Below are 57,671 nucleotides of genomic sequence, written 5' to 3'. Positions count from 1 at the left end.
CACTCGCACGTTCACCGCTGTCAGTCACCGGCATACTCGCTCACTGGAATAACTGCCTTTCGTCCGTCGGAGACAATGCCTCGGGTCGCGACGGCGGCGACGACCTCCGCCAGCAGCCGTCGCTCGACAACCTTGATTCGCTCGTGCAGAGTGGCCTCGTCGTCGCCCGGCAACACCGGCACCGCCTCCTGCGCCAGGATGGGGCCGGTATCGATGCCCGCGTCCACCAGATGCACCGTCGAGCCGGTGACTCTGACCCCGTAGGCCAGCGCGTCGCGCACCGCGTGCGCCCCCGGAAAGGACGGCAGCAGCGCGGGATGGGTGTTGACGATCCGACCGCCGAAACGCTCCAGGAAGGCGGGCCCGAGAATCCTCATGAAACCGGCCGAGACGACCAGATCCGGCCGGTGGGCGGCGACCGCGTCGGTCAGCGCGAGATCCCAGGCGGCGCGGTCGGCGAAATCGGCCAACTCCAGCCGGAAATGCGGTACGCCCGCGGCGTCGGCGTGATCGGTGGCGGCACAGCTGCGATCGACGCCCACCGCGACCACCTCGGCCGGGTAGTCCGGGGCGGACGCGGCCTCGAGCAGGGCCCGCAGCAGCGATCCGGCGCCCGAGGCGAGCACGACGACGGTGGCCGGGGTCGCGGCGGGCTTCCACCGGGCGTTCGAGGACCTCAGAGCTCCCCTCCTGGGTCTAGAGAGTCGGACGGCGGGCGAATGTCCGCCGGGCTAAGCCTAGTGGTGTCGGCCGGCTCACTCTCGACCGGTAGGAGAGGGTCGCCCGGTCAGCGCCCGCGCTTCGACCCGCGGTCGCCGGGGGCGGGTTCGACCACTTCGGCGTCCACGATCTCCGGGGCCGGGACGGATCGCGGCGGGCGGATTCTGGCGACCGGCTGCTCGTCGAGCAGTTCGGCCACGAAGGTCTCGCCCTCGTAGTCGTCGCGGTAGGAGTAGTCGCCGGTCAGGTCGGTCAGGGAGCGGCCCGGTGGCGCGGGTTCGGTGTCCGCGTAGACCGGCTCGTCGCGGTAGTCGTCGTCGCGGTAGTCGTCGGATTCGTCGTAGTGCCCGCCGTCGTAGTGCCCGCCGTCGTAGTGCTCGCCGTCGTAGTGCCCGCCGTCGTCGTAATGACCGTCGTCGTAGCCGTCGTCTTCGTAATGGCCTTCCTCGTGGGGGTCGGCGTGGTCGTCCTCGCGCGAGCGGTAGCCCGGCCCGGTATACGCGGCGTCACGGTCGCGGGCGCGCGAGGAACGAGCGGGCAGCGTGCCGACCGGGACGATGAACAAGCGGCCGAAGACCATTCCCGCGTATCCGGCCAGTGCCAGCCACACGAAACTCGCCAGGGCGAAGATCGGCAGATCGAGTCCGACGTGGCCGAAACTGCCGAGGTCGCCGCCCGCGATCGCGGCGAGCAGCAGCAGGCCGAGGGTGGCGAGTCCGGCGCAGCTGAGCGTCGCCCACGGGCGCCGAATCTGGTCGGCGGAGATCCGCGCCATATCGATGCCGCCGAGCACGGCCACCGCGGCGGGTACGACCAGCAGCACCGGCCACCAACCCTGCGCCGGCCCGGTCGGCAGCACCGCAATGAGCGGAACCGCCGGAATCGGCCCGCCCCGTACCGAGAACACCCCCACCGACGCCTCGCCGAATCCCACGCCCGGACCCATGAGCACGCCGACCGCGCCGATCACCGCGTTCGGGGCGTAGGCGAGCGACAGCAGGGTCAGCCCGAGGAAGCCGACCGCACCGCCCGCGGCGGCGTAGGTGTCACCGAGGCGGGACCAGTGCACCAGGAACGACACCGCGGTCACCGCGGCGGCGCAGCCGAGCAGGCGCAGCAGAGTACGGCCCGCGCCGTACACCCCCGCGATCAGCCACTCGGGCGCGAGCGCGCGGGCCGGGATCACCCGCCGGTCGCGACTCGCGATACCCACCAGCGCGGCGGTCAGGTAGAGCGCGATGACCCAGGCGAAGGCGACGAGACTGTTCGGCGGTTGCAGGGCGACCACCGCGGAGGCGTCCTCGGCGACCGCCAGACAGACCGCGGTGACCAGCAGCGGACCCGACAGCGCGGCGCCCACGATCCACCCCAGATCCGCAGGGGTGCTTTCCGGTTCGACCGCGCGAGCGCAGTCGCGGCCGGTCAGCCACATCAGCACCGCGGTCGGCAACAGCGGCAGCAGCCCGAGCGCGGTCTTGCCGATGACCAGCGGCACCTGATGCGCGGTGAGCCAACCCGCGGCGATGGCGCCGGAGATGCCGTCGAGTCCGCTGTCGGCCGACAGCAGCACCACCAGGACCACCGTCACGATGACCGCCAGTGCCGTGGTACTGGTGCGGGCGGCGACGAACAGCAGCGCCCGCGCGCGTTCCCCGGTCGGCCAGACCGGTCCGGCCGGTTCGCGATCGCGCCCGCTCCGCCGCATCCCCGGGCGCGCGCGCCGCGGCCCGTCATCCGGCACGCCACGTCCGCCCGCGTCGCGGCGAACCGGGGGATTTCTCGTGGAGCTCATGGCATTCGAGCGTGTCAGTTCGTTCGACGCGAACGGCGAAGGCGCGCCGGGGCGGCGCGCATCAGCGCGCCGCGGCTCGGCAGACAGCACGAACGCCCGGTTCCCTTCGGATTCCCGGGCGCTCGCATGCGATCGACGTCGACTTCGACCTATTTCTTGTCCTCCGGCCGGAACGCCTGGGTGGCGTCGGAGGACGGATCCTTGCCCTGCTCACCGCCGAAGGGCTGCGGCTGCGGACCACTCTGCTGCGGCGGGGTCTGGCCGTAGGGCGACTGGGCTTGCTGGGCCTGCGCGCCGCCGAAGGGCTGGGCCTGCGCGCCGCCGAAGTGCTGGGTGGCGCTCTCGTCGGGCCGCGGCTGCGCGGACGGGTTGCTCGCGTACGGTGAATTCTGTTGCGGCGCACCGTATGCGGACTGCTGACCGTAGGGCTGCTGACCGTAGGGCGACTGACCCTGCTGCGGACCGTAGGCGGGCTGCCCCGGCTGCCCCTGACCGTAGGTCGGCTGGCTGGGCTGGCTCTGCCCGTAAGGCTGCTGCGACGGGTACTGCGGGGTCGAGGGCTGGGCTCCGTAGGAGGGCTGACCGTACTGCCCCTGCGGCTGGCCGTAGCCGACCTGCTGGCTCTGCCCGAAGGGCTGCTGGCCGTATCCGCCCTGGCCGTAGCCGCCCTGCTGGGCGGGCGGGGCGGGCGGCGTGGCGGGCTTCGGCGCGGGCGGGGTGAGGATGCCCACGTCGAAAAGCACCGCCGCGACGGCCGCGGCGGACTGGGCCAGCGCAAGCAGCAGGATGAGGTAGGCGCCGAACTTCATCTCGACGCCGTCGCCCAACTGCAACGTTTGGAAGGCCAGGCCGAGGAAGCCCGCGAGCGAAGCCGCCGCGGCCACGGCCTTCCAGTTCTGCTTGGGCAGTAGCGACAGCGCGGCCACCAGGCCCGCGAACAGCAGGAACGTGAGCAGTCCGGTGACCGGCACCTCGAATCCGTTGGCGCTGTCGGCGGTGGTCTTCGCCCCGTTGACCGGGTTGACGAACTCACGGGCCGCAAAAGGCAGGAATCCGAGCAGGAAATTGATCACGCCGAGCGCCGCGACGCCGACCACAAGGAAGAACGGCAGCCCCTTGGCATCGGAACCGGAAGCGCTCGAACCTGTGACGGCACCACTCGGCGATTGGCCGAGATTGGACGGTGCTGAGGGCGTCGCGGGTGTGTTGTACCCGGAGCCCCCGGTCGGGTAGGACATGTCGTCGTCTCCTAGGTCGAGTCGTACGTCGTGTTCGGCTGGATCCCTTCTGACGCTACTGCACGTCACCGCGCGGGTCATCCTCGACGAACTGGCCGTTCGACCGATATTCCCCGGCCGGACGCCGATAGCAGCGTGAATAACGATTCGACCCCGGTGACCGGAATGCGCGAGGCCGCCGCGGGCGTCCCACGGCGGCCTCGTTCGACATGGCGCGGATCAGGCGGTGATGCTGGCCTTCTCCAGGATCTCGCGCGCGAGCGCGGCGGTCTCGGACGGCGTCTTGCCGACCTTGACACCCGCGGCCTCGAGCGCGTCCTTCTTCGCCTGGGCGGTACCGGCCGAACCGGAGACGATGGCGCCCGCGTGGCCCATGGTCTTGCCCTCGGGCGCGGTGAAGCCCGCGACGTAGCCGACGACCGGCTTGCTGACGTTGGCCTTGATGTAGGCGGCGGCACGCTCCTCGGCGTCGCCGCCGATCTCGCCGATCATCACGATCAGCTTGGTCTCGGGGTCCTTCTCGAACGCCTCGATGGCGTCGATGTGGGTGGTGCCGATGACCGGGTCGCCGCCGATGCCGATGGCGGTGGAGAAACCGAAATCGCGCAGCTCGTACATCATCTGGTAGGTCAGGGTGCCGGACTTGGACACCAGGCCGACCGGGCCCTTGCCGGTGATGTTGGCCGGGGTGATGCCGACCAGCGACTCGCCGGGGGTGATGATGCCGGGGCAGTTCGGGCCGATGATGCGCGTCTTGTTGCCCTTGTCCACGTTGTAGGCCCACGCGAAGGCGGTGTCCTGCACCGGAATACCCTCGGTGATGACCACCAGCAGCGGGATCTCGGCGTCGATGGCCTCGATGATCGCGTCCTTGGCGAACTTCGGCGGCACGAAGGCGATGGACACGTCGGCGCCGGTCGCCTCGATGGCCTCGGCGACAGTGCCGAACACCGGCAGTTCGACGGCGTTGCCGTCGGAGTCGGTGTGCGAGACCGTGGTGCCCGCCTTGCGCGCGTTCACGCCGCCGACGACCTGAGTGCCCGCCTTGAGCATCAGCGCGGTGTGCTTGGTGCCCTCACCGCCGGTGATGCCCTGGACGATGACCTTGGAATCCTTGTTCAGGAAGATAGACATTTCCGGTTTTCCTTACTTGGCCGCGCCGTTGGTGGAAGCAGCCAGTTCGGCCGCCTTGTCCGCGCCTTCGTCCATTGTCTGCGCCAGCGTGATCAGCGGGTGCGCGGCATCGACGAGGATCTTGCGACCCTCTTCCACCTTATTGCCGTCCAAGCGCACGACGAGCGGCTTGTTGGCCTCGTCGCCGAGAATTTCCAGCGCCTTCACGATGCCGTTGGCGACGGCGTCACAGGAGGTGATGCCGCCGAAGACGTTCACGAACACGCTCTTGACCTGAGCGTCGTTCAGGATGACGTCGAGGCCGTTGGCCATGACCTCGGCCGAGGCGCCGCCGCCGATGTCGAGGAAGTTGGCGGGCTTGACGCCGCCGTGGTTCTCACCGGCGTAGGCGACCACGTCAAGGGTGGACATGACCAGGCCCGCGCCGTTGCCGATGATACCGACCTCGCCGTCGAGCTTGACGTAGTTGAGGTCGTTCTGCTTGGCCTTGAGCTCGAGCGGATCGGTGGCGTCGATATCGGCGAACTCCGCGTGGTCCGGGTGCCGGAACTCGGCGTTCTCGTCCAGGGTGACCTTGCCGTCGAGAGCGAGGATCTCGTTGTCCGGGGTGCGCACCAGCGGGTTGACCTCGACCAGGGTGGCGTCCTCGGCGATGAAGACCTCCCACAGCTTCTGGATGGTCACGGCCGCGGCGTCGAGCACGTCGGCGGGCAGGTGGCCCTGTTCGGCGATGGAGCGCGCGAAGGCGAGGTCGACTCCGGTGACGGCGTCGACGGGAACCTTGGCGAGGCGCTCGGGCTTGGTCGCGGCGACCTCCTCGATCTCCATGCCGCCCTCGACCGAGCACATGGCGAGGTAGGTGCGGTTGGACCGATCGAGCAGGAAGGAGATGTAGTACTCCTCGGCGATGTCCTTGGCTTCGGCGACAAGGATCTTCTTGGTGATGTGGCCCTTGATGTCGAGGCCGATGATGTTCTGCGCGTGGGTGAACGCGTCGTCCGGGGTGGCGGCGTACTTGACGCCACCGGCCTTGCCGCGGCCACCGACCTTCACCTGGGACTTGATCATCACCGGCTTGCCGATTTCCTCCGCGATGGCGCGGGCGTCCTCGGCCGTGTCCGTGACGCGGCCCTCGGACGAAGGCACTCCGTGCTTAACGAAGAGCTCCTTCGCCTGATATTCGAAGAGATCCATGTACTCACCGTCTCGTCTGCGTTGTCATGACAACGTCTTTGTTGGCGGCCCGAAGTCGGAAGCGGGTCGGGTCGGACTCTAACCAGTCACATGGAGGGCCAATCGGCCACGTTCATCCTAAGTGGCGCAGGTCACGGGCGAATGCTCGACGGCGGCAAAACCGCCGGTCAAGACTACTGGCGAGTAGCTTTTGGCCGTGCGGCAGGTCGGGCTCGATAAGACGGGAACGGGTACCGGCCTACTACATCCGGTCGTCGCTCGAACTCACCCGAACACCCGGATTGCGGTGAGAAATTCCGTTCCCCTATCGTGATCAATGTCACATGTTTGAATAGTACGAGTGCAGCGCTTGCGGGGCACGCAATCGTTTCGTTACCGTCATTGCGGTCGATGTCACAACTAGATCACGACTCCGTTGTTCCCAGTAAGGAGGACGGCAAGCCTTGATGCAGCAGCACCGCAAAGCTCCGCAGGTGGTGAGCCGTGTCGACGTGGATCAGCCGACATCGCCCTCGCGCCGGATCACCGGCGCCGTGACCTCCGGGTCAATCCACTCCAGCTCCACGATGTGGTACCGCCGATGAACAATCGCTCCACCCTCGCCCACGGTGACAGCGCCCGGACGGGACATCGATATCGCGACGACGACGAGCCCTTCGCGCACGCCGATCACAGCGGACGCAGGCGCGGCTCGGCCCACCGGTACGCACCCGCCGCGGGCGCGGCGCCCGCAGCAGGCGGATTCGAGGCCGCGCAGTCTGCCGCCCCGGCCGCGGAACCCCACTGGACAGTAGATACCGACTGGTCGATGACCGTGCAACAGAATTCGTGGTCGGACGGCGGCGCCTGGTCGAACGGCAGCGCCGTGTCGAGCGGCAGCGCCTTGTCGAGCGGCAGCGCCTTGTCCAGCGGTGACGCGTGGTCGCCCGACGCCGACAATGCGTGGCAGGATTCGAACCCGGCCTGGACATCCGATACCGATAACTCCTGGACGCCGGACTCGAACGCGTCCTGGGCGCCGGAATCCGATGGTTCGTGGCGACCGGGCGAGAACGGCGCGTGGACCCCCGACGCCGACGGCGGATGGGCGCCGGAGACCGGTACGCCCGCCAAGGCCGAGCCGACCATCATCCCGGCCCGCGATCCGAACCGCCGCGGCGGCGCCCATCGGATGCCCGCCCCGCCCGCCTCCCTCAAGGGACGCGCCGCGGTCGTCGCGGTCGCCGCCGGCGCGGTCGTCGCCGCCGGGCAGGCCGCCTTCGCGTCGCCGGAACAGCCCGCCACCAACACCCTCGACTACGAGGCCGCCGGGCAGATCCACGAAATCGCCGCCCAATCCATGAGCGTGGCCGATCCCGACGTCGCCCCCTCCTCGCCGCAGGTGCTCAACGTCTCGACACCCGCGAATCTCGGCCAGTTCAACGACATGTTGCAGAAGGGCCAGAAGTACGCCGAGGACATGGCCGCCCAAGAGGCGTCCAAGCTCCGGCCGCTGTTCACCAAATTCGCGGCGGGCACCTTCACCTCCGGCTACGGCGCCCGTTGGGGCGTCCAGCATCTCGGTATCGACATCGCGGGCCCCATCGGCACGCCGATCTACGCGGTGGCCGACGGCACGGTCATCGAAGCCGGCCCCGCGGCGGGCTTCGGCATGTGGGTGCGGCTGCTGCACGACGACGGCACCATCACCATCTACGGCCACATCGACACCGCCACCGTCTCGCAGGGCGAGCGCGTGATGGCAGGCGATCAGATCGCCACCATCGGCAATCGCGGCTTCTCCACCGGACCGCACTGCCACTTCGAGGTATGGCAGAACGGCACCGACAAGATCGATCCGTTGCCCTGGCTGGCCACGCGCGGCATCAGCCTCGGTCCGCGCGGAGACTGATCGCCTCCGAGAGCACCGGGCGCACGGCACGATGACATCGTCCGTGCGCCCTTGCGCGGCCGTTCATTTCGCGACGCGAACGCGGCGTCGAATGCCGATCTCCCTCACCGTCGCCCGGGCGAAGGCGGGCCTGGGCGCGCATTGGCACAGATGCGCCGTCGATTCTTGCGTACTCCAAGGAGATTCACAGCTGAGCGCATTGCGATTCAGCAATTTGATCGTTACCGTCGAGGGTCCGAGGACCTGATGATTGGGCCGTACCCGGAGGTTGAAAAACTCGATGCGCGTGGCGAATACCGCACTGATCGTGACCGCCGGACGAAGACCAGGACTTTTCGGACGATCTTCGAGTTACCGACATTCCGGACATACCCCCCGACTCATCCGGTGAGGTACGACGACGACTGGGCCGCCGACAGCTGGGCGCGGAGCGACCGGCACGAAGAACCCCGGCCTCAGCAATCTTTCAGCTATGAACCGCGGGCGCCGCGGCGGTCTCGGCGACGCGGCGCGCATCGCACGCCGCCGCCCCCGCATTCGCTGCGCGGCCGCGTTGTCGCCTTCGCCTTGGCCGCGGGCGCCTTCACCGCGGCGGGACAGCAGATGTGGCGCCCTTCCGACCAATCCGCGCAGACCGTCGAATTCGAGGCACTCGGACAGGCGAGCGCCGTCGCCGCGCCCGCGCCGCAACTCCCGTCCGACAGTACGGAAATCCTCCAAACCGTGACACCACCCGATCCGACGCGGTTCGCCGATCTTCTCGACAGCGGCGCGCGCTACGCCGAGGAGATCGCCGCCGAGCAGGCCGCCAAGATGCGCCCGCTGTTCACCAAATTCACCTCGGGCACCTTCACCTCCGGCTACGGCGCCCGCTGGGGCGTGCTGCACCCGGGTGTCGACATCGCCGCGCCCATCGGCACCCCGATCTACGCGGTCGAGGACGGCACGGTGGTCGACGCGGGACCGGCCAGCGGATTCGGCATGTGGGTTCGACTGCGCGGCGACGACGGCACCGTCACGGTCTACGGGCACATCAATACCGCGCTCGTCTCCGTCGGCGACCACGTGACCGCGGGCGACGAGATCGCGACCGTCGGCAATCGCGGTGAATCCACCGGTCCGCATTGCCATTTCGAGGTCTGGCTGAACGGCACCGATCGCATCGACCCGCTGCCCTGGCTCGCCACCCGAGGCATCAGCCTCGGTCCCGAACGAGACTGACAGCGCGGCGGATCAGCCTGAGGGGCATGGCTCGTACGTCGACGTACACCCAGTTCATCGACCTGCCCCCGGAAATCCTGTGGACGGTTGTGGTTAATCCCGGACGGTGGTGCGGTGGTCTCGGCCGTCCGGTCGCCGTGGGAACCGGCGGACGATACGTGCCGCGCGGGCCGATCACGGGGGCGATGCACCGCCGGACAGCACCGCCGTTCGTCATCACCGCGCCGGCCCCGGGCCGGTCGCTCACCCTGGAACGGCCGAACCCGCGGGAGTCATGCGGTGACCTGGTCGCTGCGCCCCGAGGGCACGGGCACCGTGGTCACCCAGCACCTCACCTTCGCGGGTCCGTCCGCGCCGGTGGCGCGCGCGGTGGCCGGATCGCTGCTCGAGGCCGACGGCCGGGTCGTGTTCGCCCGGCTCGCCCTCGCCGCCCGCATCGAACCCGCGCCCGACGCACTCACCGTGGTGATCGCGGGCGGCACCGGCGCACTCGGGCGCAACCTCGCCACCGACCTGCTCTGCCGCGGCCGACGGTCACCGTGCGCACTCGCCGCCGCGATGCCGAACTGCCGTTCCATCAGGTCGAGTGGGATGCCGAGCACGTCGGGGAATGGGTTGCGCCCCCGCTGAAGTGCGTGGTGCAGTTGACCAAGGCGGGGCTCGGGTACTGCGCGACATCGGTTCGACTTTCGATACCCCACCCTGGACGAGGCCCTCGCCGACCTGCTCCCGCACGGGGTTCGGCAGCTCGCGCCGCCGCGGTCGCAATGACTCGCGGACAGTCGACGTAGGCTAAATTGAACCTCACACCTGCTCGGGGGTGGACATCGGTTCGTTCGAGCGAGAGGTTGTGCGGGGTGGACCCAGCAATCATGGCGGCGGCAACAGCGGCCGCGTCAGCGGTATCGGCGGGACTGGTGGCGGGTGTTACCGACACTGCCAAACAGGCGGTCGCGGATTCCTATCAGAAGGTCAAAGCCTTACTCGTACACAAGTATCCGGCGGTCGACGTAGACATCGTCGAAGCGCGCCCGCTGATCGAATCGAGACGGGTGGTGCTGACCGAGGAACTAGCCGCAGCGGGGGCGAGGGCCGATTCGGAACTCGCCGCCGTTGTGCAGGCGTTGTTGGAAGTCATACACGACCGAGTGCCGCAGGCCGCCGAGATCGCGGGTGTGCGAGTAACCGAACTCGAAGCCGGGGAAGTCGAAATACGCGATATCGAGACGATGGGCGCCGACGGGGTGGTAGCCGATCGGGTGAAAGTCGACGGGAAGTTCTCGGTACAGAATGTGAGGGTGGTGCCGCAACCGCCCCACCCTCACTGAGCGCGACGGAGCCCGCCCCCGCCGCGTATTCCGGCGTCACAGCCACCGGCGCCTACGTCGGCGGGAACTTCGTCACGAATACGCAGGTCGTCAACCATCTCGTGAGTCCCCCGCCTGCGCCGAGACGTGTGGTGGTGGGTCGAATTCCGCGGCAGGCAGCGTATTTCATCGCCCGTGCGCAAATACAGGAGCTGGAGGAGGTATTGGAACGGTCACCGGTGGCGGTGGTGGTGACCGGGATGCGAGGCGCAGGTAAGACGCAGGTCGCCGCCGCCTATGCTCGCGATGCCATCGTGGCCCGGATGAGCTTGGTGGGATGGGTCAACGCTGAGACGACCGACACCCTCTACGCGGGTCTGGACGAGATCGCCGCGCGGGTCGGGGTCGCGGACCCCGACGGTGACTCCTCGATCTCCGCCAATCGATTGCGAGACCACTTATCCGAGCGTCCGGAACCCGCGCTACTGGTGTTCGACAACGCCACCAATCCCGATCTCATCGACTCCCTGTTACCTACGGGAGGCGCGACCAAGGTATTGATTACCAGCACCGATCGCGCATTCACTCAACTCGGCGAAATCATCGACGCCGGTGAAGGCTTCGCCCGGCGAGAATCGGTGCACTATCTCGGCGCGGCAACCGGACTGAAGGACCCGGACGGGGCAGCTGTTGTAGCCGCGGCATTGGGCGACCTGCCATTGGCGCTATCAGCGGCAGCAGCCACGATCACCGGCCGCCGATTGGACTACACGCGCTACCGGCAACTCCTGCACACCCACCGTCTTCCCGCGGTGCTCCCACGTCGCGCGGGCCACGATCATCCCCTGGCAGTGGACCAAGCACTGTTGCTCTCGATACAGACCTGCGAAACCGCCACTGCGGACCCAGACCTCGACACCGGTGTGCGATGGGCGTTGGGTGTGATGGCGATGCTCGCTCCTGACGGGGTCGATTACGCGATGCTCCCCGACTTCGATGGTCGGCTCGACGCCGTATTGCAGCGGTGTGTGGACGGATCGCTTCTGTACTGGTCGACGACTCGACGGGTAGTGGTCATGCACCGGCTCGTCGCTCGTGTCGCGCGTGAACGTGCCTACTCCACCGGAACGCTCGCCGAACTGGTGACCCATACGATGGCCGTCCTCGATCCTCTGCTCTTCGAGGAGGCGCAAGCATTCCGACGTCGCGAAGAAGGGTCGCGCCTGGTCGACCACATATACGCATTGTGGGACGCGATCAATCTCTCTTTCGATCTCGACACCGAAACTCTCGCCCGGGTACTGGCCGCCCGTCGTTGGGCGACTGGTCAATTGATCAACGCCGCCGATACCGCCCGATCGATCAGCCTCGCTCATCACACCCATTCGGATCATGAACTTATACTCGGCCCTGACCACCCCGATACGCTGACCTCCCGCGACAACCTCGCCCACGCCTACAAGTCGGCAGGACGCCTGGGTGAGGCAATCTGGCAATTCGAGCAGAATCTCGACGACAGCATCCGACTATTGGGGCCCGACCACACCGACACCCTGTGCTATGCCGACAATCTCGCACACGCTTACGAGTCGGCGGGACGCCTGAATCACGCGATCTCGATATTGGAACCGACTCTCGCCGAGCGGGAGCGGTTGCTGGGCCCGGATCATCCAGACACTCTGTCCTCGCGCAACAACCTCGCCTATACCTACGAGTCGGCGGGACGCCTGGGCGAGGCGATACCGCTGTTCGAGCAGAACCTCGCCGACCGGGAACGGGTACTGGGCTCGGGCCACCCGGATACCCTCACCTCCCGCAACAACCTCGCCTACACCTACCGAGCGGCCGGGCGACTGGACGAAGCCATCGCCCTGCACGAGCAGAACCTCATCGACAGTGGTCGAATGCTGGGCCCCGACCACCCCGACACCCTCTCATCCGGGGACAACCTCGCCCACACCTACACCTCAGCGGGGCGACTGGACGAAGCCATCGCCCTGCACACCCGGAACCTCACCAATCGGGAACGGGTACTGGGCTCGGGCCACCCGGACACCCTCACCTCCCGCAACAACCTCGCCCACACCTACATCTCAGCCGGACGCGTAGACGACGCCATACCACTACACGAACAGACCCTCGCCGACCGAGAACGAGTACTCGGCCCCGACCACCCCGACACCCTCACCTCCCGCAACAACCTCGCCTACATCTACGAGTCGATCGGGCGAGTAGATGAGGCGGTACCGCTCTATGAACAGGCTCTCACCGACTGTGAGCGGGCATTGAGTCCTGACCATCCCGTCACCGTGGCCGTCCGCGACAACCTGGTCTCGGCGCGACAGCCTTACGGTGGAATGCTGACCCGTCCGACAGCGAGCGCCGAACCCGCCGATCACTCTCGGACAACGGACCGGAACGACCGCTGACTACGGCGTGACGACGATCGCCAGACCGATCAGTGCCACGACCTTGACGACCTCGAGACCGATATAGGCGAAGTGCGCGTGCGAGCGCGGCAGGTCCTCGCCGGCCAAGACGCGGTCGGAGCGGCGGCTCAAGGGCGGACGCACGAGCGCGACCTGCACCGCGAGGACGACGACCGCGATCCCGAGCCAGATCCAGTCGGCGGTGGACGGGCCGAGAATGGCGAAGGACGACACCAGCAGTACCGCGAGGACGGTCTCGACGATATTCAACGCGCGGAATACCAAGCGGCCGATACCCAATCCCAGCGGCAGCGTGATGCCCGGTGCGCGGAATTTCAGCGGAGCTTCGAGAAAGGAAATGGCCAGCACCATTCCGAGCCAGAGCATCGGAAAGAACCACACGAGATGCTGTGCGAAAGTCTCCATCAGGCGGACCCTACCGATCGGAGGTTTCGCGCGGGGAGGGTCGTTCGGCCCTCGATGGTCCTAATGAGTGGTAGCGGGCCTCAGAGCTTCACCAGGGTTCGGCTGTATTGGGGAATCAGGCGGATCTTGCCCGCGGTGCCGAAATCGATGGTCACCGTCGCCAGCGGGCCGAAACCCTCGGCGGCGATCACCCGGCCGAGACCGTATTTGTCGTCGCTGACCCGGTCGCCCACCGCCAGCACCAGATCGGTGTTGTTGCGGGTGGCTCCGCCCGGTGCGGGCCTGCGCGGGCCCCGGCCCTGTACACCGGGACGCTGCGGTTGCCCCCAGCCGTCGCCTCGGGTCCAGTCGCGTTCGAGTCCTTCGTCCTCGCCGCGGCGACGCAGACCGCGCGCGGCGGGCGAGCCGGCGGACTCCAGCCGTCGCCAATCCATCAGGTGACCCGGAATCTCCTGGAGGAAGCGCGATTCCGGATTGGAGACCGGCTGGCCCCAGCCCGATCGGACCACCGCGCGGGTCAGGTACAGCCGCCTGCGGGCGCGGGTGATGCCGACATAGGCCAAGCGGCGTTCCTCGGCTAGTTCGGTGGGATCGCCCAGCGCCCGCATATGCGGGAACTGGCCGTCCTCCCAACCGGTGACGAAGACCACCGGGAATTCCAGGCCCTTGGCGGTGTGCAAGGTCATCATGGTGACCACCCCGGAACCCTCGTCGGGAATCTGATCGGTATCGGCCACCAGGGAGACCCGCTCGAGGAAGGCCGCGAGCGAGCCGGGTTCGGGTTCGCCGTCGACCGCCTCCGGCACCAGCCCCTCCTCGCGGGCCGCCTCCGCGTTGTTGTGCGCCTCGGAACTGAACTCCCGCGCGACGCTCACCAATTCGTTGAGATTGTCCAGCCGCGCGCCGTCCTGTGGATCGTCGGAGGATTCGAGTTCGGCGCGGTAGCCGGTGCGGTCGAGCACCGCCTCCACCACGTTGCCGACATCCGGGAAGTCGGCGTCGGCGCGTACGCCCGCCGCCCTGATCTCGTCGAGCAGGTCGAGGAAGCCACCGATGGCCCGCTGCGCCCTGGTGTTGAGCAGGGCGACATTGCCGTCGGCGGCGTCGCGCAGCGCGGCGGCGAATCCGATGCCGCGATGTTCGGCGTGCACCGCGACACAGGCTTCGGCCCGGTCGCCGATGCCGCGGCGCGGGGTGTTCAGAATGCGGCGCATACTCACCGCGTCATCGGGATTCTCCAGCACACGCAGGTAGGCCACGATATCGCGGACCTCCTTGCGCTCGTAGAACCGGACGCCGCCGACCACCTTGTAGGGCAGCCCCATACGGATGAAGATCTCCTCCAGCGCGCGCGAATTGTTGTTGGTGCGGTAGAAAACCGCGACATCGCCGTAGTTGGCCTCGCCCTGGTCCACCAATCGGTCGATCTCGCGGGCCACGAAGGATGCCTCGTCGTGCTCGTTGTCGGCGACATAGCCGACGATGAGATCGCCCTCGCCGGAATCGGTCCACAGCCGTTTGTCGCGCCTGCCCTCGTTGCGCGATATCACCGCGTTCGCCGCGGACAGAATGTGCTGGGTGGAGCGGTAGTTCTGTTCGAGCAGAATGGTCTCGGCATCGGGGAAATCACGTTCGAATTCCTCGATATTGCGGATCGTCGCGCCGCGGAAGGCGTATATCGATTGATCGGCGTCGCCGACCACGCACAATTCGCTCGGTTCGACCGCGTCCGTGATCTCGGTGGCCCCGGCGATATCCGGGTCCGCGGCGGCCGCGCCCGCGGCGGTATCGTCGGCATCGGCGCGCAGGTGATGACCGACCAACTCCCTGATCAGGAAGTATTGCGCGTGGTTGGTGTCCTGGTACTCGTCGACCAGTACGTGGCGGAAGCGCCGCCGGTAGTACTCGGCGACCTGGGGGTGGCGCTGCAACAGCGCCACCGTCTCGCCGATCAGGTCATCGAAGTCCAGCGCGTTCGCGGTGCGCAGCCTGCGCTGGTATTCGGTGTAGACGCGCGCGACCAGCGCGGGCAGTTCAGTGTCGTCGGATTCGGCGTCGGCGGTGGCCTGTTCCGGGCCGATCAGTTCGTTCTTGAGATTCGATATGGCGGTGGCCAGCAGGCGCGGAGTGTATTTCTTGGTGTCGATGTCGAGATCGCGACCGATCATCGTGAGCAAACGCCGGGAATCGTCGGCGTCGTAGATCGAGAAATTCGAATTCAGCCCCGGCAGCAGCGCGGCCTGCATTCGCAGGATGCGCACGCAACTCGAGTGGAATGTCGAGACCCACATGCTGTTGGCGCGCGGGCCGACCAGCCCGGTGACCCGCTCGCGCATCTCGGCGGCGGCCTTGTTGGTGAAGGTGATCGCCAGGATCTGACCCGGGGTGACGCCCCTGGCGGCGAGCAGATAGGCGATGCGCCGGGTCAGCACGGCGGTCTTGCCCGATCCGGCACCCGCCACGATCAGCAGCGGCGAACCGGAGTGCACAACCGCGGCGCGCTGCTGCGGATTGAGCCCTTCCAACAGCCGGTCGGCCTCCTCGGCGCGACGCTGGTCGTGATCGGCGCGGCGGCGCTGCTGATCGTCGGCGCGGCGCTGCGCCCGCTCGGCCAGCGACGGTGTCGCCGGTGATGCGGCGGAATCCGAAGATCCCGGAGCCCCGGAAGACGCCGGAGCCCCCGAAGACGCCGGAGCCCCCGAAGACGCGGAAGGTCCGGCACGACCGGCGTCGACCTGCGAATTCCGTGCCGGGTCGGTATGCCGGTCGTGCCCGGCCTGCGTCTGGGGAGCCACCGTGATGTCCATTGCCCATCCACGCTACCGGCGGCCACCGACAGAGTTGAAGCCCCCGACCGGACGACGCCGGTCACCGGACAGCAAGCGAACGGTGGGTGAACTGCGAGTTTCGCGCCGTTCCGCAAATCGGCGCGTCCTTCTCAGATGATTCACAAATTCCATCGTTTTGCACAACTGCCGACCCGTGGCAGACTGGCCTCATGATCAGCGCTGTCGCGATATGTCGGATTCGGCTAACAGCCGGATACCGGAGATCGCGATTTCATAGCTGAGCGCACTTCTCTGGGGGACTATGGAGAGCCCCACCAGGTCTGATTCACGGTGAAGGAACCGGACGGTAACGAGCGGCGCTCGCGACTCGATCCACGTTCTGACACGAGGAGATGAATGATGAGCACCCCTGCGACGGCCACCGGGTCCGATGCGGCTCTGCCGCAGACCGAAGCGGAGATCGACAAGCTCCGCAAGGAGATCGACCGGCTCGACGCCGAGATCCTGGCCGCGGTCAAGCGGCGCACCGAGATCTCCCGCATCATCGGCCGGACCCGAATGGCGTCCGGCGGCCCTCGGTTGGTGCACAGCCGCGAGATGAAGGTACTCGAGCGCTTCAGCGAACTGGGCCAGGAAGGCCACACGCTGGCCATGCTGCTGCTGCGTCTGGGTCGCGGTCGACTCGGCCACTGAACCCGCGGTGATCGCAAGACACCGCCTCCCCCTGGCCGCCCCGGGTGTTCCGACCCCGGGGCGGTCGTCTCGTCCGATCAGGTCAACGCGATGTACTTGGTGGACAGGTACTCCTCGATGCCCTCGCTGCCGCCCTCGCGCCCGAAGCCGGACTCCTTGACGCCGCCGAACGGGGCGGCCGGATCGGAGATCACACCACGGTTGACGCCGACCATGCCGGATTCCAGCCCCTCGGCGATGCGCAACGCCCGGTCCAGATCGCGCGTGTAGACGTAGCTGACCAGGCCGTACCGGGTGTCGTTGGCCGCGGCGAGGCCCTGGGCCTCGGTATCGAATCCGACGATCGGCGCCACCGGGCCGAACACCTCCTCGCTCATGATGCGGGCGGTGGGCGGCACCTCGGACAGGATGGTCGCCGGATAGAACCAGCCAGGACCCCCGGGCGCCTTACCGCCGAGCCGCACCGTCGCGCCCGCGCCGACGGCGTCGTCCACCAGTTCCGACACGGTGTTCAACTGATCGGAATTGACGAGCGGACCGAGCGTTGTCGCCGGGTCGGAGCCGGGACCGAGGACGACCGAATTCGACATGACGTCCACGAGTTTCGCGGTGAACTCCTCCAGTACGCCGCGCTGCACGTGGAAGCGATTGGCCGCGGTGCACGCCTCGCCGCCGTTGCGCAGTTTGGCCAGCATCGCGCCCTGCACCGCGGCGTCGACGTCGGCGTCGTCGAAGACCACGAAGGGCGCGTTGCCGCCGAGTTCCATCGAGGTGCGCAGCAATTTGTTCGCCGAGGCCGCGACGAGCTTCTTGCCGACCTCGGTGGAGCCGGTGAAGGTGAGTTTGCGCAGCCGCGGGTCCTCGAGCAGCGGCCCCGTGACGGCACCGGACCGTGAGGTCGTTATCACCGAGAGCACGCCGTCGGGCAGCCCCGCCGCACTGCACAGCTGGGCAAGCGCGAGCATGGTGAGCGGGGTCTCCGAGGCGGGCTTCACGATCATGGTGCAGCCCGCCGCCAGTGCGGGACCGATCTTGCGGGTGCCCATCGCCAGCGGGAAATTCCAGGGCGTGATGGCCAGACACGGGCCGACCGGCTGCTTGTGCACCATGATTCGCCCGGCTCCGGACGGTGCGTGCAGGTAGCGGCCGTGTATCCGCACCGCCTCCTCGCTGAACCACCGGAAGAATTCCGCACCGTAGCGGACCTCGTTGCGGCTCTCGGGCAGCGCCTTGCCCATTTCCAGGGTCATCAACAGCGCGAATTCCTCGGCGCGGGCGGTGATGCGCTCGTAGACCCGGCGCAGGATCTCGCCGCGTTCGCGGGCGGGGGTCGCGGCCCAGTCGGCCTGCGCGGCGACCGCGGCGTCGAGCGCGCGCATCGCGTCCGCGGGCGATGCGTCGGCGACCCGCGTCAGCACCTCCCCGGTCGCCGGATCGCGCACCGGGAACGTGGCGCCGCCGGTCGCTTCGACCGGACCGCCGATCCACAGTGCGGTGGGCACGGATTGCAGGACTTCGCTGTCGGACGCCATTGCCCCAGCCTAATCGGCCTCCCCGACGCGAGAACTGCGTTTCCGAGCGGTACGAGATCGACCGCACGTCATATCCGCAGTTCAGCCGCGTGCGCGAGCGTGTCCGGGACGAATCGCCCTGGACGTGCCGTCCCACCGGGCGGTGCCTCCCGTGCGGCCACCGCGGGCTGCTTGTACCCTCGGCGACTGTGAGCAGCGACATCACCGCCACGGCGGCATGGCGGAAACTGCACGAACACTTCGACGACATCTCCCGGCGGCATCTCAGGGAGATCTTCGCCGCCGATCCCGGGCGCGGCCGTGAACTGACGGTCACCGTCGGTGATCTGCGCATCGACTACAGCAAGAACCGCGTCACGCGGGAAACCATTGATCTACTAGTCGAATTGGCGCGCGAGGCGGGGGTGGCCGAACATCGCGACGCCATGTTCGCGGGCGCGCACATCAACACCTCGGAGGACCGCGCCGTCGGCCATGTCGCGCTGCGGCTGCCCGAGGGCGAGACCATGGTGATCGACGGCGCCGACGCGGGCGCGCAGGTGCACGAGGTGCTGCGCCGGATGGGCGAATTCACCGACGCGCTGCGATCGGGTCAATGGCGCGGAGCCACCGGCGAGCGCATCGCCACCGTGGTCAATATCGGCATCGGCGGTTCGGATCTGGGGCCGGTCATGGTGCATCAGGCCCTGCGCCACTACGCCGACGCGGGCATCTCCGCGCGCTTCGTCTCCAATGTGGACCCGGCCGACCTGGTCGCGAAACTCGACGGCCTCGATCCCGCGACCACGCTGTTCGTCATTGCCTCCAAGACCTTTTCGACACTGGAGACCCTCACCAACGCCACCGCGGCGCGCCGCTGGCTGGTGACCGCGCTCGGCGAGGACGCGGTCGCCAAACACTTCGTCGCGGTCTCCACCAACGCCGAGCGGGTCGCGGCGTTCGGCATCGATACCGCGAACATGTTCGGCTTCTGGGACTGGGTCGGCGGCCGCTATTCGGTGGACTCGGCGATCGGCCTATCGGTGATGGCCGCCATCGGCCACCGCAGATTCGCGGAGTTCCTGGCCGGAATGCACACCGTCGACACCCATTTCGCGACCGAGCCGTTGGCGACGAACGCGCCGGTGCTGCTCGGTCTGCTCGGGGTCTGGTACTCGAACTTCTTCGGCGCGCAATCGCGTGCGGTACTGCCCTATTCCAACGATCTGGCGCGTTTCCCGGCCTATCTGCAACAGCTCACGATGGAGTCCAACGGCAAATCGGTGCGCGCCGACGGCAGCCCGGTCACCACGTCGACGGGCGAGATCTTCTGGGGCGAACCCGGCACCAACGGCCAGCACGCCTTCTACCAGATGCTGCACCAGGGCACCCGGCTGATCCCCGCGGACTTCCTCGGATTCGCCCAGCCCACCGACGATCTGCCCACCATCGACGGCACCGGCAGCATGCACGACATCCTCATGAGCAATCTGTTCGCCCAGACCAAGGTGCTCGCCTTCGGCAAGACCGCCGAGGAGATCGCGGCCGAGGGCGCCGATCCCGCGGTGGTGCCGCACAAGGTGATGCCGGGCAACCGACCGAGCACCACGATTCTGGCGCCGCGGCTCACCCCGTCGGTGGTCGGGCAGCTCATCGCCCTCTACGAACATCAGGTGTTCGTGGAAGGCAGCATCTGGGGTATCGACAGTTTCGACCAGTGGGGCGTGGAACTCGGCAAACAGCAGGCCCTCGCCCTGGAACCGCTGCTGACCTCGGCCGAGGATCCCGAACCGCAGGACGATTCGTCCACCGACGCGCTCATCCGCTGGTACCGCGACCACCGGCGCTGACCGGTCACGCTCGCTCGCCCGCGGTGCGGTCGTTCGCGCGCGCGGCGGCCTCCAGCCTGCGGGTGACGTTGCCGCTGAGGACGGCGAGCAGCGTGCCGATCACCACCAGGTCGAACACGATCTGGATCATGGTGGCGATGCGCGCCGCCTGACCGGTGGCGTGTATATCGCCGTAGCCGACGGTGCCGAGGGTGACGATCGTGTAGTAGAGCGCGTCGGTGCGGGTGACGAGTCCGTCGAACTGATCGGTATAGCCCACCGCGAGTCGGTAGTAGTACATGGCGAAGAACATCGCCACCACCGACAGCAGCAGCAGGATGCCCTCGATCCGTCCGCCGGTGGCCTGCGGATCTCGCAGGAATCGGCGCAGATGCCTGCCGACGATCCACACGAGTCCCGCGAGACCGGCCACGAAGGCGACGAGGCCGAGTGTCCGGTGGAACCATGCCTCGCCCGCGTTCCAGTCCAGCGGGCCGCCGTAGAACACGAGCAGAGCGCAGACGACGGCCAGCACATTGCGCATGACGCGGATGCGGCCGGACGTTCGCCGAGACTGCTTCATCCGTCCATGATGGCCCCGTCCCGTGCCGTCGCCGGGGCGCACGCGCCGGGGAAACCGGCGTGCGGCCGTTCGGACCGGGCGGTGGTGACACGGTCCGGGGCCGCGTTGGCGCACGCCCTAGGCGACGAAGGCGCGTTCCACGATCGCGCCGGTGTCGACGCCGGTGGGAAGGGTGCCGAAGGCGATGCCCCAATCGTCGCCGAGTCGGGAGGCGCAGAAGGCGTCGGCGATGGCGGGGTGGCCGTGGCGGACCAACTGCGCGCCCTGCAACACGAGGGCCATGAGTTCGACCACGCGGCGGGCGCGGTATTCGATATCGGCGAGGTCGACCAGCTCCTTGCCGACCTGGGCGATGGCGTCGTCGAGCCGGGGGTTCTCGCCCTTGGCGAGCATGACCTCGTCGAAGTACGCCTCGACGGTCTCGGGTTGGCGACCCATCGCGCGCAGGGCGTCCAGTGCCGCGACATTGCCCGAGCCCTCCCAGATGGACATGAGCGGAGCCTCCCGGTAGAGCCGGGGCATACCGGACTCCTCGGCGTAGCCGTTGCCGCCGAAGCATTCCAGCGCCTCCGCGGCGTGCGAGGGAGCACGCTTGCAGACCCAGTACTTGGTGACCGCCAGGGCGATGCGGCGCAGCGCGGCCTCGGCGGGATCGCCCGAGGCCCGATCGGTGGCGCCCGCGAGGCGCATCATGACCGTGGTCGCCGCGTCGGATTCGATGACCAGGTCGGCCAGCACATTGCGCATGGCGGGCTGGTCGATCAGCTTGGCGCCGAAGGCTTCCCGGTGCCGGGCGTGGTGCACGGCGTACACCGCGCCCGCGCGCATACCGGTTGCCGAGCCGATGACGCAGTCGAGGCGAGTCATATTGACCATCTCGATGATGGTCTTGACGCCCGCGCCCTCCGCGCCGACCAGCCAGCCGGTCGCGTTCTCGTATTCGATTTCCGAGGAGGCGTTGGACTTGTTGCCGAGTTTGTCCTTGAGCCGCTGGATGCGGATCGGATTGCGGGTGCCGTCCGGCAGGACCCGGGGCAGCAGGAAGCACGAGAGTCCGCCCGGTGCCTGGGCCAGGGTCAGGAACATGTCCGACATGGGGGCCGAGGTGAACCACTTGTGCCCGACGACGCGGTAGCTGCCGTCGGGCCGCGGGGTGGCGCGGGTGGTGTTGGCGCGCACATCGGAGCCGCCCTGCTTCTCGGTCATGGACATGCCCGCGATCAGTCCCGCCTTGGTGGAGGGTTCGCGCAGGCCGAAGTCGTATACGCGACTGCCGAGCAGCGGTTCGTAGGCGGCGGCGAGTTCGGGACCATGCCGCAGGGCCGGGATCACCGCGTAGGTCATCGAGATCGGGCACATATGGCCCGCATCCGCGAATCCCCAGGTGGCGAACTTGGCGGCACGGGCGGTGTGCGCGCCGGGGCGCTCGTCCAGCCACGGCGACCCGTGCAGTCCGTCGGCGACCGCGACGCGCATCAACTCGTGCCAGGACGGGTGGAATTCGACCTCGTCCACCCGGTTGCCGTAGCGATCGTGGGTGCGCAGCACCGGCGGATACTCGTTGGCCAGCCGCCCCCACTCCTGTGCCTCGGCCGAACCCGCCCGCGCGCCCAGCGCCCGCACCTCGTCCTCGGCCCAGCCCGCGCCCTCGCGGTGCAGGCCCTCGATCAGCGCCGGATTGCGCGAGGTGTCGAACGGCGTGATATCCGGGACCTGATTGAACACTTCATGCGTCTGCATTGGACTGTCCTGCTTTCTGCACAGCCGCGCCCGCGCGCGCACCGAGCGCGCGCAGGGCGAACGAGATGAGTTCGGGTATGACCGATTCGCCGTGCGGCGCGGCGGCCAGCGGGCCGACGAGCACCTCGCCGATCGCGCCGACGAGTGCGGCGGCGCTGGTCCGCGGATCCTGGGCGGGCAGTTCGCCGCGCGAAACCCCTTCCGCCACCGCCGATTCGAAACTCTCGGCGAAGGCGAGGCGGAAGCGCAGCCGCTCGGCGTCGACGGCCGCGTCGACCGGTTCGGCGAGCAGCACATAGGCCAGTTTCGGATTCTTCAGCGCGCGGCCCGCGAAGGTCTCCACCGCCGCGGTGACCCGCTCGACCGCGCTGCCCGCCGCCGCGGCGGCCGATACGGCGGCCACCTCGCGGGCCACCACCGCGCGGAATACGGCGGTGACCAGTGCGGACTTGCCGTCGTAGTGCTTGTAGACGGTGCCGGTGGCGACGCCGGTCTCGCGCGCGACGGCCGCCATCGACAGGCCGGCGAATCCGTAGCGCGACAGCACCCGGGTCGCGGCCTGCACGATCTGGGTGGCCTGCGCGTCGAGCCTGGCCTGGACGGCCGGTGTCCTGCGGTACGCCATGAAAGAAGTGAAGCACGTATTCACTTCTTCACACAAGGGGCCGGGCGTCGTAAGGTTAGGCGCGGCACCCCGCGGTCCGCGCGGGGATAATCGCAGGTCGGCGCGTTGCGCGGCGACCCGAGTCGAGCGTCGACGAGGAGCAGGCATGTCCGTGCGAGTGCAACGATACGGACCCGTCACCACGGTGATCCTGTCCCGCCCCGAGGCCCGCAACGCCGTCGACGGGCCGACCGCGGCCGCGCTCGCCGACGCGTTCCGCGCCTTCGAGGAGGACCCGAACGCCGCCGCCGCGGTGCTGTGGGGCGAGGGCGGCACCTTCTGCGCCGGGGCGGACCTCAAGGCACTCGGCACCGAACGGTCGAATCAGGTCACCGAGACCGGGGACGGGCCGATGGGGCCGACCAGGATGACGCTGAGCAAACCGGTGATCGCGGCGGTGTCGGGCTACGCGGTGGCGGGCGGTCTCGAGCTGGCCCTGTGGTGCGATCTGCGGATCGCCGAACAGGACAGCACCTTCGGGGTGTTCTGCCGCCGCTGGGGTGTTCCGCTCATCGACGGCGGTACGGTGCGGTTGCCGCGCATCATCGGGCACGGGCGGGCGATGGATCTCATCCTCACCGGCCGCGCGGTCGGAGCGCCCGAGGCATTGCAGATGGGCTTGGTGAATCGCGTTGTGCGCAACGGTGATTCGCGCCGGGCCGCGGAGGAGCTGGCCGCGCAGTTGGCCGCGCTGCCGCAGACCTGTCTGCGCGGCGACCGGATGTCACTGCTCGAACAGGACGGTATGGACGAACGCGCCGCCATCGCCAACGAGCTGCGCCACGGTATGACCGCGCTCGCCGACGGCGCTCTCGAGGGCGCGCAGCGTTTCGCGGCGGGCGCGGGCCGCCACGGTAGCTGAATACGGTGCGCGACAGTCGGACAGCCGCGCCCGAGCGGCTGACTGTGGTCGACGAGATATTCCTGCGCACCCATCGCGGATACGGCACACCCATTGTCCTGCAAGGACTCTGGCGCACGGCCGACCGCGTAGATCGCCGCCTGCTCGAACAGGTGCACGCCGCGTTGCGCACCGGGCCGCTTGGTCGCCGGGTGATCCGCCCCTCGGTGCCGGGGGCGCGGCCGCGCTGGCGACGCACGATCCGCGCCCATCCGCTCACCGTCGAGGACCGGCCCATCCCCGCTTCCGCCCTGCTGACCTGGGCCGACACTTGCGGCGATGACCTCGATCCCGAATTCGGCCCCGGCTGGCGACTCGCGGCGGTCCCACTCGACGACGGCGGTTCGGCCGTGAGTCTGACCTGTTCGCACGCCCTCGCCGACGGGCGCGCGCTGGTCATCGCGATCGATGAAGCGCTACGGGCCGAACCGGATCGCCACGCCGTCGCGCTGACCGCCGGATCGGATTGGGCCGACGCCGGAGGCCAGTGGGCGATGGTCCTGCACGGCGTCGCACGCGCGCTGCCGCGGGGGATTCCACCGCGTCCGGCCGCCCCACCGCGTCGCCCCGCCGCGTCCGGCCCGCCCGTCGGGATCGTGGTCCAGTTCCCAGTGCGTGAATGCGACGGCGCGGCCGCGGCCTTGGGTGGCACCTCCAACAGCCTGTTCATCTGGCTCGTCGCGTCGATCCTGTGGGCCGCGGGATTCCCCGAGCCGACCATCGAGGCGAGTCTGCCCGTCGACACCCGCGACGAACCCCGCGTGGACAACGACCTTGCCATGACCCAGACCGCGCTCACCCGCGCCGACACTCCCGCGAGCATTCGCGAGAAGGCCCGTACCGCCTACGAGCACCGCATGACCGCGCCCGGCGGTATGCCGGAACAGATACTCCAGGTGCTGCCCGACCGCTGGTCGGCCGTACTCGCCGCCGGGGCGGGCGAACGGGACATCCTGTGCTCCAATATCGGAGCGCTGCCCGATACCCTGACCGCACTAGGCCCGCACCGGCGCACCGGAGTCGCCGCCCGCGCCATCCACCCCGGACTCACGACCCTCCCGCGCACCCGTCTGTCGGGATACCTGTGCCGCAGTGGCGACAACTACGCGCTTTCACTGGTCGCCCTCGACCCCGGCCGCATCCCCACCCCCGCGACGCTGCGGAAACTGGTCTCCGAGGTGACGTCGCCCATCGGTGTTCCGCTCGAATTCTGGTAGCCCGAAGCGGTCGGCCCCTTCGGACCGGGTCGCCGAGTTCAGCGCTCTGTCGCGCACATCGGATGGAACCGCGACCTCGGGCTCCAGGTCGTCGGACGGTACGGGCGTGTCCCAGACCTGGCGCAGCGGCACGACCCCCGCCCAGACGCCGCCAGCGGCGATATCGTCCGCGTCGTCCTTGGGGCCTCCGGTACGGACCTTGACCGACGCTTCGGTGAGGTCGAGGGACAGCACCGCGGTGGCCGCCATTTCCTTCTTGTTCGGCGGGCGCACCCGATCCCAGGAGCCGGGAGCGGCGTGTTCCACGATGACGCGCAGCCCGTGCACGCGTTCGGCCTGATCGGTGACCTCGACGGCGCGGCCCCGAACCACCGCCGAGCGGTAGTTCATCGAGAAGTGCATGGCGGAACGGGCATAGACGACACCGTCGACCAGCGTGACCGCGACCGAGATATCACCGGCCGGCGCGGCACGGAGATTTCCCGCGCCGGTGGACCCGTGCAGGTAGAGGGTGTCACCGTCGCGGCCGTACGCGGTGGGCAGTACGACGGGGGACCCGCCGAGCACCACACCGAGATGGCAGACGAGTCCGGCGTCGAGTACCGCGTCCAGTTCGGACCGATCGGTGCGACCGCGTTCCTTACCGCGGTTCAGCGTGGTTCTAGGAGTGGGCGACAGCGGGAGACGATGGCCGGTGCTCGTGGTCATGTATCCAGGATCGGGCCGAAAGTGGCATCGTCGAAGTGCCAATTCGACGGTATTCTCACGGTCCAATTCCACTCCGCGGAACCGAGACGCACATGTTCGACGACCTTCCCCTCACGGTCGACCGCGCCCGCGCCGAACCGCTGTCGGTGCAGATCGCCGACGGTCTGCGCGCGGCGGCGGCGGGCGGAGTCCTGCGCGCCCGTGACCGGCTGCCCTCCACCCGTGCCCTCGCCCAGCGGCTCGGGGTCAGCCGCACGGTGGTCGCCGCCGCCTATGACCAACTCCACGCCGAGGGCTGGATCACCGGCAAGCGCGGCGCGGGCACCTACCTGACCACGGCGCCGACGACCGCCGCCGCACGCGGCGACGACCCCCGCGTCACCGCGGAGCGAGCCGACCACTACGACCTGTTCCCCGGCGCGCCGTGCGTGGCGGCAATAGATCGGGCCGCGTGGCGTCGGGCCTGGCGCGCGGCCGCCGATCCCGCACCGCTGACCCGCAAGAACCGCGCGGGCGAGCCGGAGTTCCGCACCGCTGTCGCCGAACACCTGCTGCGCCACCGCGGACTCGGCGCGGGCAGTGACACCGTCGTACTCGCGACCGCCGGAACCAGCTCCGCCGTGGGCGAACTCGCGGCCGCGCTGCTGCGTCCCGGCGACCTCGTCGCCATCGAGGATCCGGGCTACCAGCGCGCCGCGGGCGCCCTGCGCGCGGCGGGTATCGAAGTGCGCCCGATCCCGGTCGACGCCGACGGACTCCGCGTCGACCTGCTCCCACCCGACCTCGCCGCGGTGTATTGCACTCCGGCCCACCAGTTCCCGCTCGGCGCGCGCATGCCCGCGTCCCGCCGCGTCGAGCTGGTCGAATTCGCCAGACGTGCGGGCATGCTCGTCATCGAGGACGACTACGATGGCGAATTACGTTATGACAAGGCTCCTTTGCCCTTGCTCGCCGCGATGGCTCCCGACGTCGTCGTGCACCTCGGCACCACGAGCAAGATCCTGTCCCCCGCGCTCGGCGTCGGCTGGCTGGTCGCGGCGCCCCGGATCGCCGACGCGGTGCTGGCCCACCGGGATCGCACCGGCACCGGAGCGAGTCCGGCCGGGCAGGCGGTGTTGCTCGAATTCGCCCGCGCGGGCGATCTGGCCCGCCATCTGCGCAGACTGCGTCGCATACTCCCCCCGCGCCGGGAACTGGTGGTCGGCGCGCTGCGCGAACGGGGTCTCGAGGTCGTCGGCGACGCGGCCGGGTCACACGTCGTCGTCCCGCTCGCGTCCGAGGCGGCCGAGGAGCGCGCGGTCGCCGCGGGTCACGACGTGAGTCTCGCCCTCGACGGCTTGAGCCGCCACCATCTGGGCGCGGCCGGTCACCGTCGGCACAGCTTCGGCGTCGCGATCGGCTACGCCGCGCTCGACCACGACGATTTGGCGGTCGCGGCGACGCTGGCCGCGAACTGCCTGGCCAGCGCCGACGGCGGTGCCGCGCGCGGGTCGCGGTCGTAGCATGGTCCGCATGACCGAACAGGACATCCTGGCACGCATCAAGCAACTGGTCGACGACGAGCACGCCCTGCGGTCCAAGGCGACCTCGGGCGAGGTCGACCCGGTGACCGAACGGCAGCGGCTGGCGGAATTGGAGGTCATGCTCGACCAGTGCTGGGATCTGCTGCGGCAGCGGCGGGCCCGCATCGACGCCGGGTCCTCACCGGAGGACGCGCAGGTCAGCTCGCCGCGCCAGGTCGAGGGCTACTTGCAGTGACCTCGACGGTCCCCGCCGCCGAATTCGACGTGATCGTGATCGGCGGTGGGCCCGCGGGTGAGAACGCGGCCGCCTACGCCATCGCGAACAGCGCGCGCACCGCCGCCATCGTCGAACGGGAACTGGTCGGCGGCGAATGCTCCTACTGGGCCTGCATACCGAGCAAGGCGCTGCTGCGCCCGGGCCACGTACTGGCCGCGGCCCGCGCCATGCCCGGAATCACCGCCGCACCGCTCGACGTTGCCGCGGTGTTGCGCCGCCGCGACGAATTCGTGCACGATCACGACGACAGTTCGCAGGTCCGATGGGCCCGCGACAATCGCATCGAGATCATTCGCGGCGACGGGCGTCTTGCGGGCGAGCGCCTGGTCGAGGTCGGCGGGCGCACCCTGCGCGCCCGCCACGCCGTAGTGCTGGCGACCGGAACCCGCGCGGCCGTACCCGATGTCCCCGGCCTGCGCGCGGCGCTGCCGTGGATCTCGCGCGACGCCACCAATCTGCACGATGTGCCCGGCCGCGTGGTGATCATCGGCGGCGGCGTGGTGGCGTGCGAGTCCGCGACCTGGCTCAATGCGCTCGGCGCGCGGGTAACCATGCTGGTGCGCGGATCGCGCCTACTCGCCTCGGTTGAACCGTTCGCGGGCGAGCGGGTGGCCGCCGGACTGAGCGCGGCCGGTGTGCGCGTCCTGTTCGATTCGGAACCGGCATCGGTCACTCGGGTCGACGCGAAGGACACCGGCGAGGGCCGGATACACGGCGGCCCGGTGACCGTCGAGGTGCGGGGTGCGCACGCGGGCACGCTGGAGGCCGACGAGATCGTGGTCGCCGCCGGACGCACACCCGCGACCGACGGACTCGGTCTCGCGTCGGTCGGCCTGCCGCCCGGATACGTCGAGGTCGACGACGCGCTGACCGTTCGCGGAGTCGACGGTGCGTGGCTTTACGCGGTCGGCGATGTCAACCACCGCGCGCTGCTCACGCATATGGGCAAATACCAGGCGCGGATCTGCGGCGATGTCATCGCGGCGCGGGCGCGGGGGCTGCCGCTGGAAGGTCGGCGATTCACGGCGTCGGCCGACCACGCACAGGTGCCGCAGGTGATCTTCACCGATCCCGAGGTCGCCGCCGTCGGGCTCAGCGAGGCCGCCGCGCGCCGCGCGGGTCACGCCGTGGAGACGGTGGAACTCGATATCGCGGTGGCCGGTTCGGCGCTGGCGCGCGACGACTACGCCGGACGTGCCGCACTGGTCGTCGACACCGCCACCGAGACATTGCTCGGCGCGACCTTCGTCGGCCCGGACGTCGGCGAACAGCTGCACGCCGCCACCATCGCCGTTGTGGGCCGGGTTCCACTGGACACCCTGTGGCACGCGGTGCCCGCCTATCCGACGATCAGTGAATTCTGGTTGCGTCTGTTGGAGGCACGGCGCGGCTGAGTACCATCGACGGATGGTGGCAATGACCGACATCACGACCGCCGACGGAGTCGTCCGCGGTCACCGGGGCCGCCGCGTTCTTCGCTGGCGTTCCCTGCCCTATGCCGCTGCACCCGTCGGCGACATGCGATTTCGAGCCCCGCAGCCGGTCCGGCCGTGGAGCGGTGTGCGCGAGGCCACGGCCTTCCGCTTCGCCTCGGTTCAGCACCGCGGCGGCGCGCGCATCGGGCCGAGACAGTTCCAGCCGACCAGCGAGGACTGTCTGACACTCAATGTCACCGCGCCGGCGGAACGGTCCGGCACGCCGCGTCCGGTGATGGTGTTCATCCACGGCGGCGGCTACGTCATGGGCACCTCGGCGCTCGGGCTGTACTCGGGTTCGCGACTGGCCCTGCGCGGCGATGTCGTCGTGGTGTCGATGAACTACCGGCTCGGCGCCTTCGGCTATGTCGACTTCAGCGAATTCGGCACGCCCGAGCGGCCCTTCGACGGGAATCTCGGGCTGCGCGACCAGGTCGCCGCCCTGCGGTGGGTGCGCGAGAACATCGCCGCCTTCGGCGGAGATCCGGACAATGTCACGATCTTCGGCGAATCCGCGGGCGCGCACGCGGTGCTGTCACTGATGGCGACCCCGGACGCGCGGGGTCTGTTCCACCGCGCCATCGCCCAGAGCGCACCGGCGGACTGGTCGATGACCGCCGACGACGCGCGCCTGTTCGCCCGTCGCTGCGTGAGCGCACTCGGGGCCACCGCCGAGACCGCCGCGCACGCGCTGTCGGACGCCTCGGCACACGAGATCCGCAGGGCGGTCGCCAAGGCCATCGGCACGGTGCTCGACGAACGCCCCGGTCTGTTCCCGGCGGCCCCCGTGGTCGACGGCGAGTACCTGCCGCGGTCGCCGATCGACGCGATCACCGCGGGCACGGCCCAGCGGGTACCGCTCATCATCGGCACGTGCCGCGACGAGGGCGCGCTGTTCGCCAGATTCGCCGACAAACTGCCCACCCGTCCTGATCGGCTGCGCGCCGCGCTGGCCGAATTCGGCGAGGAGGCCACCGAACGGGTGCTGGCCGCCTATCCGGGCTTCCCGGCGCCGCGGGCGGCGATCCGCGCGGGCGGCGACTACGTCTTCTGGCGGCCCTCGGTCACCGTGATGGAAGGGCACAGCCGCCACGCGCCCACCTACGCCTACCGCTACGACTTCGCCCCGCGCGCCCTTCATCTCGCCGGCGTCGGCGCGACCCACGCCACCGACCTCATCCCGGTCTTCGGCGCGGGCGATTCGGCCTTCGGCCGCGCGCTCACCGCGGCGGGCGGCCGACGCGGACTTGCGACGGTGACCAGGCAGTTCCAGGACAACTGGCTCGAATTCGCCCGTACCGGAACGCCGTTGCCGTCCTGGCCCGCCTACACCGAGGCCCGCAGGAGCACCCTCGTCATCGACAGCCCGACGCGGCTCGAGATCGATCCCGATCGGGAGGCCCGGCTGGCCTGGCAGCGCATCCGCATGCCGAGCCTGACCTGAGCGACTATTTCAGCAGCCGGGACATGCGCCGGTCGGCGAGCACCTTGCCGCCGGTCTGGCAGGTCGGGCAGTACTGGAAGGACCGCTCGGCGTAGGACACCTCGCGGACGGTGTCACCGCACACCGGACACGGCATGCCGGTGCGCGCGTGCACCCGCATACCGGAACGCTTCTCGCCCTTGAGCCGGGCCGCGTCCTGGCCGACCGAGCGGGCCACCGCATCGGTGAGTACCGCGCGCATGGACTCGTAGAGTTCGGCCGTCTTCGCCTCGGACATGGTGGCCGTATTGGCGAACGGCGAGACCTTGGCCATGTGCAGGATCTCGTCGGAGTAGGCATTGCCGATTCCGGCGATGAGGCTCTGGTCGACGATGGCGGTCTTGATGCGCTGGGAGGTGCCGCGCATTATCTCGATGAACCGCTCCTCGGTGACGTCGAGCGCGTCGGGGCCGAGTTTGGCGATTCCCGGCACCAGTTCGGGATCGTCCACGACGTAGACCGCGAGCCGCTTCTTGGTGCCCGCCTCGGTGAGGTCGATGGCGGGTGTCGCGCCCTCGGGGGTGAAGAAGCGCACCCGCAGCGCCAGCGGACTCTTACCGCCCGGCTTGGGGGGCGTGGGGCTCGGCTCATCGATCCAGCGCAGCCAGCCCCCGCGCGAGAGGTGGGTGATCATCCACAGCCCGCCGCAATCCATCCCCAGGAATTTCCCCCAGCGGCCCGCGCCGGTGACATCGCGTCCCGACAGCGCCGTGACCGGCGGATCGAAGGTCTTGACCGCGCTCAGCGCCCCCACATCGATACGCCCGACCACCGCGCCGACCGCGTGTTCCCGCAGGAACTGGGCCAACGCCTCCACTTCGGGTAGTTCGGGCACGATGGTCAGGCTACCCGCGACCACCGACAATCGGCCTGCCGAACAAGCCCGACCCGGGCTCTCACCCGCGCCTGAGCAGGTAGATATCCATGATCCAGCCCTTGGCCGCACGCAGCCGGGACCGGGTCGCGACGATATCGTCCTCCACCTCGCGCAGCGGCCCCTCGATCAGCACCTCGTCGGGCATTCCCAGGTAGGCGCCCCACCAGATGTGGATATCGGCGCCGGGCACCTCGGTGAAGGAACAGTCACCGTCGAGCATGACCAACGCGGATTCGCCCAGCCCGTCCTCGCGCAATCTGCGCCCGGTGGTGATGTGCACGGGTTCGCCGATGTCGTGCAGCACCATGCGGTGCCGAGCGGCGAGCGCCTGCGCGCTGGTGATCCCCGGAATCACCTCGTAGTCGAATTCGATCGCGCCGCGGGCCAGCACGCGCTCGACCATGCGCAGGGTGCTGTCGTAGAGCGAGGGGTCGCCCCAGACCAGGATGCCGCCGACCCCCTCGACCGCGGCGAAGGCCGATTCCAGCAGGGCCGAACGCCGTTCGTGCCAGTCCTCCACGACGCCGCGGTAGTCGCCGGGCGCCCAGTCGCGCGGCGGGTCCGTGATCTCGACGACGCGATAGGGCCGGTCGAGGTGTTCGCCCAATATAGCGGCGCGCACGTCGACCAGTTCCCGCTTCGCCTCGCCCTTGCCGACGACGAAGAACACATCGACCCGGCGCATGGCCTTCACCGCCTGCATCGTCACCTGGTCGGGATCGCCGGCGCCGATACCGATCACATACAGCTCGCGCATGGCCGACAGCTTGCACCCATCGGCGCCATCTCACCAAGCTCGCACTAAGCTCGCGAGATGTGCCGACATCCCGAGGTGTGACCGCCGCCAACACAGACACGCAGTACGAGGATCTGCTGCGTCTGGTGATGCGGACCGGCGCCGCGAAGTCCGATCGCACCGGCACCGGCACTCGCAGCGTATTCGGCCACCAACTGCGATACGACCTGTCGGCGGGTTTCCCGCTGATCACGACCAAGCGGGTGCACCTCAAATCGATCGTCTACGAATTGTTGTGGTTCCTGCGCGGGGATTCGAATGTCGGGTGGCTGCGTGACCACGGTGTCACCATCTGGGACGAATGGGCCGACGCGGACGGTGAACTCGGTCCGGTATACGGCGTCCAATGGCGCTCTTGGCCCGCCCCGGACGGCACGTATATCGATCAGATCAGCGCGGTATTGCAGACCCTTCGCACCGATCCGTCTTCGCGCCGCATCCTGGTCTCGGCGTGGAATGTCGCCGACCTGGACAAGATGGCGCTCGCGCCATGCCATGCCTTCTTTCAGTTCTACGTCGCCGACGGCAGACTCTCCTGCCAGCTCTATCAGCGCAGCGCCGACCTCTTTCTCGGCGTGCCGTTCAATATCGCCAGCTACGCGCTGCTCACCGCGATGGTGGCCCAGCAGACCGATCTCGAACCGGGTGAATTCATCTGGACCGGCGGGGACTGCCATATCTACGACAATCACGTAGACCAGGTCACCGAACAACTCGGCCGCGACCCGTACCCGTTCCCCACCTTGGCACTGCGCCGAGCGCCGAGCCTGTTCGACTACGGCTACGGCGATATCGAAGTCGTCGATTACCTCCACCACCCGGCGATAAAAGCCCCGGTCGCCATATGAAGCACGTCGGGGTCATCTGGGCACAGGCGCACAAGGGAGTTATCGGATACCGCAATGCGATTCCGTGGCGGGTGCCGGAGGACATGGCCTATTTCAAGGAGGTGACCATGGGGCATCCGGTCATCATGGGCCGACGAACGTGGGATTCGCTGCAACCGAGATTTCGCCCGCTGGCGGGCCGCCGCAATATCGTCGTGACCCGCGACGAGAAATGGGAGGCCGAGGGCGCCGAGCGCGCGGACTCGCTGTCGGCGGCGCTCGACCGCACCGGCACGGACCCCGCCTGGATCACCGGCGGCGGCGAGATCTACCGGGCCGCAATGGATTTCGCGACCGAGCTGCGGGTGACCGAAATAGATGTCGAGGTCGAGGGCGATGCGTACGCCCCGGAAATCGGCGAGGACTGGCGGGTCGAAACGGATCGCCCGTGGTCGACCTCGCGCACCGGTCTGCGCTATCGCGTACTCCGCTACACCCGGTGATCGCCGACAACACGCCGTCGACGAGGCGGGCGGGCCAAACCCGTCCGAGCGTTACGCGGGTCGGGCATACTCGGTGAATATCAGCCGGCGCCCCCAGCCCTGTGCCGGCGGATGTGATCCGAAAGGCGATCAATGGACAAGAAATCGCTGACTGCGGTCGCTCGTCAACAGTTGAAGCTGGCCGCAAGCGCCACCAGCGGACGGAGTTCGCAAACCCTGTTCGGCGGCCACGCGCACGCCCTACGCCAGACCGTCGTCGGTCTGGCGGCCGGTCAGAGTCTGGCCGAACACGACAACGCGGGCGATGCGACGCTCCTGGTGATAAGCGGCACACTCACCCTGATCAGTGGTACCAACGAGTGGAAGGGTTCGGCGGGCGATCTGCTGGTCGTCCCGAAAGCGCGTCACAGCGTCAAGGCCATCGACGACGTCGCCTTTCTGCTGACGGTCGCGAAATAGGCGCTCCGATCGCGGCGTCCGCGCGGCGGTGTCGCGGGCAACCTCTAGGCTGTCGATCATGGGTGAGCCGCAGCCGATCCTCGAACCGCTCACGCCCGCCGCCATCTTCCTCGTCGCCACCATCGACGAGGGAGGCGAGCAGACGGTGCGTGACCTGCTCGCCGACCTGCCCGGCCTGCGGCGCTCGGTCGGGTTCCGCATGCCAGGCGCGGGCCTGGTGTGCAACACCTCGATCGGCAGTGACGCCTGGGACCGGCTGTTCAGCGGCCCGCGTCCGGCCGAACTGCATGTGCTGCCCGAATTCGCCGGCGCGCACCACAGCGCGCCGTCGACCCCGGGCGATCTGCTGTTCCACATCAAATCCGAATTCCAGGACGTCTGTTTCGAATTGGCGATGACGATCGGCGATCGGCTCGCGGACGCGGTCACCATCGTCGACCAGACCGTCGGCTTCCGCTATTTCGAACAGCGCGATCTGCTCGGCTTCGTCGACGGTACCGAGAATCCCGAGGGTGCCGCGGCCGCGACGGCGACGCTGATCGGCGACGAAGACCCCCAATTCGCCGGTGGCAGTTACGTCGTCGTGCAGAAGTACCTGCACGCCATGGCCGATTGGCGGGCGCTGTCGGTCGAGGAACAGGAACGTGTCATCGGCCGCACGAAATTGGACGATTTCGAACTCTCCGACGCGGACAAGCCCGCGAACTCCCACGTCGCGGTGAACACCGTCATCGACCCGGACGGCAACGAACGCCAGATCGTGCGCGCCAACATGCCGTTCGGCAGCGTGCGCGACGGCGAGTTCGGCACCTACTACATCGCCTACGCGGCCACACCGAGCGTCACCGAGACCATGCTCTCGCGCATGTTCGTCGGCACCGACGCGGCCGCATACGACCGCATCCTGGATTTCTCCGTCGCGGTCACCGGCACCCTGTTCTTCACACCGCCCGCCGACTTCTTCGACGATCTGCCCGAGCCGCCCGGTGTCGGGACCGCCACCGCCGCGGTCGAAGAGTCCGTCGTCGGCGCGCGCGGCCCCCGCGACGGCGACGCCGGTTCACTCGGCATCGGCACCCTGAAAAGGAGTAGGCAATGAACAACCTCTATCGCGAACTCGCGCCGATCACCGAGGAAGCCTGGGCGGCGATCGAGGAGGAGGCGACCCGCACCTTCAAGCGGCATATCGCCGGTCGCCGCGTGGTGGATCTGTCCGGCCCGCACGGCGCCGCGTACTCCGCGGTCGGGCTCGGCCGCACCACCCCGATCGCCGCGCCCGATCAGGGTGTGCAGGCCCGGCAGCGCGTGGTCGCGCCGCTGGTGGAGCTGCGCGTGCCGTTCTCGCTCTCGCGCGAGGAGCTCGACAATGTCGAACGCGGGGCCAACGACACCGATCTGGACGCGGTGAAGGACGCGGCGCGCAAGATCGCCTTCGCCGAGGACCGCGCGATCTTCGAGGGCTACGCCGCCGCGGGGATCACCGGCGTGCGGGCCAGTTCCTCCAACGCACCGGTCAGACTGCCCGAGGATCCGAAACTGGTCCCCGAGGCGCTGGCCCAGGCTCTGTCGGCCCTGCGGCTGGCGGGGGTGGACGGACCGTATTCGGTGCTGCTCAGCGCCGACCTGTACACCGCGGTCAGCGAGACCTCCGATCACGGTCACCCGATTCGCACCCATATCGAGCGGCTGATTCCCGACGGCGAGATCGTCTGGGCGCCCGCCATCGACGGCGCCTTCGTACTCACCACCCGCGGCGGCGACTTCGACCTACGGATCGGTCAGGACGTCTCGATCGGCTACCTCGCGCACAACACCGAGACGGTCGACCTGTACTTCCAGCAGAGTCTGCAATTCCTCGTCTACACCGCCGAGGCGGCCGTCGCACTGGAAGCCTGAGCCGACGCCACCGGGACGCGCGGTACGGTGAGCCCGCTGGACGCGGGAGGCGAGATGACGATGGTGCGCGCGGGTGTCGTACCCGGCGGACGAATGGCGCTCTACGGCGCGCTCGGTACGGCGGTGACCGCGGGAGTCTGCGCGGCGATCACGGTCGGGTTCGGGTTCAACCGGATCGTGACCGGTTTGCTCGCCGGCGCGGTCGCGGGAGTCGCGGTGCTGGTGGCACTGTTCGGCCGCGACGCGGTGGTACTCACCGAGAACGCGATCTACCGGCGCACCCCTTGGTCGCAGACGAGTATCGCCTGGGATCGGGTGGTGGCGGGCCGGTTCGCACTCGACGAGCAGGCCCGCTGGTCGCTGGCGCTGGACTTGACGGGCGGGCGGGAACGGCACGGCGAATTGGTGCTGCTGTCCATACCGCCGGTCAGCGGGCCGGTGGCGGGCGCATACGACCTGCGCAAACGCGAACAGGTGACCGAGATACGGGAGTTTCTGCGGCGCAAGCGTGTTCCGGTCACCGTGCTGCCCGAGATCGCGGGGGCGCTGAGCGAGCACTGGCAGATCGCCCCGCCGGCGCGCTGAGCCGCCGCGAATGCCCGGAGATCGCGGGGGCGCGGATGACGCGCGGCGCGATGTTCCTATACTTTGGCTTCTGTGTCGATGATGAAGGGCGCCAATGTGCCGGTGCCGATGTCCGCGGTCCGCATCGAACTGGGGTGGCAATCGGGTCCGGGAGTTCCCGACGCGGATGCCTCCGCCCTGTTGCTCGTCGGTGGCAAGGTCAGATCCGACGCCGACTTCGTGTTCTACAACCAGCCCCAGCATCCCTCGGGTGCGGTGCGTCACGAGGGTAAGCAGCAGGGTCCGACAGTTCTCGACAATCTGTCGGTGAATCTGGCTCAGCTGGAACCGCAGATCGAGACGGTGGTCATCGCGGCCTCCTCCGACGACGGCACCTTCGGTCAGTTCCAGGGGCTCTACGTCCGGGTGCTCGACGCGAACAATGGCGCGGAGGTCGCGCGGTTCGACAGCACCGGGGCGAGCACCGAGACCGCCTTCGTCCTCGGCGAGTTGTACCGACGTCAGGGTGCGTGGAAGTTCCGCGCGGTCGGCCAGGGTTACGCGTCGGGGCTGGCCGGCCTGGCCACCGATTTCGGCATCTCCGTCGATGACGCGCCCGCCGCGCCGCCCGCGCAACAGCAGGACGCGCCCCCGGCCCAGCAGGGCTTCGCTCCTCCCCCGCCGCCGCACCCGCAGTACGCGCCGCCTCCGCCGCCGCAGTACGCGCCGCCGGAACAGCAGTTCGCGCCGCCTCCGCACCAGCAGTACGCGCCGCCTCCGCAACAGCAATACGCGCCGCCTCCGCAGCAGGGGTACGCGCCCCCGCCGGAACAGCAGTACGCGCCGCCTCCGCCGCCTCAGCAACAGCAATACGCGCCGCCGCCCCAGCAGTCCGGCCAGCCCGCGCCGACCGGCGGCGCGCCGGTCAATCTCAGCAAGATATCGCTGACGAAGGAAGCGCCGTCGGTCTCGCTGACCAAGACGGGCGCGACCGGCGGCATCATGCGGGTCAACCTGAACTGGACCGGTCAGCAGTCCAGTCGCGGTGGCGGTCTGTTCGGCCGCAAGCGCGGCAGCGGCCTTGACCTGGATCTGAGCTGCTTCTTCGAATTGTCCGACGGACGCATCGGCTCGGTGCGCGCGCTGGACCGCTCCTTCGGCGATCTGCACCAACCGCCGTTCATCCGGCTCGACCAGGACGACCGCACGGGCGCGAGCGCCGCGGGCGAGAACCTGGACATCAACCTGGATTTCACCGCGCACTTCCGGCGCATCCTCGTGTTCACCTCGATCTACGAGGGCGCCAACGACTTCCGCGGCGTGCAGGCGACGGTCACGCTGTATCCGCTGAACGCGACGCCGATCGAGATGACCCTCGACGGATGCGTGGACGATTCGCGCGACGCGGTGCTGGCCCATATCGAGAACATCAACGGTGAACTGGTGGTCCGCCGCGAGGGCACGTTCATCCGGCCGCCCGCCGGACGTCCCGGCGCGGGCGTCATGGAGATCGCCCAGCGCTACAACTGGAACTTCGGTTTCAAGGCCGGTCGCGGCAAGGACTAGGCAGGTCTCCCGATAGCCCCGCAGCCGCGGCACACGGATCCACTCAGCCGAGCGGCGCGGCCTGTCGGGCGAGCAATTCGGCGGCCGCGTCCCGCACCGAGTCGAGGTCACCGGTCCAGCCGAGCATGCGCAGGGCGGTGTCGGGAATGGTGCGTTCGGCGTAGGCCGGGGCCGCGCCCTCGTCGGAGCGCATGCTGATCACCGTCTCCACCAGGCGGAAGGGCAGCACTTCGGCGCCGGGGATGCCGTCGGGTCCGGCGTCGGCGACGATCCGCGCGGCGAATGTCTCGTAGTGGCGGCGCAATTCGTCGCGCCGTAGCCGGAAGGGCGCGAAGCGTTCGGTGCGCACCTCGGGCAGCAGGTACAGCGCGCCGAGATTCCAGCGCGCGGCACAGAGTTGGCGCACGTCGAAGCGGGCCAGCGCGTAGAGGCGGACCTGCGCGGGTTCGGTGAGTCCGTCGAGTCGCGCGGCCAACTCCAGTGGCGCGGTGATGGTCTCGGCCAGCAGCGCGTCGAGGATGTCGTCCTTGGCGGCGAAGTGGTGGTACAGCGATGCCTGCCGGATGCCGACGGCGTCGGCCACGGCGCGGGTCGAGGTGTTGGCGTAGCCGTTGGTGGTGAACAACTCTCCCGCCGCGTCGAGGATTTCCGCGCGGGGGGTGTGCCCGCGACGGGTTCGCTGTTCCAGTCGGGGACGGCCGGGGCCAGGATTTGCCACGTCACCATTCTTCCATCGCGGTCGGTGAGAGATTTCTGTCACTTGATAGAAATCAAGGCAACACAGAAGTTACCGGCGTTGCCACAAGCGATACACGCAGGTCACCGAATCCGCGATCGCGGACGCAAAACTGTCATTCGATAGGTATTGGCCGCTCGCCGAAGGACCCGCCCATGGCCACGACAGTTTCCCCGCCCGCACCACCCGAGCTCGGCCGCGACAGCGCGGACCTCGAAAGCTTTGGCTACCAGCCGGTTCTGCATCGCAAACTCGGACGCTACGCCTCGTTCGCGGCGGGCTTCTCGTTCGTCTCGATCCTGACCACGATCTTCCAGTTCTTCGGACTCGGCTATTCCTTCGGCGGCGCCGCCTTCTTCTGGACCTGGCCCATCGTCTTCGCCGGACAGTTGCTGGTCGCCCTGAACTTCGCCGAACTCGCCGCCCGCTACCCGATCTCCGGCTGTATCTACCAGTGGTCGCGGCGGCTCGGCGGCGAGATCGTCGGCTGGTTCGCGGGCTGGATGATGGTGATCGCGCAGATCGTCACCGCCGCCGCTGCCGCCATCGCGCTGCAAGTGGTCCTGCCCTCGATCTGGGGCGGTTTCCAGCTGGTCGGCGAGGACAGCGCGCTGACCTCGCCCTCGGGCGCGACCAATGCCGTACTGCTCGGCAGCATCCTGCTCGTGGTCACCACCGCGATCAATGTCATCGGCATCGACCTCATGGCGCGCATCAACTCCGTCGGCGTCACCGTCGAGATCGTCGGCGTCGCGGCCATCGTCGCGCTGTTCTTCATCGATACCGAACGCGGACCCGGCGTCGTGTTACAGACCGAGCACGCCGCCCCCGGCCCGTACTGGTCGGCGTTCCTCGTCTCGGGACTCATGGCCGCCTATGTCATGGTCGGCTTCGACTCCGCCGGTGAACTGTCCGAGGAGACGAAGAATCCGCGCCGGGTCGCGCCACGCACCATCCTGACCGCGCTGTCGGTCTCGGCGCTCGGCGGCGGACTCATGCTGCTCGGCGCGCTCATGGCCGCTCCGAGCCTGGACGACGGGTCGCTGGCGACCGAGGGCCTGGCCTACGTGCTGACCGCCAAACTCGACACCGTGCCCGGCAAGATCCTGCTCGGCTGCGTCGCGGTCGCCGTCACGGTGTGCACCCTCGCAATCCAGACCGCGGGATCGCGGCTGATGTTCTCGATGGCGCGCGACGGCAAACTCCCCTTCGCCAAGCAGTTGGCGGCGGTGCACCCGCGCTACGGCACGCCCGTCTGGCCCGCGGTGGTGATCGGCGCGCTCGGCATCGGGCTGCTGGTGCTGAACCTCGGCAATGCCGCCATCTTCGCGACATTGGCCGGCGTCTGCATCGTCACGCTGTATCTGGCCTATCTGCTGGTCACCGTGCCGCTGCTGCTCCGCCGGGTCAAGGGGTGGGACGACGAACGCGATCCTTCGCTGTTCTCGCTTGGCCGCTTCGGTATTCCCGTCAATGCCGTGGCCGTGCTGTGGGGCGTCGCGATGGTGATCAATCTGGCCTGGCCGCGCGCCGAGGTCTACATCCCCAATGGCGGCGGCTGGTGGATGCTGTGGGCCGCACCGCTGTTCGTCGCGCTGGTGGTCGCGGTCGGACTGACCGTGCACCGGTTGGTCGTCGTCGGACCGTCCCGCGCCGAGACGCCGGAGACCGCGGTCGCGACCGCGTGATCCGGCCGACGGGTGGCGGGCACGGGACCGCCCGCCACCCGTCACTTCCACTTCGACCGCCGCACCGACGAATTCGTCCCCGACATCCCGGGGACTTCCGCGAAGGAGCATCATGACCGACCAGAGCACCGCCTCCGCCGACGGGGCCCGCGCGCACGCCAGAGGGCAGGCCGCCGCCGCGACCCTCGCGCGCCCCGATCTGCCCGCCGACGTGGACCCGGCGAAGATCACGTGGTCCCAACGGATTCCGTCGGGCGGGTACGCCAATGTCGTACTCGGCCGCGGCACCCGGGTCCGCCTCGGCGATCCGGCCGGAGCGGCCTGCGCGCACCTGCTGTTGCTGCGGGCCGACGCGCCATGGGAGCGGCTCAACGTCGCGGACACCGTGAAAGTGCCGTGGCAGGCGTATCTTTCGTCTGGCCACCCGCTGCTGTCGGACCAGGGCCGGGTCCTGGCCACCGTGCTCGCCGACACCTCCGCACGGCACGACACCCTGTGCGGTCCGTCCGAGCCCGCGCGGGCGCTGCTGCGGCTGGCGGGGTCGAAGCAGGGGCTCCAGCCGCGCGATCTCGCCCCGTCGGTGTCGTTCTTCCGCGGCGTCCGCGTCGCCGCCGACGGCGCCCTCGTCCCCACGGGCGGAACGGGACCGGGCGCGACGGTGGATCTGCTCGTCCATCTGCCCGTCGTCCTGCTCGTCGCCAACGCGGTGCACCCGCTGGACGCGCGCACCACCACCGATCTCGACATCGTCGCCTGGTCCGCGCCCGCGGACCTGGCGACCGCGGGCGCGGGGGCCGGCCCGGAATATCAACGGGCCGTGCAGAACACCGAAGCGGCGTGGACCGCCGCGCGGAACAAGGAGGCTCTGGTATGACCACGGCAGCGGCCCGCACCGTCGTTCTGGACGAAACCGTGCCCGCCCGCGCCCCTTGGTCGACGGTGGTGCGCGCGGGTGCGGAACTCGAGATCATCGACCTGCACGGCAATCAGGCGGTGGACTGTCTGCTCTACTCCGCCGCCGACCACACCGACCGCTACAGCGCGCAGGCCACGGTCACCGCGCAGCGCAATATCTACCTCACCACCGGCAGTGTGCTGCGCACCGACGCGGGCACCGCGCTCATGACCGTGGTCGCCGACGAGGTCGGCAACCACGACACCATCGCGGGCGCGTGCTCACAGGAGTCCAATACTCTGCGCTACGGCCACCACACCCGCCATCAGCACGCGTGCGTGGAGAACTTCCTGGTCGAGGCGATGAAATGGGGGCTGGGCAAACGCGATCTCGTCTCGAATATCAACTGGTTCATGAACGTTCCGGTCGAACCGGACGGGACGCTCGGCATCGTGGACGGACTGTCCGCGCCGGGGAAGAAGCTCACGCTGCGCGCCGAGATCGACACGCTGGTGCTGGTGTCGAACTGCCCGCAGGTCAACAACCCGTGCAATGGCTTCGACCCGACCCCCGTGCGCATGGTGGTGTCGCGATGACCGTCACCGACCTGGCGGTCGCCGAGGCCACCGCCGTCCTCGAATCCGCCGCGCCGGTCCGGGGGGCCTGCGCCGAGGTCGTGCGGCCCGGCATGTTGACCACCGTGCAGGACTGGCCCGGCCGGACCGGATATTGGCATATCGGGGTGCCGCCGTCGGGTCCGATGGACGATCTGTCCTTCCGGCTCGGCAACCGGGTGCTCGGCAACGACGAGGGCGCGGGCGGGCTGGAGTGCACGCTCGGCGGACCCGCGCTGCGGTTCACCGCGGCCACCCGCGTCTGTGTCACGGGTGCGCCCGCGCGGGTGCGCGTTGACGACCGTCCCGCACGGATGTGGAGCACGGTCACGATTCCCGCGGGCGGTGTGCTCGACGTCGGCGCGGTGCTCGGCCCCGGTATGCGGACCTACATCCTCGTCGAGGGCGGCATTAGGCTACCCGAATACCTCGGCAGCATGGCGACTTTCACGCTCGGCAAGTTCGGAGGCGGCACCGGCGCGGCGCTGCGCGAAGGCCAACGCCTGCCGCTCGGCGACGCCCGCGGTCCGGTGGCGGCGGGCGTGCCGATGGACGCGCAACCGGTGCTCACCCACCGCTGGGAACTGGCCGTCACCGAAGGTCCGCACGGCGCACCGGAATTCTTCACGCGCGCCGATATCGAGACCATTCTCGGCACCGACTACACGGTGCATTTCAATTCCGATCGCACCGGCGTGCGGCTCATCGGACCGAAACCGGAATGGGCTCGATCCGACGGCGGCGATGCCGGGCTGCACCCGTCCAATATCCACGACACGCCGTATTCGGTTGGCGCACTGGACTTCACCGGTGACACCCCGATCCTGCTCGGCCCGGACGGTCCCAGCCTCGGCGGCTTCGTCTGCCCGGTGACCGTGGTGGCCGCCGACCGGTGGAAGCTCGGTCAGCTGGCCCCCGGCGACACCGTGCGTTTCGTGCCCATCCGCCGCGAGCACGCCGCCTCCCTGCGCGACCTCGGTCCGGCGCGGCGGGCCACCTTGCCGTCGGTGCTGTCGAACGGCGGCGACGGCGACGACGGCGTACTCGGACGCGGCGAGGTCGACGACGAGATCGCGGTCACCTATCGGCGCGCGGGCGATGACGGCGTGCTGGTCGAATACGGCGCCATGACCCTGGATCTCGGGTTGCGCGCGCGCGTGCACGCACTGCACCAGCACCTGCTGGCCGCCGGAGTGCGCGGGGTGACCGAGCTGACCCCGGGTGTGCGCTCGCTCCAGATCCGCGTCGACCCGCACATCCTGTCGGTGCCCGCGTTGCTGACGCTGCTGGCCGAGTCCGAGACGCTGCTGCCCGCGGCCGACGATCTCGTGGTGCCGAGCCGCACCGTGCATCTGCCGCTGTCCTGGGACGATCCCTCGACCCGCGAGGCCATCACGCGATACATGCACGGGGTGCGCGCCGATGCGCCGTGGTGTCCGTGGAATATCGAATTCATTCGCCGCGTGAACGGTCTCGGGTCCGTTGAGCAGGTGTACGACACCGTCTTCGGCGCGGAATATCTCGTGCTCGGACTCGGTGACGTCTATCTCGGCGCACCGGTGGCGACGCCGATGGACCCCCGCCACCGACTGGTGACCACCAAATACAATCCGGCCCGGACCTGGACGCCGGAGAACGCCGTCGGCATCGGCGGCGCCTACCTGTGCGTCTACGGCATGGAGGGACCAGGCGGCTACCAGTTCGTCGGCCGCACCACCCAGGTGTGGAATCATCGCGCCACCGAATCACCGTGGCTGCTGCGCTATTTCGATCGCATACGGTGGTATCCGGTGGAGGCGGACGAACTGCTCGACCTGCGCGCGGATTTCGCGGCGGGTCGGGTGCGGGTCCGTGCCGAGGACGGTGAGTTCCGACTCGCGGACCACCGGCGGTTCCTCGCCGAGAACGCCTCCTCCATAGCGGAATTCCGCACCGCCCAGGCGGAGGCGTTCACCGCCGAACGCGATTCGTGGCGTCTGACCGGAGAATTGACCGGTGACTGATTCGGCGCGGGTCCCGCCGAATAGGCGTCTACCGACCGACTGACCCGCCTGCCAGGCCGCGCAGCAGGATATCGACGCCGCCCCCGAACTCCTCCTCGGGCGAGACGCCGCGGGCCACCCGCGCCGTCCGCGCCAGCAGCGGGAATTGCTCCGGTGACAGGTTCGCCATCGCCGCGGTTCCCTCGCCGCGCAGTGCGGCGTGGTGCTCGTTCTGAAGGAATCCGAGCAGGAAGGCGATCACGGCACGCTGGGCGACGACCCGGTCGCGGCCCTCGAACCCGGCGTCGGCCAGTACGGTCAGCATGGCCTCGATATAGCGCAGGGTGGCCACCGAGGATTGCCGGTGGCGCAGTACCAGGGGGACGGTCTCCGGGTGATCGGACACCGCCGCGCGCATGCGGTGCAGCAGGGTGGCGAGACGGTCGCGCCAGTCGGCGGCGGGCGGGAGTGCCAGGTCGATCGGGTCTAGCACGCGGTCGACCACGAGTACCTCGAGCTGGTCGCGGTCGGCGACGTAGCGGTACAGGGCCATCGTCGCGACCCGCAGTTCCTTCGCGACCGCGCGCATGGTCAGCGCGGACAAGCCGTCCCGACGATGCCACTGCCCACTCGTGTCACCACCCGGACCCTGACCTCGGTGATGGTGTACAGACCAGCGAGCTGGTGCACGCCGGGTCGGCTAGGCTCGCGGGCATGTCTGTCTACCTCGTCACCGGTGCCGCCGGATTCATCGGCGCGAACTACGTGCATTTCCTGGCCGAGCATGAGCCGGATGCACACGTCGTGGCGGTGGACTACATCGGGTTCGCCGGCAACATCGCGAACCTGGATTCGGTGATCGACAAGGTCAGCTTCGTGCAAGCCGATATCGCCGACCTGGCGGCGATGGAAGCCGTCTATCGGCAGTATCGGCCGGATTACGTGGTCAATTTCGCTGCCGAATCGCACAACGATCGCGCGATCCTGGGCCCGTCGGTGTTCATGCGCTCCAACGCATTGGGGGCGCAGGTGATGGCCGAGTGCAGCCGGTTGATGCCGGTGACCTCGCACGTGCATGTGTCCACGATCGAGGTCTACGGGGAACTGGCGCCGGGACAGCAGTGGTTCACCGAACGATCACCGTTGAACGCGAAGACGCCATATTCGGCCGCGAAGGCCGCCGGTGATCAGATGGTGCGCGCCTACATGGCGACCTACCCGGACCTGAATATCCGAATGACGCACTGCGCCAACAACTACGGTCGCTTCCAGCTGCCAGAGAAGCTGATCCCGCTGGCGGTGACGAACCTGCTGCGCGGTCGCAAGGTCCCTGTCTATGGCGACGGGTTGCAGTCGCGGGACTGGCTACACGTCGATGACCACTGCGCGGCGGTTCATCAGGTGTTGCACGCCGACCTTGTCCCGATTCCAGCAGCGGCGGGCACCGATCCGGGGTTGCTGCCGATTTTCGATATCTCGGCGCGCTGCGAGGTCACCAACCTCGATATCGCGCACCGGGTCGTGGCTGAGCTGGGACTCGATCCCGCCAAGTGGATCGAACACATCCCGGACCGGCCCAACCATGATCGCCGCTACCTGATCGACCCCACCAAACTCGAAACCGAACTCGGCTGGGCGCCGACACGGCAGTTCGATGCCGGGATCGCCGAAACGGTGGCCTGGTATGTCTCCCATCGCGACTGGTGGGAGAAGATCATCACCGAGAAGGGCGACCTGGGCTTCGACTGGTCACGGGTCGGTCCGGCCGCGGTCGGCTAGCCCGGACCGGTGGTTGCCAACACGACGGCGGCGATCACCTTCTCGACGACTGTGGTGTCCATCGATCGCCACAACGGCAGACAGATATGGCGCGCGGCGAAGTCCTCAGCGCGAACGAACCGATCACCGGAGTTGAGATCGGCGAACACCGGTTGCCGGTGGAGCGGTTGTTCGTATACGCCGCGAGCGAGGAGCACCCCGTGCTCGGCGACCGCCGCGCGCACCCCGTCACGATCAACACCGTCGGCGAGCAGCGCGACACATTTATGCCCGCTGACCTGGGCGTTGTCGCCGATGTCAGGGAAGACCAAGCGGGGACCGGCAAGAGTGTCCTGGTAGCGGTCGATGATGGCGCGGCGTGTGCGGGTGTCGTCGGCGAGCTGGTCGAGCCCGATCGTGCCCAGGACCGCGCCGATCTCGGTCAACCGCCAACTGTTTCCTGCCAGGACATGGACGCCGTCGCCGTTCTTGCCTTGGTTGCGGTATTGGCGAGCGAACGCGGCGAGGGTGGTGTCGTTGGTGGTGATCGCGCCACCCTCGCCGCCGGTGGTGACGACTTTGGTCGCGAAGAATGACCAGGCCGTCGCGATCCCGAACCCACCCGCCGGGATGCCGTCGAGGTGTGCGCTGTGGGCGTGGGCGGCGTCTTCGACCAATGCCACCCCCGCGCCTTCGCACATCGCCACCAACTTCGGTAGCTGCGGGCTCAGGTAGCCGCCGATGTGGACGACCACCACCACAGCGACCGAACCGGTCAGACGCGCGGCGATGTCGTCGAGGTCGGGATACAGGCCTGAATCGTAGAGTTCGACGCGGGCGCCCGCGCGCTGGGCGGCCGCCGCGGTGGCGTAGTTGGTGTTCGTCGGGACCAGCACGGTGCGCCCGGCCACGCCCACCCCCGCGAAGATGATCTCGAGCGCGGTCGACCCGGAGTTGACCGCGACCGCCTCACGAGTACCGGCCATCGCGGCCGCGCGCGCCTCGAACGCCTCGGTATGCCGACCGAGCACCAGCTCGCCCGATCGCAGGATGTCGGTGATCGCGGCAGCGGCCGTGGCGATCTCGGTGTCGCTCAGCGCGGCGGTGAACGGGATGATCATCGCGTCACCTGCATCGACTCGCTGACCCAGGGCTGCCCGGCGACCAGTCCGTGCGCGTCGTCGTCGCTCTCCGCCGCGCGGTCGACCCGCACACCGAGGGGCTCGGGCGTGCCGGTGATCGCGGCGGCGACTTCGCGCGATGCGTGCATCGCCAAGGTCATCTTGCCGGGCAGCGCCGTGAACAGTCCGTGGAGCTGTTCGCGGGCGGCGTGGTCGATGACCGCGTAGTTGGGGGCGGTGCCCCACTGGTCGGCGTCGGGCCCGAGGTGTTCGGTTTTCGAGCACACCCACGCGTTGGCCTGGCCGTAGGTGATGACTCCCGGTGCCAGCCATTCCCGCAGTTCGGCATCGAGCGCGGCGGCCTCGCCGGTGGGCACCGGCCAGCGGCCGGCGGTCGTCACCGTGGGCTGGACTCCGCCGTAGCGTGATGCCAGCACCACCCCGGTAGCGGTCGGTGCTAAGGCCGGCCACCCGAATTCGAGCCCGATCAGCGGCCGGGACAACACCCCGGGGTAGGCGGTGAGCATTTCCAGCCGTGATGACAGCGTGGCGCCGATCATCGACCCCGCGTCATCGAGTAGGGCGCGGGTGCCGATGCCCGCGCACACCACCACCGTCGGCGCGTACAACATCCCCTGTGCCGTCGCGACGCCGCGCACCCGCCTGGTCTCGGTGACGATCCGGGCCGCTTTCATCCCGACCGAGATCTGCACGCCCAGTCGAATACTTTGCGCGGCAAGCTGATTCAGCAGGGCGTGGGTGTCGATGACAAGTTCGCCGATCGCGCACGCGGCGACATCGCGGCCATCGACACGCAGTGTTTCGCCGATGTCGCGGCCGTCGACGCGGTGGTGGACGATGTCGTGACGCCGCCACAACTGGCGGTAGGTGTGCATCGTCTCGGCCGTACCGTAGTACCAGGACGGCTGTGTCGCGACCACGCAGTCAGGAAAGCTCGACCGGTAGGCGATCTGGGCTTGGGCGCAGGTAGTGACGATCTCGGGATGCCAGCGCGCGTACAAGGCCCCGGAGTGGATCAGGCCGTGGTTGCTTGTCGTCGCGCCCGCGCCCAGCAGGTCGCGCTCGATCAGCCGCACGCTGCGTCCCGCGCTCGCTAACCGGGCTGCGGTCATCAACCCGACGACTCCGCCGCCGATGACCACGCAATCGACTCCGTTTTTCATCATGCCCCCTGCCAGGTATTGGGCCATCTGATGTGGCCGGTGTCCCGGCTTCCAGGGTGGGCGCGAATCTGGTTGTGAACGAGCCGTTTTGCGTCTCCGGGCGTCTACACCTGCAATAGCATGAATCCATGACGACCCGTGGTCGCGGTGGAGGTGAGCGTGAAGCCGCTGTCGTGGCCGGTGCCAGGCTCAAGGCCGCGCGTGAAGCGGCCGGGCTGTCGTTGTCGCAGATGGCTGCTCGGCTGAACTTCAGCAAGTCCGCGCTCGGGCACTACGAGACCGGCGCCCGTGGGGCGCCGCCGGACTTGGCGTTGTGGTACGAACGCATCTGTGGTGCCTACACAGATCCCATCGCCGCGGTGACCGCGCTGGGCCGCGCCGATGTCGACCGGCGCTCGTTCCTGCTGCGCGCGGTCTACTCCGCGGCGTTGAGCGCGACCGCACTGAACACCCTCGACGCCGACCGCCTGATCACGACCTCGCCGACGCGCACGGTCGGCATGGGTGAAGTCGACGCCGTCCGCAACGTGACCTCGGCATTGCTATCGCTGGATGAAGCACGTGGTGGCGGCATCGGGCGCACGGCGGTCGCGGAATTCCTCGTCACCGACGTCGCTGACCTGCTCGGATCGCGTTTCGCTGACTCGACGGTGCGGGCCGAAGCGTTCTCCGCGGCGTGCGAGCTGGCCTACCTGGCAGCCTTCAAGGCCCACGACGCAGGCCAGGACGGAATCGCGCAACGGTACTACCTCGCCGCGCTGCGCCTGGCCGAGCAGGCGGGAGACCCCGCTCAGCAGGCGTGGGTGTTGCGGGCGTTGGCGTTGCAGGGTATCGATATCCGGCAGCGCCGGTTCAGCGTCGACCTCGCCGAAGAAGCCGCCCGGCGCGCGCACGGGCAGCTCGGTGCCGACACCGCCGCGCTGTTCACCGTCGGGTTGGCCCGCTGCCACGCCGAATCCGGCGATCACGCCCAAGCCCGAGACATCCTTACCCGCGCCGAACCCGTCATCACCGCCGATCCCACAGACCCGGGGCCCCGCGCGATCGCGATGTGGTGCCCGAACAAGGCCACCGTCGTCGACCAGGCCGCGAAAGCCTTCACCGCTCTGGGCGAACACGGTGAAGCGCAACGTCTGTTCACCCTCGGCGCGTCGATCTGGAACCCGGGCACCCACGCCCGCGTCCACGCACTCACCTGCGCCGACGCCGGACTCGCGCAGTGGAAGACCGGCGACGACGGCGGCGCGGTCGCTCTGTGGGCCTCGGTCGTCCCGGTCTTGCAGCGGGTACGGTCGGCCCGGACCGCGAAAGCATTGGACAAGATCGCCCGACACGCACCGGAACTAGTCACCGCCACCGTCTGACCCATGCTTGTGCGCGTCTATCGCCGGCGTCGTGCGGCGGGGTCGGTCTCGGCCTGCCAGCGGATCAACGCCTCCGCCGACGGGCGCGCGTACTTTCCCAACGACCGCACCGAGGTGTGTCCGCTCATCCGCATCAGCATCGGTGCTGTTGTCGTGGTTTGGGAGCGGCGTTCACGACAAGCTGACCATTCAGGACCTCGTACCGCAATCCATCGTCGGGCAGGTGATCGAGGTCCGCGGCGGTCCAACGGTCGGAGCCGGGGCTCGGCATCGCCATGGGTACACCTCCGACCTCACGAACGGGGACTTCTCGCGAAAGTCTATCCCAGCGCGCCGAGCGCGCCGCTCGCCCGCGTTCGGGGCGGGCGGCGGCCGGTCACTCCGCGACGATGACTCGGATCTCCGGGTCGGCGGGGGTGGTGGGTTCGTCGGGGGTGACGAACCAGTGGGTCACCTCGCCCTCGGCGAGGTCCTCGGTGACGTCGCCGGTGGGGATCACCGAGAGGGCGCCCGCGGTGGCGGTGGCGAGGAATTCGAGCAGGGCGGGGCGGCCGGTGGTCGCGGTGGTGTACGTGGTCGACTCGTAGTCGATCTCGTTCGTGTCGCGCACCTCGATGGCCAGATCCAGTGCCTCGGACTGGGTCAGGGTGACCCGGGTTCCGTCGACCACTTGGACGAAGGCGGCGTGGTCCTCGCCGAGGGGTCGGATCCGGTCGGCGTAGGACACCGGATGGGCCGCGGCGGCGGCCGATTCGGTCCGCACCTCGGGATCACCGGGGACCAGCCATCGCATCTCGCCCGCGACGGGCTCCGGGCCGATGCCGAACGCCGCGCCCGCGGCGATCATGTCGTCGGCCGTGGAGCCGTGGGCGAAAAGGCATGCGGCACCTGCCTTCTGGATCGCCCACGCCGCGACCACCGCGTCCACCGAACGCGGCAGCGTCAGCGCGACGACATCGCCCGGACCCGCACCGCGCGCGATGAGGACCCGCGCGAGCTGGGAGGAGCGCCGGTCCAGCACGTGGTAGGCGATCTCGTCGCCGCCCGCGAGCAACGCGGGAGCCTCGGGATCGGCCTCGACGACCTCGGCGAGCACCTTGGCGACCGTGCGCGCGCCGACCATCGTCGGTTCGGGCGGCGCGGACGCGGCGGCGATACCGGATTCGGCGAGCAGCCGGGCCCGTTCGGCGTCGTCGAGTATGTCGATATCGCGGACCAGTCCGGCCGGATCGCCGAGCAGCGCCTCAAGGACGCGCACCAGTCGCGTCGCGAGTGTCCGCACCTCGTCGGCGGTGAACCGGCTGGTGAGGTATTCGATATCGATGCCGAGGGTGGATTCGGCGGCCACCTTCAGTGTCAGCGGGTAGTGCGTGGAGTTGCTGACGTTCACCCCGGTGACGGACATGCCGTCGATGGAGCTCGCGGCCTCGATCGCCTCGCGGTCGATCGGATAGGACTCGAACACGAACAGCGTGTCGAACTGCGATCCGGCGCCCGCGGCCCGCTGGATGTCGGCGAGTCCGACATAGTGGTGATCGAGCAGATCCGCCTGGTCGCGTTGCAGACTCTGCAACTGCGCGCCGATGCTCGCGCCGTCGTCGATGCGGACCCGCACCGGCAGGGTGTTGATGAACAGACCCACCATCGACTCGACACCGGACAGTTCGGCCGGACGACCCGACACCGTCGCGCCGAACACCACGTCCGCGCGGCCGGTGAGCCTGCCGAGCAGGATGCCCCACGCCGCCTGCACCAGGGTGTTGACCGTGATGCCGAGTTCGGCGCAGTGCTTGGTCAACTGGCGGGTGCGTTCCACGTCGAGTTCGGTGACCACGTGCCCGGTCTCGTACTGCTCGGGCGTGCGCGGCTGCGGCGCGAGTTCGGTGGGTTCGCCGACCCCGTCAAAGGCGCGCGCCCAGGTGCGCAGCGAATCCTGGAGATCGCGTCCGCGCAGCCATTCGAGGAAGGTGCGGTAGGAGGCGACCTCGGGCAGCGCCGACATCTCGCCGCGCACCGCGTAAAGCACCAGCAGGTCCTGCATGAGCAGCGGCATGGACCAGCCGTCCATCAGCACGTGATGGGTGGTGATGGCCAGATGCCACTGTTCGGCGTCAGCACGGAACAGGGTGAAGCGCACCAGCGGCGGCGCGGCCATGTCGAACCGGTCGGCCGCGTCGGCGGCCAGGTGTTCGCGCAGCAGCGTCGCGCGCTGTTCCAGTGGCGACCCGGTGAGGTCGATCTCGCGCCATGGCACGTCGAGCCGGTCGAGCACGATCTGCACGGCCTGCCCCGAGGAGTCGGTGACGAACGCGGTCCGCAGGTTCGGGTACCGATCCAGCAGCCCCTGCGCGGCAGCGCGCAACCGTTCGGCGTCGACGGCGCCGGAGAGGTCGATGACCGCCTGCATGGTGTAGACGTCGACGGTCGCGGTGGTCATGAGCGCGTGGAACAGCAGACCCGACTGGAGCGGGGTCAGCGGCCAGGCCTCGCGCAGATTCGGATATTCGCGTTCCCACTGTTCGATATCGCCCTGGCCGACACGCACCAGCGGCATATCCGACGGGGTGTGCCCGCCCGCGTCGGGCCGTCCGGCGTGGACGGCGAGCGCGCCGAGCGCGGCCATCCACAGGTCGGCCAGCTCCCGCACCCATTCGGCGTCGAGCAGCTCCGACGGGGAGGCGAAGGAGGCGATCAGTCGCGGACCGGACGGGCCGTCGACCACCACGGTCTCGATGTCGAGTGTGGCGGCGGCGGGCATATCCGGCTCGCGCACGGTGACGATCTCCGCGGGCACGGTGCCCCGGTGGTGGAAGGCGACCTGCCCCACCGCGGGCAGGATGTGTCCGATGCAGGCGCGAGCGCCCGCGAGCGCCTGCTCCTTGACCGACTTCAGCACCCGTCCGGTGGCGGCGCCGCCCGCGAAGGCGTCATCGAGATCGATGTCGGCGAGGTCGACGCGCACCGGGTAGGTGCCCGCGAAACCGCCGACGGTGCGGGACAGGTCGGCCCCGGCGGTCGCGGTGCGGCCGTCGGCATCGAGCCGGATCGGGGTCGCCGCGCCGGGCCGCCTGCGCGCCAGCGCCAGGACCAGCGCCGACACCAGCGCGTCGGCGACCGTGGTCCGGTACAGGGCGGGCACGGTGTTCAGCACCGTGGCGGCGAGGTCGGCGGGCACCTCGACCCGCACCTGCCGCACGGTGGCGGCGAGGTCGCGGGCGGCGTCGAAGGCGCGGACGCCGAGCGGCGCGTCCGGCTTGGCCGGGAACTGCGCGGCGTAGCTGTCCGGCACCGGCATCGGCGTCTCGGCGACACCGTGCGCCCAGCGGCGCAGGGTGGTCCCGGTCTCGGGCAGTTCGAGCGTGGCGTCCACGCCGAGTCGGTCGGCGGCCAGCGTCAGCTCCGACAGCAGGATCTGCCAGGAGCGGTCGTCGACCACGAAACCGTGTACGACGACCAGCAATTCGTCGTCGCGCAGATCCTCGAAGGTGAACAGCACGAACTGGGCCATGACGCCGTTGTCCGGGTCGAGCCGCAGCGCCGCGTCCCGGCGTTCGGATTCGACCAGGGCGGCGAGATCGGTCTTCTTCTCGACCCGCGCCTCCCGCACCAGTTCCTCGACCTCGATCGAGCCGGTCGGCAGCGCCTCGAAGGTCCAGCCCGCAGGCGCGGGACGCAGCCGTGTGCGCAGCGCGTCGTGCCGGTCGAGGACGAGCGCGATCGCCTCGAGCATGGTGTCCCAGTCCAGGGCGGCGGGCAGCGGCAGCAGCACCGCCTGCGCGAAGTGGCGGTACGGCGTGCCGGTGGCGAGGGACGCGGCCACGGCGGGCGGTAGCGGGATATCGCCCACCCCGCCGCCGGGCAGTTCCCGCATCGCGGCGTGCGCCGGATCGGGCGAGGTGTCGGCGACCGCGGCCAGCGCCGCGACACTGCGCTGATCGAACACGTCGCGCACGCTGAACACCGCGCCGAGCGCCTTGGCCCGCGAGACGAGCTGGATGGACAGGATGCTGTTGCCGCCGAGTGCGAAGAAGTCGTCGTCGGCGCCGATGTGCTCGGTCTCGAGCACGTCGGCGAATACGCCCGCGATCAACTTCTCCGCCTTGGTCACCGGTGCGCGGAAGACGGCCTTCTCGAAGGCCGGCTCCGGCAGGGCGTTGCGGTCGAGTTTGCCGTTGGCGTTGAGCGGCAGGGCGTCGAGCGCGACGAAGGCATTGGGCACCATGTACGACGGCAGTTCCGCGGCGAGTGCGGAATGCAGTGCGCGACGGTCGAGTTCACCGGTCTCGGGATCGATGCCCGCCGGTGTCGGCACCACGTAGGCCACCAGGCGATCACCAAGACCCGGATCGGTGCGGGCGAGCACCGCCGCGGCCGCGATCGCGGACTGACGCAGCAGCGCCGCCTCGATATCGCCGAGTTCGATGCGGAAACCGCGGATCTTGACCTGGAAGTCGGTGCGGCCCCGGTATTCCAGTTCGCCGTCGCCGTTCCAGGCGACCAGGTCGCCGGTGCGGTACATGCGCTCGCCGTCCGCGCCGAACGGATCGGCGACGAAGCGTTCGGCGCTCAGATCCGGCCGGGCGAAGTAGCCGCGCGCCAACTGCGTTCCGGCCAGGTACAGCTCGCCGGAGACCCCGACCGGCACCGGCCGCAGACGCGCGTCGAGCACGTAGACCCTGCTGTTCCATTCCGGCGCGCCGATCGACACCGACACCTCGTCGGCCGCGGTGACCCGGTGGCTGGTGATCGACACCGCCGCCTCGGTCGGACCGTACAGGTTGAACAGCGCGGCGGCATTGCCCCGGCGGAAACGCTGTGCGGTGGCCGCGGGCAGCGCCTCGCCGATGGCCAGCACCCGGCGCAGCGAATCCGGCAGTCGCCCATCGGATTCGGTGAGCAGGGCGTCGAGCATGGACGGCACCACGTGCAGGGTGGTGACACCGGTGGCCCGCATGAGCTCGTTGAGGTAGGACGGGTCGCGATGTCCGTCGGCGGTCGCGATGACCAGCCTGCCGCCGCTCACCGCCGCCGACCAGAACTCCCACACCGAAAGGTCGAAGGTGGCCGCGGTCTTGAGCAGCACCGCGTCCTCGCCGCCGAGGTCGAATTCGGCGGTCTTCCACAGCAACTGGTTCACGATCGCGCCGTGCGGCACGGCCACGCCCTTGGGCTTGCCGGTGGAACCCGAGGTGAAGATGACGTAGGCGGTGTTCGCGGCGGTCAGGGCGCCGCGACGCTCACCCGTCGTCACCGGGTCGGCGGAGTGGGCCGACAGGTCGAGCCGGTCGAGGACCACCGACTCCGCGGCCGCGGTCTCGAACGATTCGCGGCTCGTGGTGAGCACGCATACGGGGGCCGCGGTGGCGAGGATGTAGTCCACGCGATCCGCGGGCTGATCCGGGTCGATCGGCACGTAGGCCGCGCCCGCCTTGGCGACCGCGTACATGGCGATCACCAGATCCGCGGAGCGCCGGATGGCCAGCGCCACCCGATCCTCCGGTCCGACGCCGCGACCGATGAGGTAGCGGGCCAAGCGGTTCACCCGGGCGTCGAGATCCGAATAGGTGACGTGCGCCCGCAGACCCGAGCCCTCGTCGGCGACCAGGGCCACCGTCGCGGGCGCGGCGGCGGCCACCGCGGCGTCGAACAGCGTGACCAGGGTGGCCTCGGTGTCGACCGGGTGCGCGGTGTCGTTCCAGCCGGTCAGGATGCGTTCGTGTTCGGCCGGGGTGAGCAGGTCGATCTCGCCCACCGGCACCGTCGCGTCGGCGACCACGGCGTCGAGGACGCGCACGAAGCGGTCCGCGAAGCCCTGCACCGTCGATTCGTCGAAAAGATCGGTGGCGTAGCCGAATTCGGTGATGATCTCGGCGGGCGTGCCGTCCTCGTGGTACCGGTCGTAGACGGTGACCTGTAGGTCGGTCTTGGCCAGCTGCGAGTTGAAGTTGACCGCGCTCACGGTGAGCCCGGGCAGCGTAAGCGCCGTCTCGGCCAGGTTCTGGAACGACAGGCCGATCTGGAACAGCGGATTGCGCGCGGTGGAGCGCTCCGGGTTCAGTACCTCGACCAGTCGCTCGAACGGCACGTCCGCGTTGGCGAATGCCTCGAGGTCGCGCTCGCGCACATCGGCGAGCAGATCGGCGAACCGGTCACCGGGCCGCACCGCGGTGCGGAACACCAGGGTGTTGACGAACATGCCGATGAGATCGTCGAGTTCGCGTTCGCCGCGGCCCGCGATCGGGGTGCCGACCGCGATGTCGTCGGTGCCCGACAGCCGCGCCAGCAGCACCGCCAGCGCCGCGTGCACGACCATGAACAGCGACGCGTGATTCGCGCGAGCCAGCTCGTGCAGGCCGGCGTGCCGCTGCGGGGATATCTCGAAGCGAATGGCCTTGCCGTGGAAGGACTGCGCCGGGGGACGCGGGCGGTCCGATGGCAGTTCGAGCTGATCCGGCAGGCCGGCCAGTGCGGTGCGCCAGTAGGCGACCTGCCTGGCGGCCGGTGACGTCGGATCGTCCTCCGACCCGAGCACCGCGCGCTGCCACAGCGCGTAGTCGGCGTACTGCACCGCGAGCGGAACCCATTGCGGCGCCTCGCCGTTGACCCGCGCCGCGTAGGCCGCCATGAGGTCGCGGGCCAGCGGACCCATCGAGGCTCCGTCGGCGGCGACGTGGTGCACCACGAAGGCGACCACGTGTTCGTCGGTGGCCGAATCGGTTCCGACGAGGCGGAACAACGCGACCTTCAGCGGAACCTCGCGGGTCACGTCGAAGGTGGTCAGCGCGAAACGGATGACGGTCTCGACGATCTCGTCCTCGGACACCTCCACCGGCACCAGTTCCGGCGGGGTGGTCGCGACCGGCAGGATGACCTGGCGCGGCCCTTCCTCGGCACTGGGGTAGGTGGTGCGCAGTACCTCGTGGCGGGCGAATACGTCGCCGATGGCCTGGGCGAGGGCGTGCACGTCGAGGCTGCCCGACAGCCGCACGGCCAGCGGAATGTTGTCCACGGCCGAGGCGGTGGTGTCGAACTGGTTGAGGAACCAGTAGCGCTGCTGGGCGGGTGAGAGCGGAATCAGGTCCGGCCGCTGCATGGTGGTCAGCCGCGGCCTGGTCCGGCCCGATCCGGCCAGCCGTTCCACGCTCGTGGCCAGTGCGACCACCGTGGAGGATTCGAACAGGTCGCGCACCGCGAGCTGGGTGTCAAGCGCCGCGCCGAGACGCGCGGTGACCTGGGTGGCAAGCAGCGAGTTGCCGCCGAGTTCGAAGAAGTCGTCGTCCAGACCGACCCGGGCTACGCCGAGCACATCGGCGTAGACGCCCGCGACGATCTCCTCGACCGGTGTGGTCGGGGCGCGGAAGACCTTGGCCTCGAACACCGGCGCGGGCAACGCCTTACGATCCAACTTACCCGAAGCATTCAACGGAAACGCATCCAACACCACAAAAGCACTCGGCACCATATACGCAGGCAACTCACCCGCCAACTCACCACGAACAACATCGACATCAACCGAACACCCAACCCCCGCAACCACATACGCAACCAACTGATCACCGAGACGATCATCCGACCGCACCAAAACCACAGCCTGCGCAACCGACCCCAACCCCGTCAACGCCGCCTCGATCTCACCCAACTCGATACGCAAACCACGCAACTTCACCTGAAAATCAGTACGACCCAAATACTCCAACTCCCCACCAGGAGTCCACGACACCAAATCACCCGTCCGATACATCCGCTCCGACACCCCGAACGGATTCGCCACAAACCGATCCGCAGTCAAATCAGCACGCCCCACATACCCCCGCGCCAACTGCACACCCACCAAATACAACTCACCCGCAACACCCACCGGCACCGGATGCAAACGCGAATCCAACACCAACACCCGCGTATTGAACACCGGCGCACCAATCGGCACACTCACCACATCCGCACCGACCACCTCATGGAACGTCACATCCACCGCAGCCTCGGTCGGACCATACAAATTATGCAACCGCGCACCGGTCAACCCACGCAAACGCTGCGCCGTCGCAGCAGGCAACGCCTCACCCGAAGCAAAAACATTACGCAAACTCACACACTCA

General features: G+C 68.9%; 45 protein-coding genes and 1 pseudogene (1 of these 46 running past the window's edge). 26 read left to right on the top strand and 20 right to left on the bottom strand.

Translation table 11 applies throughout. The features are described 5' to 3' along the window. The 6 genes from purH to sucC all read right to left on the bottom strand — a co-directional run. Positions 1-28, bottom strand: the start of a protein-coding gene (gene purH, locus APZ21_RS27280) for a bifunctional phosphoribosylaminoimidazolecarboxamide formyltransferase/IMP cyclohydrolase (protein ID WP_239476832.1). It extends 1,565 nt beyond the left edge of the window; only the first 28 of its 1,593 coding nucleotides appear in the window; it begins with the start codon at positions 26-28; its stop codon lies beyond the left edge, outside the window. Then, positions 21-680 carry a phosphoribosylglycinamide formyltransferase gene (purN, locus tag APZ21_RS27275; protein ID WP_054816279.1) on the bottom strand — a complete coding sequence of 220 codons (660 nt, stop codon included), beginning with the start codon at positions 678-680 and terminating at the stop codon, positions 21-23. The genes purH and purN overlap by 8 nt, the downstream gene beginning before the upstream one ends. A 107-nt stretch (positions 681-787) precedes the next feature. Then, a complete protein-coding gene (locus APZ21_RS27270; RefSeq protein ID WP_054816135.1) occupies positions 788-2,512 on the bottom strand; it encodes a cell division protein PerM in 1,725 nt (574 codons plus the stop codon). Between the two features lie 149 nt (positions 2,513-2,661). Continuing rightward, positions 2,662-3,750 (bottom strand): DUF5336 domain-containing protein, encoded by a 1,089-nt coding sequence (locus APZ21_RS36075; RefSeq protein WP_054816134.1) that lies wholly within the window; start codon positions 3,748-3,750, stop codon positions 2,662-2,664. A 219-nt stretch (positions 3,751-3,969) separates the two neighbouring features. Then, a complete protein-coding gene (gene sucD / locus APZ21_RS27260) occupies positions 3,970-4,884 on the bottom strand; it encodes a succinate--CoA ligase subunit alpha (RefSeq protein WP_054816133.1) in 915 nt (304 codons plus the stop codon). A gap of 12 nt (positions 4,885-4,896) precedes the next feature. Beyond that, a complete protein-coding gene (gene sucC, locus APZ21_RS27255) occupies positions 4,897-6,078 on the bottom strand; it encodes an ADP-forming succinate--CoA ligase subunit beta (protein ID WP_054816132.1) in 1,182 nt (393 codons plus the stop codon). 808 nt (positions 6,079-6,886) lie between these two features. Between sucC and APZ21_RS27250 the strand changes: the two genes are divergently transcribed. The 5 genes from APZ21_RS27250 to APZ21_RS27230 all read left to right on the top strand — a co-directional run bounded on the left by APZ21_RS27250 (position 6,887) and on the right by APZ21_RS27230 (position 12,926). Then, positions 6,887-7,969 (top strand): M23 family metallopeptidase, encoded by a 1,083-nt coding sequence (locus APZ21_RS27250; protein WP_371852400.1) that lies wholly within the window; start codon positions 6,887-6,889, stop codon positions 7,967-7,969. A 387-nt stretch (positions 7,970-8,356) separates the two neighbouring features. Further along, positions 8,357-9,190 carry a M23 family metallopeptidase gene (locus tag APZ21_RS27245; RefSeq protein ID WP_054816130.1) on the top strand — a complete coding sequence of 278 codons (834 nt, stop codon included), beginning with the start codon at positions 8,357-8,359 and terminating at the stop codon, positions 9,188-9,190. Positions 9,191-9,469: 279 nt separating this feature from the next. Then, the gene (locus APZ21_RS27240) at positions 9,470-9,820 is read left to right on the top strand and encodes a hypothetical protein (RefSeq protein WP_054816129.1); all 351 of its coding nucleotides are present in this window, start codon (positions 9,470-9,472) and stop codon (positions 9,818-9,820) included. A 227-nt stretch (positions 9,821-10,047) separates the two neighbouring features. Beyond that, a complete protein-coding gene (locus APZ21_RS27235) occupies positions 10,048-10,518 on the top strand; it encodes a hypothetical protein (RefSeq protein ID WP_156371360.1) in 471 nt (156 codons plus the stop codon). Between the two features lie 101 nt (positions 10,519-10,619). Continuing rightward, positions 10,620-12,926: a tetratricopeptide repeat protein gene (locus tag APZ21_RS27230; RefSeq protein WP_338048726.1), complete on the top strand. Its 2,307-nt coding sequence runs from the start codon at positions 10,620-10,622 to the stop codon at positions 12,924-12,926. On the opposite strand, the gene APZ21_RS27225 is transcribed toward APZ21_RS27230, so the two are convergent. Further along, positions 12,927-13,352 (bottom strand): hypothetical protein, encoded by a 426-nt coding sequence (locus APZ21_RS27225; protein ID WP_054816126.1) that lies wholly within the window; start codon positions 13,350-13,352, stop codon positions 12,927-12,929. Positions 13,353-13,432: 80 nt separating this feature from the next. Next, a complete protein-coding gene (gene pcrA / locus APZ21_RS27220) occupies positions 13,433-16,159 on the bottom strand; it encodes a DNA helicase PcrA (protein WP_054816125.1) in 2,727 nt (908 codons plus the stop codon). Between the two features lie 381 nt (positions 16,160-16,540). Here pcrA and APZ21_RS27215 point away from each other — a divergent pair, with 381 nt between their 5' ends. Continuing rightward, positions 16,541-16,834: a chorismate mutase gene (locus APZ21_RS27215; RefSeq protein WP_054816278.1), complete on the top strand. Its 294-nt coding sequence runs from the start codon at positions 16,541-16,543 to the stop codon at positions 16,832-16,834. A gap of 77 nt (positions 16,835-16,911) precedes the next feature. Here the strand turns inward: APZ21_RS27215 and APZ21_RS27210 are convergent, their stop codons facing one another. Next, positions 16,912-18,366, bottom strand: a complete 1,455-nt coding sequence (locus tag APZ21_RS27210; RefSeq protein ID WP_054816124.1) for an NAD-dependent succinate-semialdehyde dehydrogenase — start codon at positions 18,364-18,366, stop codon at positions 16,912-16,914. A 188-nt stretch (positions 18,367-18,554) separates the two neighbouring features. Here APZ21_RS27210 and pgi point away from each other — a divergent pair, with 188 nt between their 5' ends. Next, positions 18,555-20,195 (top strand): glucose-6-phosphate isomerase, encoded by a 1,641-nt coding sequence (gene pgi / locus APZ21_RS27205; protein WP_054816123.1) that lies wholly within the window; start codon positions 18,555-18,557, stop codon positions 20,193-20,195. Positions 20,196-20,199: 4 nt separating this feature from the next. Here pgi and APZ21_RS27200 read toward each other — a convergent pair whose 3' ends face one another. The 3 genes from APZ21_RS27200 to APZ21_RS27190 form a co-directional block, all read right to left on the bottom strand. After that, positions 20,200-20,757, bottom strand: a complete 558-nt coding sequence (locus APZ21_RS27200; protein ID WP_054816122.1) for a potassium channel family protein — start codon at positions 20,755-20,757, stop codon at positions 20,200-20,202. Positions 20,758-20,874: 117 nt separating this feature from the next. Beyond that, positions 20,875-22,497: an acyl-CoA dehydrogenase family protein gene (locus APZ21_RS27195; RefSeq protein WP_054816121.1), complete on the bottom strand. Its 1,623-nt coding sequence runs from the start codon at positions 22,495-22,497 to the stop codon at positions 20,875-20,877. Continuing rightward, complete coding sequence (locus APZ21_RS27190; protein WP_054816120.1) at positions 22,484-23,122, bottom strand: TetR/AcrR family transcriptional regulator; 639 nt, start codon at positions 23,120-23,122, stop codon at positions 22,484-22,486. The genes APZ21_RS27195 and APZ21_RS27190 overlap by 14 nt, the downstream gene beginning before the upstream one ends. Before the next feature lie 145 nt (positions 23,123-23,267). Between APZ21_RS27190 and APZ21_RS27185 the strand changes: the two genes are divergently transcribed. Together APZ21_RS27185 and APZ21_RS27180 are read left to right on the top strand one after the other, a co-directional pair. Further along, entirely contained in the window at positions 23,268-24,023 is a 756-nt protein-coding gene (locus tag APZ21_RS27185; RefSeq protein WP_054816119.1) for a crotonase/enoyl-CoA hydratase family protein, read from the top strand. A 5-nt stretch (positions 24,024-24,028) separates the two neighbouring features. Then, positions 24,029-25,279 (top strand): hypothetical protein, encoded by a 1,251-nt coding sequence (locus APZ21_RS27180; protein ID WP_239476831.1) that lies wholly within the window; start codon positions 24,029-24,031, stop codon positions 25,277-25,279. A 45-nt stretch (positions 25,280-25,324) separates the two neighbouring features. Here the strand turns inward: APZ21_RS27180 and APZ21_RS27175 are convergent. Beyond that, a pseudogene (locus tag APZ21_RS27175) lies at positions 25,325-25,987 on the bottom strand (pyridoxamine 5'-phosphate oxidase family protein); the annotation flags it as partial. 92 nt (positions 25,988-26,079) lie between these two features. Between APZ21_RS27175 and pdxR the strand changes: the two are divergent. The 4 genes from pdxR to APZ21_RS27155 are packed head-to-tail and all read left to right on the top strand — an operon-like array spanning position 26,080 to position 30,706. Beyond that, positions 26,080-27,489: a MocR-like pyridoxine biosynthesis transcription factor PdxR gene (gene pdxR, locus APZ21_RS27170; RefSeq protein ID WP_054816118.1), complete on the top strand. Its 1,410-nt coding sequence runs from the start codon at positions 26,080-26,082 to the stop codon at positions 27,487-27,489. 10 nt (positions 27,490-27,499) lie between these two features. Continuing rightward, positions 27,500-27,745 (top strand): DUF2630 family protein, encoded by a 246-nt coding sequence (locus APZ21_RS27165; RefSeq protein WP_054816276.1) that lies wholly within the window; start codon positions 27,500-27,502, stop codon positions 27,743-27,745. After that, positions 27,742-29,181 carry a dihydrolipoyl dehydrogenase family protein gene (locus APZ21_RS27160; protein ID WP_054816117.1) on the top strand — a complete coding sequence of 480 codons (1,440 nt, stop codon included), beginning with the start codon at positions 27,742-27,744 and terminating at the stop codon, positions 29,179-29,181. Before APZ21_RS27165 ends, APZ21_RS27160 begins: the two co-directional genes overlap by 4 nt. Before the next feature lie 13 nt (positions 29,182-29,194). Continuing rightward, positions 29,195-30,706, top strand: a complete 1,512-nt coding sequence (locus APZ21_RS27155; protein ID WP_054816116.1) for a carboxylesterase/lipase family protein — start codon at positions 29,195-29,197, stop codon at positions 30,704-30,706. Positions 30,707-30,710: 4 nt separating this feature from the next. Here APZ21_RS27155 and APZ21_RS27150 read toward each other — a convergent pair whose 3' ends face one another. Both APZ21_RS27150 and cobF read right to left on the bottom strand, forming a co-directional pair. Further along, positions 30,711-31,580, bottom strand: a complete 870-nt coding sequence (locus APZ21_RS27150) for an Fpg/Nei family DNA glycosylase (RefSeq protein WP_054816275.1) — start codon at positions 31,578-31,580, stop codon at positions 30,711-30,713. A 61-nt stretch (positions 31,581-31,641) separates the two neighbouring features. Further along, on the bottom strand, positions 31,642-32,379 hold the full coding sequence (gene cobF, locus APZ21_RS27145; protein WP_054816115.1) for a precorrin-6A synthase (deacetylating): 738 nt from the start codon (positions 32,377-32,379) through the stop codon (positions 31,642-31,644). Between the two features lie 128 nt (positions 32,380-32,507). On the opposite strand from cobF, the gene APZ21_RS27140 reads away from it, so the two are divergent. The 7 genes from APZ21_RS27140 (at position 32,508) to APZ21_RS27110 (ending at position 38,233) form a co-directional block, all read left to right on the top strand. After that, the gene (locus APZ21_RS27140) at positions 32,508-33,266 is read left to right on the top strand and encodes a thymidylate synthase (RefSeq protein WP_054816274.1); all 759 of its coding nucleotides are present in this window, start codon (positions 32,508-32,510) and stop codon (positions 33,264-33,266) included. Then, the gene (locus APZ21_RS27135) at positions 33,263-33,748 is read left to right on the top strand and encodes a dihydrofolate reductase (protein WP_054816114.1); all 486 of its coding nucleotides are present in this window, start codon (positions 33,263-33,265) and stop codon (positions 33,746-33,748) included. The genes APZ21_RS27140 and APZ21_RS27135 overlap by 4 nt, the downstream gene beginning before the upstream one ends. Positions 33,749-33,880: 132 nt before the next feature. Then, the gene (locus tag APZ21_RS27130) at positions 33,881-34,207 is read left to right on the top strand and encodes a cupin domain-containing protein (RefSeq protein ID WP_054816113.1); all 327 of its coding nucleotides are present in this window, start codon (positions 33,881-33,883) and stop codon (positions 34,205-34,207) included. Positions 34,208-34,265: 58 nt separating this feature from the next. Continuing rightward, complete coding sequence (locus tag APZ21_RS27125; protein WP_054816112.1) at positions 34,266-35,306, top strand: Dyp-type peroxidase; 1,041 nt, start codon at positions 34,266-34,268, stop codon at positions 35,304-35,306. After that, positions 35,303-36,103, top strand: coding sequence for a family 1 encapsulin nanocompartment shell protein (locus APZ21_RS27120; protein ID WP_054816111.1), 801 nt, complete (start codon positions 35,303-35,305; stop codon positions 36,101-36,103). The genes APZ21_RS27125 and APZ21_RS27120 overlap by 4 nt, the downstream gene beginning before the upstream one ends. 54 nt (positions 36,104-36,157) lie before the next feature. Further along, the gene (locus APZ21_RS27115; RefSeq protein ID WP_054816273.1) at positions 36,158-36,688 is read left to right on the top strand and encodes a hypothetical protein; all 531 of its coding nucleotides are present in this window, start codon (positions 36,158-36,160) and stop codon (positions 36,686-36,688) included. 78 nt (positions 36,689-36,766) lie between these two features. After that, complete coding sequence (locus tag APZ21_RS27110) at positions 36,767-38,233, top strand: TerD family protein (protein ID WP_169812104.1); 1,467 nt, start codon at positions 36,767-36,769, stop codon at positions 38,231-38,233. A gap of 43 nt (positions 38,234-38,276) precedes the next feature. Here the strand turns inward: APZ21_RS27110 and APZ21_RS27105 are convergent, their stop codons facing one another. Beyond that, positions 38,277-38,951, bottom strand: coding sequence for a TetR/AcrR family transcriptional regulator (locus APZ21_RS27105; protein ID WP_054816109.1), 675 nt, complete (start codon positions 38,949-38,951; stop codon positions 38,277-38,279). Between the two features lie 173 nt (positions 38,952-39,124). On the opposite strand from APZ21_RS27105, the gene APZ21_RS27100 reads away from it, so the two are divergent. From APZ21_RS27100 to APZ21_RS27085, 4 genes are all read left to right on the top strand, one after another. Beyond that, the gene (locus APZ21_RS27100; protein WP_054816108.1) at positions 39,125-40,657 is read left to right on the top strand and encodes an amino acid permease; all 1,533 of its coding nucleotides are present in this window, start codon (positions 39,125-39,127) and stop codon (positions 40,655-40,657) included. A 112-nt stretch (positions 40,658-40,769) separates the two neighbouring features. Further along, on the top strand, positions 40,770-41,531 hold the full coding sequence (locus APZ21_RS27095) for a DUF1989 domain-containing protein (RefSeq protein ID WP_054816107.1): 762 nt from the start codon (positions 40,770-40,772) through the stop codon (positions 41,529-41,531). Next, complete coding sequence (locus APZ21_RS27090; protein ID WP_054816106.1) at positions 41,528-42,148, top strand: urea amidolyase associated protein UAAP2; 621 nt, start codon at positions 41,528-41,530, stop codon at positions 42,146-42,148. Before APZ21_RS27095 ends, APZ21_RS27090 begins: the two co-directional genes overlap by 4 nt. Then, complete coding sequence (locus APZ21_RS27085) at positions 42,145-44,169, top strand: 5-oxoprolinase/urea amidolyase family protein (protein ID WP_082393485.1); 2,025 nt, start codon at positions 42,145-42,147, stop codon at positions 44,167-44,169. The genes APZ21_RS27090 and APZ21_RS27085 overlap by 4 nt, the downstream gene beginning before the upstream one ends. Before the next feature lie 28 nt (positions 44,170-44,197). On the opposite strand, the gene APZ21_RS27080 is transcribed toward APZ21_RS27085, so the two are convergent. Further along, a complete protein-coding gene (locus tag APZ21_RS27080) occupies positions 44,198-44,752 on the bottom strand; it encodes a TetR/AcrR family transcriptional regulator C-terminal domain-containing protein (protein ID WP_054816105.1) in 555 nt (184 codons plus the stop codon). 110 nt (positions 44,753-44,862) lie between these two features. Between APZ21_RS27080 and APZ21_RS27075 the strand changes: the two genes are divergently transcribed. Beyond that, positions 44,863-45,927 (top strand): dTDP-glucose 4,6-dehydratase, encoded by a 1,065-nt coding sequence (locus APZ21_RS27075; protein ID WP_054816104.1) that lies wholly within the window; start codon positions 44,863-44,865, stop codon positions 45,925-45,927. Here the strand turns inward: APZ21_RS27075 and APZ21_RS27070 are convergent. Both APZ21_RS27070 and APZ21_RS27065 read right to left on the bottom strand, forming a co-directional pair. Beyond that, on the bottom strand, positions 45,924-47,027 hold the full coding sequence (locus APZ21_RS27070) for a DegT/DnrJ/EryC1/StrS family aminotransferase (RefSeq protein WP_054816103.1): 1,104 nt from the start codon (positions 47,025-47,027) through the stop codon (positions 45,924-45,926). The two genes, APZ21_RS27075 and APZ21_RS27070, sit on opposite strands and share 4 nt — an antisense overlap. Then, positions 47,024-48,211 (bottom strand): NAD(P)/FAD-dependent oxidoreductase, encoded by a 1,188-nt coding sequence (locus APZ21_RS27065; protein WP_275426229.1) that lies wholly within the window; start codon positions 48,209-48,211, stop codon positions 47,024-47,026. Before APZ21_RS27065 ends, APZ21_RS27070 begins: the two co-directional genes overlap by 4 nt. Positions 48,212-48,339: 128 nt before the next feature. Here APZ21_RS27065 and APZ21_RS27060 point away from each other — a divergent pair, with 128 nt between their 5' ends. Then, positions 48,340-49,575 carry a helix-turn-helix domain-containing protein gene (locus APZ21_RS27060; protein ID WP_082393483.1) on the top strand — a complete coding sequence of 412 codons (1,236 nt, stop codon included), beginning with the start codon at positions 48,340-48,342 and terminating at the stop codon, positions 49,573-49,575. Positions 49,576-49,951: 376 nt separating this feature from the next. On the opposite strand, the gene APZ21_RS27050 is transcribed toward APZ21_RS27060, so the two are convergent. After that, a partial coding sequence (locus APZ21_RS27050; protein WP_156371358.1) for a non-ribosomal peptide synthetase occupies positions 49,952-57,671 on the bottom strand: 7,720 nt, incomplete at its 5' end.

Source organism: Nocardia arizonensis, assembly GCF_001310275.1.
Taxonomy (GTDB): Bacteria; Actinomycetota; Actinomycetes; order Mycobacteriales; family Mycobacteriaceae; genus Nocardia; species Nocardia arizonensis.
This window is presented reverse-complemented; position numbering and strand designations above follow the sequence as displayed.

Coding starts and splice junctions, on each gene's coding strand:
- APZ21_RS27125 (WP_054816112.1), top strand. CDS start 34,266: ATGGGTGAGCCGCAGCCGATCCTCGAACCGCTCACGCCCGCCGCCATC.
- APZ21_RS27110 (WP_169812104.1), top strand. CDS start 36,767: ATGATGAAGGGCGCCAATGTGCCGGTGCCGATGTCCGCGGTCCGCATC.
- APZ21_RS27250 (WP_371852400.1), top strand. CDS start 6,887: ATGACCGTGCAACAGAATTCGTGGTCGGACGGCGGCGCCTGGTCGAAC.
- pdxR (WP_054816118.1), top strand. CDS start 26,080: ATGTTCGACGACCTTCCCCTCACGGTCGACCGCGCCCGCGCCGAACCG.
- APZ21_RS27135 (WP_054816114.1), top strand. CDS start 33,263: ATGAAGCACGTCGGGGTCATCTGGGCACAGGCGCACAAGGGAGTTATC.
- APZ21_RS27065 (WP_275426229.1), bottom strand. CDS start 48,211: ATGAAAAACGGAGTCGATTGCGTGGTCATCGGCGGCGGAGTCGTCGGG.
- APZ21_RS27165 (WP_054816276.1), top strand. CDS start 27,500: ATGACCGAACAGGACATCCTGGCACGCATCAAGCAACTGGTCGACGAC.
- APZ21_RS27075 (WP_054816104.1), top strand. CDS start 44,863: ATGTCTGTCTACCTCGTCACCGGTGCCGCCGGATTCATCGGCGCGAAC.
- APZ21_RS27195 (WP_054816121.1), bottom strand. CDS start 22,497: ATGCAGACGCATGAAGTGTTCAATCAGGTCCCGGATATCACGCCGTTC.
- sucC (WP_054816132.1), bottom strand. CDS start 6,078: ATGGATCTCTTCGAATATCAGGCGAAGGAGCTCTTCGTTAAGCACGGA.
- APZ21_RS27115 (WP_054816273.1), top strand. CDS start 36,158: ATGACGATGGTGCGCGCGGGTGTCGTACCCGGCGGACGAATGGCGCTC.
- APZ21_RS27070 (WP_054816103.1), bottom strand. CDS start 47,027: ATGATCATCCCGTTCACCGCCGCGCTGAGCGACACCGAGATCGCCACG.
- APZ21_RS27155 (WP_054816116.1), top strand. CDS start 29,195: ATGGTGGCAATGACCGACATCACGACCGCCGACGGAGTCGTCCGCGGT.
- APZ21_RS27090 (WP_054816106.1), top strand. CDS start 41,528: ATGACCACGGCAGCGGCCCGCACCGTCGTTCTGGACGAAACCGTGCCC.
- sucD (WP_054816133.1), bottom strand. CDS start 4,884: ATGTCTATCTTCCTGAACAAGGATTCCAAGGTCATCGTCCAGGGCATC.
- pcrA (WP_054816125.1), bottom strand. CDS start 16,159: ATGGACATCACGGTGGCTCCCCAGACGCAGGCCGGGCACGACCGGCAT.
- APZ21_RS27270 (WP_054816135.1), bottom strand. CDS start 2,512: ATGAGCTCCACGAGAAATCCCCCGGTTCGCCGCGACGCGGGCGGACGT.
- APZ21_RS27130 (WP_054816113.1), top strand. CDS start 33,881: ATGGACAAGAAATCGCTGACTGCGGTCGCTCGTCAACAGTTGAAGCTG.
- cobF (WP_054816115.1), bottom strand. CDS start 32,379: ATGCGCGAGCTGTATGTGATCGGTATCGGCGCCGGCGATCCCGACCAG.
- APZ21_RS27140 (WP_054816274.1), top strand. CDS start 32,508: ATGCGGACCGGCGCCGCGAAGTCCGATCGCACCGGCACCGGCACTCGC.
- APZ21_RS36075 (WP_054816134.1), bottom strand. CDS start 3,750: ATGTCCTACCCGACCGGGGGCTCCGGGTACAACACACCCGCGACGCCC.
- APZ21_RS27200 (WP_054816122.1), bottom strand. CDS start 20,757: ATGAAGCAGTCTCGGCGAACGTCCGGCCGCATCCGCGTCATGCGCAAT.
- APZ21_RS27225 (WP_054816126.1), bottom strand. CDS start 13,352: ATGGAGACTTTCGCACAGCATCTCGTGTGGTTCTTTCCGATGCTCTGG.
- APZ21_RS27190 (WP_054816120.1), bottom strand. CDS start 23,122: ATGGCGTACCGCAGGACACCGGCCGTCCAGGCCAGGCTCGACGCGCAG.
- APZ21_RS27210 (WP_054816124.1), bottom strand. CDS start 18,366: ATGGCGTCCGACAGCGAAGTCCTGCAATCCGTGCCCACCGCACTGTGG.
- APZ21_RS27185 (WP_054816119.1), top strand. CDS start 23,268: ATGTCCGTGCGAGTGCAACGATACGGACCCGTCACCACGGTGATCCTG.
- APZ21_RS27085 (WP_082393485.1), top strand. CDS start 42,145: ATGACCGTCACCGACCTGGCGGTCGCCGAGGCCACCGCCGTCCTCGAA.
- APZ21_RS27215 (WP_054816278.1), top strand. CDS start 16,541: ATGAGCACCCCTGCGACGGCCACCGGGTCCGATGCGGCTCTGCCGCAG.
- APZ21_RS27095 (WP_054816107.1), top strand. CDS start 40,770: ATGACCGACCAGAGCACCGCCTCCGCCGACGGGGCCCGCGCGCACGCC.
- APZ21_RS27100 (WP_054816108.1), top strand. CDS start 39,125: ATGGCCACGACAGTTTCCCCGCCCGCACCACCCGAGCTCGGCCGCGAC.
- APZ21_RS27060 (WP_082393483.1), top strand. CDS start 48,340: ATGACGACCCGTGGTCGCGGTGGAGGTGAGCGTGAAGCCGCTGTCGTG.
- APZ21_RS27120 (WP_054816111.1), top strand. CDS start 35,303: ATGAACAACCTCTATCGCGAACTCGCGCCGATCACCGAGGAAGCCTGG.